Here is a 54,326-nt window from a genome sequence, read left to right as displayed (position 1 = left end):
GGCGTACATGGTCCCCTCGCTGTCCACCGTGGCCCCGGACCACCGGTGGATGGCCGCCAAGGCCGTCGAGCTGGTGACCGCTCGCATCCAGGACCCGTCACGCCCGGCCCGCGAGTACACCGCGCCCTTCGAGCTGAAGGTCCGCGAGTCCACTCGCTGACGGGAAATTCGGTCGACGGCGCGGCCCGGCCGCTGCGAGCATGGGCCGTGATGTACCGAGCGTAGAAGCACTTCGATCACTGACAGGGGACGCGCCCCGGAGCGCGTCGCCCCCGCTGTCATGCAGCACTCCCATCTGTGATCGAAAGGACTTTTCGTGAAACTTCACGAGTACGCAAGGTACGACGCTGTCGGCATCCGCGACCTGATCAGAGCGGGCGAGGTCACCGCCGACGAGGTCGAGGCCACCGCCCGGCAGGCGCTGGAAGCGACGAACGCGAAGGTGAACGGCCTGGCGCTGCCGCTGTTCTCCCCGGCGCTCGCTCACGCGGCCGAAGGGCCGCTGTCCGGGGTGCCCTTCCTGATCAAGGACCACGGGCCGGTGGCCGAAGGGGTGCCGTTCACCCTGGGAAGCCGCGCCCTGCCGGGCGTCGTCGCCTGGCGCGACACCGATCTGATGACCCGCTTCCGTGCCGCCGGCCTGGTCACCTTGGGCCTGACCACCGTGCCGGAGCTGTGCGTCAGCTTCGCCACCGAACCCCTCAGGTACGGCCCGGCACGCAACCCATGGGACCTCGACAGGGGCGTGGGCGGGTCGAGCGGCGGCGCCGCGGCTCTGGTCGCCGCCGGTGCTGTGCCCGTCGCGCACGCCAGCGACGGTGCCGGCTCCATCCGCGTCCCGGCTTCCTGCTGTGGCCTGGTCGGACTCAAACCGAGCCGGGGCCGGATCACGCCCGGACCCGATGCGGGGGAGCCGATGCTCGGCATGTCCTACGAGTTCGCGCTGACGCGCACGGTCCGCGACGCCGCTCACCTGCTGGACGCCGTCCAGGGGCCGGGGATCGGCGACAAGTACACCGCGCCGCCCCCGCGCCGGACGTACGCGGAGGAGATCGGGGCCGACCCCGGCCGGTTGCGGGTGGCGGTGACCACCGAAGCCTGGGCGGGGACGCCGGTCGATCCCGAGGTGGCCGCGGCGGCGGTCCGGGTCGGCCGGGTGCTGGAGCAGGCGGGACACACCGTCGCCGAGGCGAGCCCGGTGGTCGATTGGGAGGCCGTCATGCGGGCCTGGGTGTGCGAGGGGGTCGCGATCGCCGCCACGCTGCTGCTGGCTCCCCGGACACCCGACGAGGCCCGGATGGAGGCTGTCTCCCGGCGGTTCCTGGCGGCGGCCAGGGAGTACAGCGCGCTGGACATGCTGGCCGCGTTCGACGCACAGAACCGGGTGAGCCGGTCGGTGGGCGCGTTCTTCACCGAGTACGACCTGCTCATCACCCCGACACTGGGCCGGCTTCCAGCCCCGCACGGCACCCTGCGGTTCGACGATCCCGGCCACACCCTGACGAGCTGGCTGGAGTCGCTGGCCGAGTACGGGCCGTTCACTCCGGTGTTCAACGTCACCGGCTCACCGGCCATCAGCCTTCCTCTCGCCCACAGTGCGAACGGGCTGCCGATCGGCGTGCAGATCGTCGCCGCCTACGGGCGCGAGGACCTGCTGTTCCGGATCGCCGCCCACCTGGAGCAGGCCATGCCGTGGAAGGAGCGCGTCCCGCCGGTCTTCGCCGGAAACCTCTGACACGCGCCGGGTGTTCTGCTCCGACGAGCAGAACACCCGCGCTGAGCCATGGCACTGTCAGGTGGCGAACTTCGTGGCCGGGTCGGGCTCGGCGTGCAGTGCCAGGTCGACGGCCGTCTCGACATGGATGCGGGTGGAATCGAACACCGGCAACGGGCTGTCTCCTGGCCCGATCAGCAGCGTGATCTCGGTGCATCCCAGGATCACCGCCTGAGCACCTCGTCCCGCGAGCTCGGCGATGATGCGGCGATATTCCTCACGAGAGGAGCTTTCGACCCGGCTCTGCGTGAGCTCCTGATAGATCACGTCGTGAACGAGCGTACGGTCCGGTTCGTCCGGCACCACGATCTCCACACCGTGCTGTCGCATACGCGAGCGGTAGAAGTCCATCTCCATCGTGAACCGGGTGGCCAGCAGCCCCACCCTGGTGAGGCCCGCGGCGGCGACGCGGCGCGCCGTGGCGTCGACGAGATGGACGAAAGGCACGTTGATCGCCGCCTCGATCTGGTCGGCGACCTGGTGCATGGTGTTCGTGCACAGCAGCACCATGTCCGCGCCCGCCTGCTCCAGACTCTTGGCCGACCCGGCGAGGAGCAGCCCGGCCCGCTCCCACTCCCCGCTGCGCTGCATGGCCTCGATCTCGGCGAAGTCGACGGTCAACAGCACGCTCCTGGCGCAGTGGTGGCCGCCCAGTCGCCGTCGCGCCTCCTCGTTCAGCAGCCGGTAGTACTCGGCGGAGGATTCCCAGCTCATGCCGCCGATCAGCCCGATGGTTCGCATCATGGCCCCCAGCGTGCCGGGCCGCCCGGCTCATAGGTAGTCCTGGCTTTCTTGGCCGACCGCCAAGCAATACTTATGGCATGGACGTCCAGCGGATGCTGATTTTTCGGGAAATCGCCCGTACCAAGTCGATCGGCGGCGCCGCCCGGTCGCTCGGCTGGACCCAGCCGGCGGTCAGCCAGCATCTGCGCCACCTCGAACGTCAGGCGGGCACCCCCCTTGTGCTGCGCCGGCCACGTGGCGTCCAGCTCACGGAGGCGGGGCAGGCGCTGCTCCGTCACGCCGACGCCATCGCCGCTCGCATGCAGGCCGCGACCGAAGAGCTCGAAGCGCTCGTCCATCTGCGCGCGGGCACCGTGCGGCTGGCCGCGTTCCCCTCGGCGGGAGCGACCGTGGTCCCCGCCGCGATGAGCCTGCTCGCCCAGCGGCATCCTCGTCTCGACGTACGACTGCGCGAGGCCGAGCCCCCGCAGGCCCTCGACCTGCTGGCCGCCGGCGACGTGGACGTCGCCCTGACGTTCGGTCACGCCGGAGAGAGAGCGGTCGGCACCGAGGAAATGGTGCAGGTGCCGATCGGCGAGGATCCGCTGCGGCTCGTGCTGCCCCGTTCGCATCCGTGCGCGCAACCGTCGGATGTGCCGCTGCACCTGCGGGAGCTGGCACAGGACAAGTGGACCGGGGGCTGCGAACGGTGCACAGACCACCTTCGCCAGGCGTGCGAGGCAGCGGGTTTCACGCCGGACATCCGCCACGGCACGGACGACTATGTGCTGACGCAGGCGCTCATCGCCCGTGGGTTGGCCGTCGGACTGCTTCCCCAGCTGGCGCTCGACGCGGCCCGCGACCCGGGCGTCGCCGTGCGCCCGGCCGAGGGGGTACGGCCGAGAGTCCTGTATCTCGTTCACCATCGCGAGGCCGACCAGATTCCCGCTGTCCGCAGCGCCGTACAGGCGGTGGCCGACATCGCCACCCGCGCTTCCCGAGCCGACCACGTGGGCGCGAGTCCTGCCGGCGCCGCAGGTGGCGCGTGGGATCCGGGATCGGCGTAGCCGCGCGAGAGCCGGCGTCCTCGAAGGGCGTTCCTGGACGGGGAGGGGAACATTTGTCCAATCCACCGGCGCGCACCGGCAGCGACAGTGGGCTCATGACTATTCCTGACGGCGGACCTCACGTGAATGGCGCCGAGCATGCGACCCTGCCCCTGGACGACGGCGACATCTACGTGTGCCAGGACGGCCCCCGCGACGCCCCCGCGCTCCTGCTCATCCACGGATCCGCCTCCTCGACCCGCTCGTGGGACCCGCTGGTCCCGCTGCTGACCGGGTCCCATCGCGTCATCCGGATCGACCTGCTCGGGCACGGCCGGTCGGCCAAACCAGCAGGCCCCAGCTACGCGACCCCCGAGCAGGCACGCCGGGTCGGCATGGCACTGGACCGGCTCGGCGTCAAGCACGCCGTCGTGGTCGGCCATTCCAGCGGCGGCGCGGTCGCCACCGCCCTCGCCGAACAGCGATCCGATCTGGTGACCGCGCTCGCGCTCATCAACACCGGGCCCAGCCTGGACGCCTTCATCGCACCAGGGTCCGCCGCCGTCGGACCCTCGCAGTGGCCGCCGACCGACGAGCAGCTCCGCCGGCTCGCCAGCACCGCTTTCAGCCGCGTGGGCTACCAGATCCCACAAGACGTCCTGGACGAGGTGCGCCACATGACCCCCCACACGCTCACCACGACGATGCAGGCCACCCGCGACTACATGGAGCAGCGACCGCTCCCGGATCGGCTGGCGACTCTTGGCAAGCCGCTGCTGGTGATCTTCGGCGAGGACGACCGGAGATGGCGATCCTCATCCGCCGCCGACTACCGCGCCGTTCCGGGCGCGGAAGTCGAGTTGCTGCCCGGCCTCGGACACTCACCGATGCTCGAGGATCCGCCGCGGACCGCCGCACCCCTCCTGGCCTTCAGCGCGATCCACTGAGGAGACGTTCTCATGCGGATTCTCGTCTCCGGCGCCAGCGTCGCCGGTCCGGTGCTGGCGTACTGGCTCACCAGGCACGGCTTCTCCGTCACCGTCGTCGAGCGCGCGCCGGCCCTGCGCAAGACCGGCGGTCACGCGGTCGACCTGTTCCGGCCCGCGATGGACATCTCGGAGAAGATGGGCGTCCTCCCGCGCGTCGAGGAGCGGGCCACCGGCACGAAACGGATGACCCTCTGCCGGGAGGGCGCGCGGCGTCCCGTCCGGGTGGACCTCTCCAAGATCTTCAGCGCCGCCTCCGACCGGCACGTCGAGATCATGCGCGACGACCTGAGCGAGATCTACTACGACGCCACGTGCGACGACGTCGAGTACGTCTTCGGCGACTCGATCACCGAGATCTCGCCCGACGGCGAGGTGCGGTTCGAGAACGCCGCGCCGCGCCGCTTCGACCTCGTCGTCGGGGCGGACGGGCTGCACTCCAACGTGCGCCGCCTCGTCTTCGGCGACGAGTCCCGCTTGAGCGCCTTCGTCGGGGCCTACCTCGGGGTGCTGACCGTGCCCAACACCTCCGGCCTCGACGGCGAGGTCCTCATCCACGTGGGCGTCGGCCGCACGGCCGGCGTGTACGGCGCGCGGCACCTCGGCGACGCGCGGGCGTTGTTCCTGTTCCGGAGCGAGCGCGAGCTGGACTACCACCACCGCGACGTGCCCCGGCAGAAGGAACTGCTGCGCGGCGCGTTCGACGGCCTGCACGCCGACGTGGACCGCTGGCTGGACGAGCTCGACCGCACCCCGGCGTTCTACTTCGACTCGATCACTCAGCTCCGCATGGACACCTGGTCGCGGGGGAGGGTGACGCTCGTCGGCGACGCGGGCTACTGCCCCGGCCCGGCCGTCGGCGGCAGCACCACCCTGGCCGTCGTCGGGGCGTACGTCCTCGCCGGGGAGCTGGCGCGGGCGGGCGGCGACCACGAGCGCGCCTTCCCCGCCTACGAGCGCGCGATGGCCGAGCACGTGCGCGGCAGCCGCGCGGTCGCGCTCAGCGCGGCGAAGACCCTGATCCCCACCTCCCGCCTCGGCGTCTCGGGGCTCGCCCAGGGCGCCCGCCTGATCTCCGCCCTGCCCGCGGGACCCAGCCGCGCCCTCCTCCGCCTCACCACCAAGAGCGCACGCCTGTACAACTCCATGACCGTCGACGACTACCCGCCGATGCCCACCGCGTCAGGGAGCCGGGCCGGCTTTGCGGCCAACACCGAAGGCGGGCTCGGGGTGGAATGAGGAGTGCTCGTCCTGCTGCCGGCCCGGCCTGGACAAAGGACTCGCTGCCCCGCGTTCGGCTCTCGCCGCCAGAAGCGAGGCGCTTGACCCTCACGTGGCGTCAGGCTGCATAGTCGGTGCCGTGGAGGAGCACCTGACCGTGGGACGCGTGGCCGAGTTGGCGGGCGTGAGCGTCCGCACGCTGCATCACTATGACGAGATCGGGCTCGTACGGCCGTCGGCGCGAACCGCAGCCGGGTACCGGGCCTACTCGGCCGGCGACGTGGAGCGACTGCGCGAGGTGCTCGCCTACCGGCGCCTGGGCTTCGGACTGCGGGAGGTCGCGGACCTGGTCGGCGACCCGTCCACCGACGCGGTCGCGCACCTGCGCCGGCTGCGCGGCCTGCTGCTGGACCGGCGCGATCACGCCGATGCCATGGTGGCGGCCATCGACAGAGAACTCGAGGCGCGGGCGAAGGGAGTCAAGGTGACGCCGGAGGAGCAACTGGAGATGCTCGGCGCACGGCTGTACGACGCGATCGGCGGCGCTTACACCGCGACACGGCGCACCGACCCGCGGATCGCCGCGCAGATCTGGGATGCGCTCGGGGACGCGCAGACGGTGCTGAACGTCGGGGCCGGCACCGGTTCCTACGAGCCTTGCGACCGGGACGTGACCGCGGTGGAGCCGTCGGCGGTCATGCGGGCGCAGCGGCCCGCCGGCACGGCACCGTGCATGGCCGCCGCCGCGGAGAGCCTGCCGTTCGCCGACCGGTCCTTCGACGCGGCGATGGCCGTCTCCACCGTTCACCACTGGCGCGAACCGATCGCCGGGCTGCGCGAGATGCGGCGCGTGGCCCACCGCGTGGTGGTGCTCACGTTCGACGCCTGCGAGCCCGGATGGCAGGACCGGTTCTGGCTGACCCGCGACTACCTGCCCGAGTTCGGCGACCTCCTCGCGAGCTTTCCCTCGCTCGACGGGATGGCCGACGCGATCGGCGCCCGCGCGGAGCCGGTGCCCGTTCCGTGGGACTGCGCTGACGGCCTGTTCGAGGCGTACTGGCGCCGGCCCGGGGCGTATTTGGAGGATCACGTGCGCCGTGCGATGTCTGTCTGGACGAGGGTCGGGCCGAAGGCCGAGCAGCGGGCGGTACGAAGCCTCAGCGATGACCTCGCCTCGGGCCGGTGGGCCGAGCGCAACCGCGACCTCGCCGACCTCGATGCGGCAGATCTCGGCCTCCGCCTGCTCATAGCATGAACCGCGCCGCATCCTCAGCATCGCGGCGGCTCACTCTCCTGCCACGCCAGTCTCCCTGTCCGTGCTCGCCTGGTACGCACGACAACCGGTCGGCGTCATCCCCCAATTCTGGGGATGCACACGCTCTGCGTCGCGTACGACACTGAGGGTGGCCGGACAGCTGGTGGAACGGCCGGCCCGACAACGGCCACCGTGCCGGGGGAGGCGCGCACGAGGGACACGGGAGCTGGAACTTCTACGATCCCGTCCTCGTCGCGCTGGTCGAACACGTCGTCGGCGGCCAGCACGCACTGCCCGGAGGCGACGCACTTGTCCTGTTCGATGATGATCTTCACGGTGTGCTCCTCGGTGTCACCAGGTGACGGGCAGTTCGTAGGCTCCGTAGACGAACCCGTCGTGCTTGAACGGGATCCGCTCCACCTCGGCGGCGAGCGCCAGGGTGGGAATCCGCCGCAGGAGGGCGGGGTAGGCGACCTGCAGCTCCATCCGCGCCAGCGGCTGACCCAGGCACTGGTGCACCCCGTACCCGAAGGTCACGTGCAGCCGGGCGTTGCGCTGGAGGTCCAGCCGGTCGGGGTCGGGGAAGACGGACAGGTCGCGGTTGGCGGTCTCGTTGACCGCGATGATGCCCTCGCCGGCCCGGATCACCTGGCCGCCGATCTCGATGTCCTCCAGCGCCACCCGCCGCAGCCCGCCGTGGGTGATCGTCAGATAGCGCAGCAGCTCCTCGACCGCCGAGGCGACCACCTTCGGGTCGTCGCTCTCGCGCAGAACGGCGAGCTGCTCGGGATGCTGCAGCAGGGCCAGAGTCCCCAGCGTGATCATGTTGGCCGTGGTCTCGTGCCCGGCGAACAGCATCAGCACGCCCATGCGGGCGGCCTCCTGCCGGGACAGCTCACCGGCCTTGACCCGCTCGACCAGCCCGGACAGCAGGTCGTCGGCAGGGTTGGCGAGCTTCTCGCCGAGCAGCCCGTCCAGGTACTCGGCCAGCCGCCGCTGGGCCTGTCCCCGCTCCTCGGGGGTCGAGTTGCGGTTGATGATGGTCCTGCTGTTGGCCTGGAAGAACTCATGGTCGTCGTACGGCACGCCGAGCAGATTGGAGATCACCAACGACGGCAGCGGCAGCGCGAACGCCTCGACGAGATCGGCGGGCTTCGGGCCGGCGAGCATCCTGTCGATCAGCTCGTCCGCGATCTCCTGCGTGGCCGGCCGCATCGCCTCCACCCGCTTGATGGTGAACGCGGAGGTCACCATGCGGCGCAGCCGGGCGTGCTCGGGGTCGTCCATCATGATGAAGCCGATGCCGTCCGAGCCCTCCTTGGCCATGCTCTCCATGGTCGCCGCCTCCGCCGGCGAGAGCCGCGGGATGCCGCGCGCCGGTTCGACGCTGACTTTCGGGTGACCGAGCACCGCGCGGTGTTCGGCATGTCCGGTCACCAGCCACGGGGTGCTGCCGTCCCACAACCGGACCCGCGTCAGCGGGGCCTCCTCCTGCCGCGCCCGCATCGCGGGTGCGGGGTCGAGCGGGCACTTCGCCGACCTGGCGATGTCGTACTCCGGGATTGCTGTCACTGTTCTCTCCTCTGAAGGCTGCGCACGTATTAAATCAATCGATTGATTTAACTTAGCGCGGGACGGGTTCCTGTCAAGCCGGAGCGGCCCTCAACAGGACGGCCGCTTGCATAGGCTGTTCTTTCGTCACGCCTCGCCGGCACGGCCGAGGACCTGCGACGACCTGTGGGACTGGGCCGTCGCGGGCTGCGCGAAGTCCCGGTGCGGTGAATGACGATGATCGGCAAGGTGACACGAGACGAACAGGTGAGCGCGACCCGCGAGGCGCTCCTCGCCGCGGCCGAGCGGCTGTTCGCCGAACGCGGCGTGCACGCCGTCGGCAACCGTCAGATCAGCGAGGCCGCCGGTCAGGGCAACAACGCCGCGGTCAGCTACCATTTCGGCACCAAGGCAGATCTGATCCGCGCGATCGCCCGCAAGCACGCCGAGCAGATCGAGCGCATCCGCGAACGCATGATGGCCGACTTCGCCGACTCCACCGACCTGCGGGACTGGGTCGCCTGCCTGGTCCGCCCGCTCACCGAACATCTGGAGACCCTGGGCAGCCCCACCTGGTACGCCCGCTTCACCGCCCAAGTCATGGCCGATCCCGCGCTCAACGCGATCATGGTGGACGAAGCGCCGACCGCCGCCCCGGTGTTGCAGCTCTTCCGCGACGGCCTGGCCCGCCCCTCCGCCGTGGAAGAGCTGCTGCGCTACCTGAACATCGTGCACAACGGGCGGCTGCGCGTCGCGACGGAGGACATCGAGGTCGCCGGCCAGACCGTGCGCGCCGGCGAAGGACTGATCATGGCGAACGAGATGGGCAACCGCGACCCTTCGGCCTTCCCCGACAACCCAGACGAGCTGGACATCCGCCGCGACGCCCGCCGCTACGTGGCCTTCGGCTTCGGCGTGCACCAGTGCATGGGCCAGCCGCTGGCCCGCATGGAGCTGCAGGTGGTGTACGGCACCCTCTACCGGCGCATCCCGACGCTGAAGCTGGCCACCGAGCTGGACCAGGTCCCGTTCAAGGTCAACGGGCTGGTCTACGGCGTGCACGAACTGCCCGTCACCTGGTGACCCCGCCGACCACCAGGCCCGGATTCGGGTAGGGGACCTCCCGTGAACAACTCGTCAGGCCGGCCACTCCTCACGCTGGGGCTGGTGGTGCACCCGGACCGGTCCGTCCTGGACTCCGTACGGGTGATCACTCGGTACGCGCGGCGCGTCGGAGCCGTCGTCGTCGCCCACGGGAGCGACGCCGAGCGGGTGGGGCCGGAGGTCGTCACCGTCGCTCCCGAGGAGTTCGCCGAACGGGTGGACGTGGTGATCAGCCTCGGCGGCGACGGGACCATGCTGGGCGCGATGCGCCTGGTGGTCGGCCGTGATGCGCCGGTGCTGGGCGTCAACCACGGCCACCTGGGCTTCCTCATCGAGGTCAGCCCGTCGGAGCTGGAGCAGGCCCTCGACCGCCTGACCGAGGGGCACTACACGCTCGAGCCGCACAGCTGCCTGGAGGCGGGCGATGTCACCGCGTTCAACGACATCGTGATCGCCTCTGCCGAGCCGCTGTCGAGCGTGACGCTCGACCTCGAGGTCAACGGGCTGCGGCACGGCTACTACCGGGGGGACGCGGTGATCGCCTGCACGCCCACGGGCTCGACGGCCTACAACTACGCCGCCGGCGGCCCGGTCATCTCACCGTCCGCGCCCGCCGTCGCCCTCACGCCCGTGGCCCCGATGTCCGGCATCAGCCGCACCGTCATCCTGGGCAAGGACGACCACATCGTCCTGCGCAATCCCTCCCAAAATGTGCCGCTGATCTTCTCCGTGGACGGCACCCCCGCCCACCCGCTCCAGCCCGGGGCGGACCTGTCCGTACGGCTGCGCACCGATGCCGTGGACATCGTCCGGTTCGACGTCGGCACGCACCTCCAGCGCAACCGGGTCAAGCTCAGCCTGCTGGACCTGCCGCTCAGGCGGGACCAGCTCGTGGAGCTCATCCCTCAGCCGCTGCGCGAACAGGCCGAACGCCTCCGCCAGTCCCAGCGCCCGGCAGACTGGACCCGGTAGACACGTGCGACGGCGACCACCACCCGCCTCCGCCTGTGCAACCGGCTTCCGCCCGCCGGTGTTCTTTCTCTCGTTGGTTTCGCCCGGACGAGAGGAACACGATGACCGAGCTCGATCTCAGGAGCAACGCGCGGGGCAGGCCCTTGGAGGGACGAATGACGTCCCGGCAGAGGCTGATCCTGGCTGTCCTGCTAGGCGCCCAGTTCATGCTCGCGGTCGACTTCTCGGTGCTCAACATCGCCGTGCCGACCATCGGCTCCGACCTCGGATTCAAGCTGAGCGAGCTGCAGTGGATCGTCACGGGATTCATGCTGCCCGCCGCGGGCTTCACCCTGCTGTTCGGCCGCATCGCGGACCTGTTCGGCCGGCGCAACCTCTTTCTGGCGGGAATGGTGCTTCTCGGCGTGGCGTCACTGGTCGGCGGCCTCGCGCAGTCGCCGGGCATGCTCCTGTCCGGGCGTATCGGGCAGGGGCTGGCCACAGCGATGGCCACGCCCGCCGCGATGTCGCTACTGACCACATCCTTCCCGGAAGGTCCGCTCCGCCGGCGCGCACTCGGACTCAACGGCACTCTACTGACCGGAGGCTTCGCGCTGGGGTCGGTGCTCGGCGGCGTACTGACCGAGCTGCTGAGCTGGCGCTGGGCGTTCCTGATCAACCTGCCGGTCGTGGTGGTCATCGTGCTCATCGCTCCGCGTGTCCTGAGCGACAGCGGCGAGCGGATTCGCAGCCGTCTCGACCTCCCTGGCGCAGTCACGGTCACCGGCGGCCTGGTGAGTTTGGTCTACGGCATCTCCGCGACCGAGCAGAACGGCTGGGGCGATCCCGTCGTCATCGGCTGCCTGTTCCTCGCCGTGGTACTGCTGGTCGCCTTCTGGTTCATCGAACTGCGTAGCCCGCACCCGTTGGCGCCGGTCAGAGTGCTCAAACGACCCACTGTCCGCTGGGGCAACTTCGCCGGGATCATCGTCATCAGCATGCCCAGCGCGGTCGTCTTCCAGATGACGCTCTACTTGCAGGACGTACTCGACTACCAGCCGCTTGCCTCCGGTCTGGCATTCGGGGCATCCAGCATTGCGGCCGTCGCGGGCGGGCTCCTCGCCCCTCGGCTGATCGGCGCCATCGGCGGCAGGCCGGCCCTCATCACCGCCCTGACCGTCCAGGGGCTGGGCCTCTTGGGGCTGCTGGCCGTGGACGAGGGCGCCGCGGGTATCTATATCGTCCTCGTCGCTGTCGCGGTTGCGTTCTTCGGCCATGCCGTGGGGCTCGTCTCTTACACGGTCATCGCCACCTCCGGCCTGCCCGATGAGGAGCAAGGCCTAGCGACCGGCCTGAGCACGATGAGTCAGCAGATCGCCCTGACTCTCGGCACTCCGGTGCTGGCCGCCGTAGCGCTCCTCGGCGCCGGCACGGCCGCCGGCGCCGATGGAGACATCGACGGCCTCCTGAACGGCATGCGACTGGCGGTGCTCGTGGGCGCCGTGGCCAGCCTCGCGGCCGGGGTGATGATGGCTGCCTTCTTCCGCTCCGGAGCCGCCGCCAGGAGCGGAGAAACAGGCGCCTGAAAACGCTTTTCAGCCCTTGCAGCCCGGTGCCGGTGACCCGATGGGGGGCGATCAAGCCTCTGGCGGCGGCACCGGGAGTGATCTCCCTCGCGTGGGGGATGAGCGGCGCTCGGGACATGCGCGATCCTCAAAGGCGCCAACCCGTGGCGTCGTTCGAGGAGAACTCCTATGTCCGTTTGGAGCAGACTGCACGGCCGGACGGCGGCCGGCGTGCCCCGCTGGGCCGTGCTGGCCGCCTACGCCATCCCGCTGGTCGTGCTGCCCTCCAGCCTGTGGCGCATCGCCGGTTTCGTGTTGCATGTGCCGCTGGTGGAGTTCGGCCCCACGCCTCCGGGCGGCCTGGAAGGGCTGGCCGGCGGGTGGTGGTACATCATGCTGCTCAGCGTGGTGAGCGAGGCGGCGGCCTTCCTCGCCGTCGGGCTGGTCAGCGAGTGGGGTGAGGCCTGGCCGGGCTGGGTGCCGGTCCTGCGCGGCCGCCCGGTGCCGGTCATGGCCGCGGTCATCCCCGCCGGTCTCGGCGCGCTCGCGTTGCTGATCTTCCCGTACGCGATGACCATGGGCGTCTTCGGCCTGAAGCTCAACGGGGATCCCACCGGGCTGGTCACGCACGGCTGGCAGACGGTGATCTTCAACGTCACGTACTGGCCGCTGGCCGCCTGGAGCCCTCTGCTCGCCCTGGTGACCGTGCACTACTACCGCCGCCGCACCGCCTCGCCCCGCCCGTCGGCCGTGCCTGCGGGTCTCACCACGTGACCGGCAGCCGCCACACCCCGTAGACGATCGAAGTCTCCCGCATCGGGACCTCCTCCACCGGAATCGCCGGGCGCAAGGTGGGGAAGCGCTCGAACAGCGCGCGGTAGGCGATGCGCATCTCGATGCGGGCCAGCTGCTGCCCCAGGCACTGGTGGACTCCGTGCCCGAAGGCCAGGTGCTGCCGGGCGTTGTCGCGGTCGAGCCGCAGGGCGGCGGGATCGGCGAACCGCTCCGGGTCGCGGTTGATCGCGGGCAGCCCCAGAACCACGGTCTCGCCCTTGCGGATGAGCCTGCCGCCCAGTTCGACGTCCTCCAGGGCGGCGCGGTTGGGCGCGCCCACGTGGACGATGGTCAGGTAGCGCATCAGCTCCTCGACCGCGGTGTCGGTCAGCGAGGGGTCGGCGCGGAAGGCGTCGAGCTGCTCGGGGTGGCGCAGCAGCGCGAGGGTGCCGAGGGCGAGCATGTTGGCGGTGGTTTCGTGACCGGCGACGAGCAGGGCCAGGGCGATGTTGGTCAGCTCCTCGTCGCTCAGGTCGCCGTCGTCGATCAGGCCGCTGAGCAGGTCCTCCGCGGGTCGGGAGCGCTTGCGTCCGACCAGGTCGCGCAGGTAACCGGCCAGGTTCGCCAGGGCGGTCATGGCCTGCGCCTCGGAGTTGCCCAGATCGGCGAGCAGGGCGGTCTCCTTCTCGAAGAACGCGTGGTCTTCGTACGGCACGCCGAGCAGCTCGCAGATCACCAGGGAGGGGATCGGGAGCGCGAACGCCTGCACGAGGTCCACGGGCGGACCGGCCTCGGCCATCGCCCGCAGCCGATCCGCGACGATCTGGGCGATGCGCGGCTCGAGGCCCTTCATCCTGCGGACGGTGAACTGGCCGGTGAGCAGGCGGCGATACCTGGTGTGGTCGGGCGGGTCCATGCTGGCGAACCAGCCGGGCGCGGCCGGTTGATCGTGCCCGCCGGGGCGGACGTTCGGCCGGGGGAGCGGGGAGTGCCGGAGCTCCGGCCGGACGCTGAAGCGGGAATCGGACAGGATCGCGCGGGCGAGGTCGTAGCCGGTCACCAGCCAGCCGACGTGGCCGCCGGGGAATGCCAGCCGGGCCAGCGGCTGAGAATCGCGCTGCCGCTCCAGCTCCGGGGGCGGGTCGAACGGGCAGCCGGGCTCGCGCCGGACGGGCAGGGTCACCGGGGTTTCGACGTTCTGATCGCTCATCGGGGCAGCTCCTCAATTTTGATAGGCCACTGTCTTTTGACAGTACACCATCAGTTTTTGGGTGCGGCAGAATGAGCACATGAGCAACGGCGGGCTGCGCGAGCGCAAGAAGGCCAGGACCAGGGAGGCGATCCTGCGCGAGGCGTTCAGGCTCTTCCGCGAGCGCGGCTACAACGCCACCACCACCGAGCAGATCGCCGAGGCGGCCGAGGTTTCCCCCGCCACCTTCTTCCGCTATTTCCCGACGAAGGAGCATCTGGTCACGCTCGATCGGTTCCCGCCCCTCATCGAGGGGATCGCGGCCCAGCCGCCGGGCGCGCCGGTCACGGTCCTGCGGGGTGCGTTCCGTACGGCGTTCGCCTCCTTGACCGCCGAGGAGATCGCGGCCGGACACGCACGGGAGGTGTTCGCGACGACCGTTCCCGAGCTGGTGGCGGCCAACCTGCGCAAGGCCTCCGGCCTCATGGGGGAGATCGCCGAGCTGCTGGCCGACAGGACGGGCTACGGGCGGGACGATCCCCGGCTGCGGAACGCCATGGGGGCGGTCCTCGGGATCGTGGCCCTGGTCTGGGTGGAGTGGGCGCACGACTCCGCGATGGACGGGCCCGCCGAGATCGACAAGGCGCTGGAGCAGCTGGAGTCGGGGCTGAACTGAGCGGGCGCGCGTCAGCGCCAGACGACGTCATCGAGGAAGGTCTCCACGGCGACCGTCACCCGACCGAGGACCTCGGCGCTCCTGGAGAGCGGCCCCGGCAGCAGCATGCCGTGGTCGGCGCCTCGACCTCGAGCACGTACGGTGTCAGCTCCCGCGCCACGGCGCCGTCCCAGAAGTCGTCCGCGGTGCCGCCGACCAGCAGGAACGGCTCCGTGGCCCGGCGCAGCGCGGCCACGCACGCGGACATCGTGAGCAGCGGCGTCAACCAGACGCCCGCCAGGCCGCGCTCCGCCGCCACGGCGGCGGCGAGCGAGCCGAGCGACTTGCCGATGAGCAGCGGCGCCGCGAACCCGTCCACGACGGGCGCCACCTGTTCACGCACCCAGGGCGGGCGCTCCTCCAGCGTCCGGCCCGGCGGCGGCGTCCACGAGATGAGCTCGAGGCGGGCTCCCCGGCGAGCGGCCGCTTCGCCCACATAGGCGAGCAGCCCGGCCAGCGGTCCATAGTTTTCGCCGGGGATGACGACGGCGTGCTTGGCGGCGGCGTTCACGAGTCAGGACAGGCCGTGCGTCCGGCACCATTCTTCGACGCTCCCGGCCCTGGCCTCGACCGCCCGCCGGGAGCCGGGATCCGCGGCGATCGCCTCGGAGACCGAGGCGTGGGGAGGCAGCACGGTGACGAGCCCCGTGATCCGGAAGACGCGCAGGATGCGCTCCGCGTCGGTGACCAGGGTCAGCGTGCCTTCGTGGTTGCGCTGCCGCTTGAGGCCGCCCACCAGGACCCCCAGGCCGGTCGAGTCGAGGAAGTCGACTCCGCCCAGGTCGGTGATGACGTGGCGGATGCCCTTGCCCGCCAGGTCCACCAGCCGCTCCCGAAGTTGGGGAGCGGTCTCCACGTCGATCTCGCCCGAGACCTTGAGCACGGCGCAGTCGCCGATCGGGCCGATCACCTCTAATTGAAAGTCTCGCATGGGGTGACACCCACTTGTCATCGGTGGAAGTGACAGGTAAATCTGTAGCGGTACAGTAGCCCGCCGAGAGGGCGCTGTCAATGCCGACATATCTACGTCATTGCCCACAATGACACCAGGGGGACGGATGCGGGTGGAAGAGGCCGTCGGCCGGCAGATCGCGCGCCTGCGCGCGGAGCGGCGGCTGTCGCTCACGGAGCTGGGCGAGGCCCTGGGGCGCTACCTGGACAAGCCGTGGAGCCGGCAAGCCGTTCACCAGGCGGAGCGCGGTCAGCGCTCCTTCACGGCGGCGGAGCTGACCGCCCTCGCCCTGGCGCTGGACACGTCCATCCCGGCGCTGTTCCGGGTGGAGGACGGCGGGGTCGAGCTGCCCGGCGGGGCCGTCAATCCGGAGGAGTACAGGGGCGTCCTGCTGAACAGGGAGCGGGAGTCACCCATCGACGGGCTCGAGGAGCTGATCCTCGCATTGCACGACATCCAGGCCGTACTCTCCCGACCCGCGCTGGCACAGCTGGCGAGGATCGGGAGGGTGGCCGATCAGGTGGCGGGCCCCGAGCAGCCGTAGGGGCCCTCGCGCTCCACCTCGTCCCCGGCGCCCTGATCGTCGCCGTCTACCTGCTCATCACCGCGCCGCTCGTCAAAGCCATCGGCTATCCGCCGTTCCTGGGCTGGGCGTTCGCCATGTGCCTGGCTCTGGCGCCGGTCCAGCTCGGCCTGCTGCTGTGGTCAGGCCGCCGGCGCAACGGCCGGTTTTCGCTGCGTGGAGTGGTGAGCTATCTGGACAAGCCGATCCCACGCGCGAAGCTCGTCGCCATCGTCGCAGCCCTGATCGTGCAGATGGTGGGCGCCGGTGGTCAACGCCGCCCTGTTCTCGCTGTACCACTTCTGGGCGCCCTGGAGGTTACTGTCCAGGCTGATATTCATGTTTCCGGGGGTCTGGCTCGTCTGGCGGAAGAAGGATCTGCGGCTGTCGATCGGGATGCACCCGGGCACGACTTTCGTCACGACGACGGGCGGCGTCATCGCCCTCCTGCTGAACCTCGTACCGCTGTAGCGCACTCCGAACAACCGCAGGCCAGCGCCAGTGATGCATCGTCGATTTAAGGTTTGTCGCCATGGCAGTGGGGGTTGACCGGAGAAAGTTTACATCGAGTGTTCAACGATACCGTTTAAGGCATGAACATCAAGGACATGGCCCTGCCGCTCGATGGCGCAGGCATCTCGGCGTTCCTCCGGTCGCTTCCCGCCAAGCCGCTGCTGCTCGGCCTGGGTGAGGCCAGGCACTTCGTGGACGAGCTGGGCGAGTTGCGCAACGAGATCTTCCGGCATCTGGTCGAGCACGAGGGCTACCGGTCGTTCGCCATCGAGAGCGACTGTCTCATGGGCCTCGTGGTCGACGACTACCTCACGACGGGCGCGGGCACGCTCGATGACGTCATGGAACGCGGCTTCAGCCACGCATTCGGCGAGTTTCCCGCCAACCGGGAGCTCGTGCGCTGGATGCGCGCGTACAACGAGGAGCATGACGAGAAGCTCCGGTTCTTCGGGTTCGACGGCCCGCTGGAGTACTGGGCGGCGAGCCCGCGCCAGGCGCTCACCGCCCTCTATGACCTCCTCGACGGCCCGCTGCCCTGCACCAGGGAGACCCTCGACACGCTGCTGGGCGCGGACGAGCGGTGGTCGAACGAGGCTGCGGCCATGGATCCGTCCCAGTCGATCGGCCAGTCCGCGGAGGCCCAGCGGCTGCGGCTGATCGCCGACGACCTGGTGGCGCTGCTCGACACGCAGGCGCCGCGGCTGAGCGCGGAGGACAGGGAGCGGGCGGCACTGTACGGGCGCACGGCCGTCGGCCTGCTCCGCTACCACTACTGGATGGCCGACGCGTCCCCGGCACGGTGGACCCGGCTGTCGGCCCTGCGGGACGCGATGATGGCCGCCAACCTGCGTGCCGTCGCCGAGCGCGGCCCGGCCCTGGTCTTCTCCAGCAACCTCCACCTGCAGCGGAACAAGAGCCTCATGTCGTTCGGCGACCAGCAGCTGGAGTGGTGGAGCGCGGGGGCGATCACCGCGACGCACCTGGGCGACCGGTACGCCTTCCTGGCCTCTGCCTTCGGCACGGTCGGCGACGACGCCCCGCTCCCGGACACCGTCGAGGGCCTCCTGTCCACGCTCCCGTGGGACCATTCCCTCATCGACGCCCGCCGCCTGGCCGAGGCCATCACGAAGCCCGACCCGCGCGTCTCCCGCGATTTCGCCTATTTCCCGCTGGACCCGTCCCAGCTCGACATGATCGACGGCATCGTCTTCCTCAAGCAGGCTGTCAGGCTGAAAAAGCTGGGTTGACAGGCGCGTGCGTGTCAGGCTCTCCTGACACGCACGCGTATCACTTCATACCGTTCCTCGCTGAAGGCGGCGGGCGCGGGCCAGAGCAAGCCCGCCGAGGACCATGGCGATCAGTCCTACCACCAGGGCTATGAAGCCTCCGACTATCCCGTAGCCAGTGCCAGGACCGCCTTCGGCGGCGGCCACGACCAGCCCGCCGATGACCATGCCGGCCGGCCCCGCCACCAGTGCCACGACGGCCCCCCTTCTCCCGGTGCCGGAGCCGATACGACCGGCGGAACGGGCCAGCGCCAGCCCGCCGATGACCACGCCGACCAGCCCCAGCGCCACGGCCACCAAGGACCACAGACGCCCGGTGGTCATGGTGTAGGCACTGACGGGATCCTGCTGGACCAGGACGTGCGCGGCCGCCGGTGTGGCAAGCCCGAAACCTCCGAGCAGGGCGGCTGCCGCGGCGGCAGCCAGGTGGCGGACGGACATGAGGTGCTCCTTCTTCTCCTGCGACTGGACGTCGTCTGATCGTGTCCGCTGGACCCACCGCCGGTCGTCCGGCGGACGTGGGCGATTCACGCTGCCGCCGATGCCGTAGCCGGCTGCCGCGGATGCCGCAGGAGCCGCGAAGGTACCGCGGGTGCGGTAGTGGCCGATCATCCGTGCGCAGGAGTCGCCCCTGCGAACATCCCGCTAGGGTGCGCGCATGAGCACAGGATGGGCTGGTGTCAGAGACTGGGTGATCGCCGTCGGCGTGGCGGCGGCGCTGCTGGTCACCGGGCTGTCTGGGCAGCACTCCGCCGCGTACCTCGACCTGCTCGGCTACGCGTTGCTGACGGCCGGCGGTCTGGCGCTGGCCGCGCGGCGCCGGGCTCCGGTTCCCGTCCTGGCCGTCACCGGGCTGTGCGCGGTGGGTTACCAGGCGGCCGGTTTTGACGTGCCGGCCGTCGCGTACCTGTTCGCGGTGTACGCAGCCGTGCGGGCGGGACACCGCACCATCACGGTGGCAGCGAGCGTGATCATGCTGGCCCTTCTCCCTCTCGCGGCCCTGGCCTCGGGTCTGCACGACACGGGCGAGGCGTTCGCGCAGGCCCGAGGCGCCCTTGAGCTGGCCTGGCTGGTCGCGGCCGGCGCCGCGGGTGAAGCGCTGCGGCAGGCTGAGCGGCGGGCGGACGAAGCCGAGCGCACCCGGGAGGAGACCGCGCGGCGCCGCGCCAACGAGGAGCGGCTGCACATCGCGCGGGAGCTGCACGATTCGCTCACCCATCAGATCTCGATCATCAAGCTGCAGGCCGAAGTCGCCGTTCACGTGGCCCGCAAGCGGGGTGAGCAGGTGCCGGAGGCGCTGCTGGCGATCCAGGAGGCCGGACGTGAGGCGACCCGGGAGCTGCGCGCGACCCTGGAGGCGCTGCGCGACGACGACACGGAGCCGCGGCGCGGGCTCGGCCACCTCCCGGAGCTGGTGGAACGGGCTCGGACGACCGGCCTGGACGCGAAGCTGACGATCGCGGGACAACGACACGACGTGTCAGCGGCGGTGGACCGGACCGTCTACCGGATCGTTCAGGAGTCTCTCACCAACATCGCGCGTCACGCCGCCGCCGCGACGGCGTCGGTACGGATCGACTACCGTCCCGACACCCTCGTGATCCGCATCGACGACGACGGCAAGGCCACACCGGACGACGCCCCGGTGCCCGGCGTCGGGCTGCTCGGGATGCGGGAACGGGTCACCGCCCTCGGCGGTCGCCTGCGCACCGAGCCGCGCAGCGAAGGCGGCTTCACCGTCCAGGCCGAACTCCCTGTGGACCAGACAGCATGATCCGTGTCCTGCTCGTCGACGACCAGCCGCTCATCCGCAGCGGGTTTCGCGCGCTCCTCGACCTCGAAGACGACATCGAGGTGGTGGCCGAGGCCGGCAATGGGATGGAGGGCCTGGCCCTGGTCAAGGAACACCTGCCCGACGTCGCTCTTGTCGACGTTCAGATGCCGGTCGTCGACGGCATCGAGGCCACCCGGCGCATCGCCGCGGACCCGGCCCTGGCCGGGGTGCACGTCGTCATCCTGACCAACTACGGCCTGGACGAATACGTCTTCAACGCGCTGCGTGCCGGCGCAGCCGGATTCCTCGTCAAGGACATCGTGCCGGAGGACTTCCTCCACGCCGTCCGCGTCGCCGCGCGCGGTGACGCGCTGCTCGCACCGTCGATCACCCGCCGCCTGATCAGCCGGTACGTCACCCAGCCGCTCCACACCGGCACCGGCACGGGGCTGAAAGAGCTGACCGACCGCGAACGCGAGGCCGTCGCCCTGGTCGCGCAGGGCCTGTCCAACGACCAGATCGCCGACCGCATGGCGATCACCCCGCTGACCGCGAAGACCCACATCAACCGGGCCATGGCCAAGCTCCACGCCCGCGACCGCGCTCAGCTCGTGGTCCTCGCCTACGAATCCGGCCTGGTGACCCCGCGCGGCTCCTGACGTCTCCTCCCCATCACGCTCCGGCCCGGGGCATGGCGCCGGTCTCAGCCGTGGTTCAGCAAGGGTACGAGGTACTCCTCCTCGTAGTCCAGATGCGCCTCGACCTCCTGGGTGAGGCGATTGACCTCGTCGAGGAGCAGGGCGGGGTCCGCGTCGTCGGCGGCGAGGAGGGTCTGGAGCTGTTGGAGCAGTTGCTGGACGGCCTCGTGCTCGGCACGGAGCCGCGCCATGACGGGGGCGAGCTCCGGATAGCGGTCCTCCAGCGCCGGGATCATGGACCCGTCCTCGCGCGAGTGGTGCTCGTGCAGGTTGTGGCACACGGTCAGGCAGTTGACGCGCAGCTGCGCGCCCAGACGCGGGCCCGACGCGGCGACCTCCGCGCGGATGCGGGCCAGGTCCCTGCGGAAGGCGTCGTGGATCTGCTTGAGCACGTCGCCCAAGGGGCCGGCCGGCGGGCCGTAGGCCGGGATGAGCGCCACCACGGGCAGGGTCCGGCCGGAGGTGTCCTGGTAGCGGCCCCATCCGGGGTCGGACTCGACGGCGCGGGCGAACATGCGCTCGCGTTCGTCGCCCTCCAGCACGACCGCCTTCGCCTGGTAGGTGAAGACGCCGTCCTCCACGGTGACCTGTGGGTTGGCGACCAGGTTGTGGTACCAGGCCGGGTGCCGGGGCGCGCCGCCGGCGGAGGCGATGATCAGGATGCGGTCCCCGTCGGGCAGGTAACCGAGGGGCGTCGTGTGGGACCTGCCGGTCTTGGCTCCGACGGTCGTCAGCAGGAGCAGCCTGGCTCCTTCGAACGGGCCGCCGACCTGACCGCGGTTGGCCCGGAATTCGTCAATGATCTGCTGGTTGAAGTCAATGGGCATGCGTGTTTTCGCTCCAAGGCGGGATGGAAGCCGATGACGTGGGAACCCTCGCGCGAGAAACGCGCGGCAGGCCGGGTGCGCTCAGGCACGTCCGGTGATGTGTGAACTCACGGCGTCATCCCCCTTGATACGGCGCCTCCATGCCGCCGCCGTCCTCCGGGCCGGCGTCACGCGACGCGACGGCTATTACACGCGGAGCCCGGGAAAGATGTCAACCCGAGGGACGGAGAGACGCAGGCGAGAGTCGAACTCGCACGAGCGGGATTTGCAATCCCGCCTCCGCAACCGGCGAACTGCGCCAAGCCGCCCCGGCCCCCGTCAGGTCGAGGCGGAAGTGCGCGAGGACGGAGTCGAACCGCCACATCGGCAGCGGCCCCAGCAGGATTCGAACCTGCAACAGACCCGGCTTCGTAGGCCGGCGCTCTCTCCATTGAGCTATAGGGCCATGGAATAAACAGTTCGTACCCCGTACCGGACTCGAACCGGCGATTTCCCGGGTGAAAGCCGGGCGTCCTGACCGCTAGACCAACGGGGCCTTGAGAACATGCTCTGACGTGGACCGACAGGATCTCGAAACCTGAACTCCTGCTTGCAGGGCAGGTGTGATGCCTTTTCACCATCGGCCCGGTGAAGCTCGAAAGAGAAAGGCCGCCCAGTGCGTGCCTGGCGGCCTCTGGAAGCTCGTTCGCGAGAGTTATCCAGAAGCCTTTCGGGCGAGCGCCGCCGCGCAGCGGCAGGAGACGCGTTCAGCTGCGAATCGCATGGCGGGGCCCTTTCCTTTCGTTCATCCGGCGTACCCTGACGGTAACCGGTGGGGCTCGGCGAACGCCAATGATTTATTGTGCGGAAGTATGCGAATCGGAGAGCTCGCCGCGCTGCTCGGGGTGTCCACGCGTACCGTGCGCTACTACCACCAGCAGGGCATCCTGCCGGAGCCGTCGCGCCGGGCCAACGGCTACCGCGAGTACGGCATGCGCGACGCGATCGCTCTGGCCCGCGTCCGCCGCCTCGTCGAGCTCGGGCTGAGTCTGGAGGAGGCGCGCGACGTGATCGCGGACGACCGTTCCAGGGCGTTGCCCGAGATCCTCGCCGAGCTCGACGCGGATCTGGCCAGGCAGGAGCACGAGATCCGGCTGCGCCGCGCCCGCCTGGCCGAGGTGCTCGAGGGGGCCAGGACCGGGACGCTGGGCCCCGACGAGACGGCCTCGCCCGAGCTGGTGGCGCTCCTGCGCGCGGTGGACCTGCCCGCCTCGAAGGCGGCGGCCTGGGATCGCGACCTGCTGGTGCTGATGGACAGCATGGCGACGGACACCGATCGGGGGCAGGCGTTCGAGATGTTCGGCTCGCTGGCCGCCGACCCGGAGGTGACGGCGCGCGGGCACGAGTTCTACCAGCGGCTCGACGAGCTGGCCGACGCCTCGCCGGACGATCCGAGGGTGGCGCCGCTGGCCGCGATGCTCGCCGACTACAGCGTGGAGCACCTGCTGGCGCACACGGGCCGGCACGACTGGGAGCCCGGGATGATGGAGCCGTTCCTCGACGGGCTCGCTCCCGCCCAGGCCGAGGTCCTACGGCAGGCGATGCGCCTCATCGCCCGCCGCTGACGAGCGGGGCCACTCCGTCGAGCACGCGCTCCAGGCCCTCGTCGAAGTCGGGGTCGGCGTCCTCGCCATGGACGAACCTGGCCACCGCGGGGTAGCGACCGGTGGCCAGCATCCGGGCGAGGTAGGGCCCGCTGGCGACGTGCCACGCCTGCTCGTCCATGCCGGTGGCCCGCTCGGCCCGCAACTCGGTGACCTCGCGCCTGACCGCGCCGAGCACGTACGCGTTCACGGTGCTGACGACGTGGACCACGGCGCCGACCGGAGTGTCGCCCAGGCAGGCCAGGGAGGCTTCGAGGTACGCCAGCGCGTTGGGGCCGAGCTGCGGCCGGCCGCCCAGCAGGTCGGCGAACCACTCGTGGCGCAGGGTGGCCTGCCTGGTGCGGCGCGCCAGATCCCGCAATGCCGCCCGCCAGTCGTCTCCGGCGGGCCCGGACGGGACGATCTCGCCGTAGACCTCGTCCACCATCAGGTCCAGCAGCTCTTCCTTGGTGGACAGGTAGCCGTACAGCCGCATCGGGCCCGCGTCGAGGGCGGCGGCGACCTTGCGCAGGGAGACCGCGTCGAGCCCGTCGCGGTCGGCGAGGTCGATGGCCGCGCGGACGATCCGCTCCCTGCTCAGCGGGCTGGGCACCGGCCGGCTCGGCGGCTCGGGACGCTCCCAGATGAGCATCGGCTCCTGTGGTGCCGTCATCGCATCGCGCCTTCCATGAGGACTTGCACCCCCGAGAATACAACGTCCACACTGATACGCTGTATTGGAAAATACAGTGTATCGAAGGAGCGTCTCATGATCTCTCCCCGCATCGCCGTCGTCGGAGCCGGGCTCGGCGGCCTCACTCTCGCCCGGGTCCTGCAGGTCCACGGGCTCCCCGTCACCGTCTACGAACGCGAGTCGTCCCCGGACACCCGCTCCCAGGGCGGCACCCTCGACATGCACGCCGGCTCGGGACAGACGGCGCTCGAGAAGGCCGGCCTGCTCGACCGGTTCCGCGCCCTGGCTCGTCCGGAAGGGCAGGAATCGCGGATCGTCGACGAGAGCGGCACCATGCTGCGCCACGAGGAGCCCGCCGACGGTGACGAGAGCAGGCCGGAGATCGACCGGGGCCAGCTGCGCGGCCTGCTCATCGACTCGCTCGCCGAGGGCACCGTCCGCTGGGGCCGCCCCGTGGACGCGGTCACCGGCGAGGGCCGCGTGCTCTTCCCCGACGGCACCGGTGAGGACTTCGACCTGGTCGTGGGCGCCGACGGCGCCTGGTCCCGGGTACGTCCGAGCCTGTCGAAGGAGGTGCCCTCCTACACCGGCGTCACCTTCGTCGAGACCGGCTTCGACGAGGCGCGCCATCCCGAGCAGGGGCGCCTGGTCGGCAACGGCAGCTTCTCCGCGTACGGCGCGAACAAGGCCCTGCTCGCGCAGCGCAACAGCAACGGCCGCATCCGCGTGTACGTCGCCTTCCGCGGCCCGCAGGACCTGCCGGTCCCGGAGGTGCTGGCGCTGTTCGACGGGTGGGCGGAGAGCCTGCGCGACCTGCTGCGGCACGCCGACGACGAGTTCGTCACGCGCTCGCTGTTCGCCCTGCCCGTCGGCCACTCCTGGGAGCACACCCCGGGCCTCACCCTGCTCGGTGACGCGGCGCACCTGATGCCACCGCTCGGCGTGGGCGCCAACCTCGCCATGCTCGAGGGCGCCGAACTGGCCGACGCCCTCGCCTCCGCGACCGACCTCGATGAGGCGGTCCGCGCTTACGAGAGTGCCATGCTGCCCCGCGCGGCGCGCTGGGCCCGGTTCACCACGGACGGGCTGGCGGCCCTTTTCTCACCCGAAGGCGCCAAGGGGGCGCTGCGCCTTTACGACTCGATGAAGTGACTCCCGGACCGCCGGCTCAACGGAGCGCGAAGGCCCGGCGCGCGTGCGCGAGCAGCTCGCGTACGGCGGGGCGGTGCCCGGCCCGCCACACCAGCGCGACCAGGGCGGGGGTTTCGACGTCGGCGATCGTGCGGGCGGTGAGGCGGTCGGCGTGGCGGTCGGCCATCGAGGCGCTGAGGATGCCGACGGCGACGCCGCGGGCGGCGAGGTCGGCGATGGCGTCGGCGGCGCTGGCCTGCAGGGCGAGCACGGGGCGGAGGCTCCGTGCGGCGCACGCCTGGTCGAAGACGGCGCGCAGCCCGGTGCCGGGCGGCATGCACACGATCGGGTACGCGCTCAGATCGCCCAAGGTGACCTGGGGGAGCCCGACCAGGGGATGGCCGGGCGGGACCGTCACGACGAGGCGCTCGCTGATGATCGTGAGCGCCTCCAACCCTTCGAGGGCGGCGCTGGCGGTGCCGACAAGGGCCAGGTCGAGGGTGCCGGCGCGGACCGCTTCGACGAGGCGGTCGGAATTGTCCTCCAGCAGGCTGATCTCCACCCCGGGGTGCGCCCCGTGAAAGGCGGCGAGCGCGTCGAACAGCGGCGTGATCGTGCACCCGATCACCATCCCGAGGGTGAGCCGCCCCCGGATCAGGTCGGTCACCTCGCCCACCGCCTCGCCGACCGCACCCGCGGCGGCCAGCGCGGCCCTGGCGTGCTCGAGCGCCGCCTTGCCCGCGACCGTCAGCGTGGCAGTGCGCCCCGACCGGTCGAACAGCTCGGCCCCCAGCTCGCGCTCCAGCTGGCGGATCTGCGCGCTGACGCCGGACTGGCTGATGTGCACCCGCTCGGCGGCCCGCGTGAAGTTCTGCTCCTCGGCGACCGCGACGAAGTACTCCAACTGCCTCAGTTCCATAACTGCTAATTCTAGTTCCTATGAGAACCATCTGTTGGACTTCTAGTCGAGGCGGCGGCAGGCTGGACGCAGTGAACGCCTGAGGAGGAACCATGACGGAGTACGCCAAGGCCATGCGGCCCGAGGACATCACGCGCCTGTTCGTCGAGCGGTCCAACGCCGGCGACGCGGCCGGCGTCGCCGCCCTGTACGCGGAGGACGCGGTGCTGGCCTACCCGCCCGGCAGCCAGACGGTGGGCCGGGAGGCGATCCGCGAGCTGTGGGAGAAGGTGCTGGCCGGGCGGCCGCACTTCGAGCCGGAGGAGCCGCTGCCGACGCTGGTCTTCGGTGACATCGCGCTCACCTCGACGCCGCCCAAGGACGGGACCGGCGCGCGGGCGCAGGTCGTACGGCGCCAGCCCGACGGAAGCTGGCTCCGCATCATCGACCAGCCCGAGTTCGCCCCGCCCGCCGGCTGACCGTCCTCGGGAAACAGGGGGCCGAGGAGCAGGCGGGCTCAGAGCCGTTGCAGGCCGCTGAGCACCCGTTCCAGCAGGCCGGGGTCCGGCCGGCCGCCGGGCAGCCGCGGATGGTGCAGCCGCAGGAGCCCCTCGGCCGTCATGTCGGCGATGAGCACGCGGGCGACGCCGAGCGGGATCCGCAGCACCGCCGCCACCTCGGCCACCGAGCGGACCTGCCGGCACAGCTCGCTGATGGCGGCGTACTCGGGGGTGATGAGGGCGAAGGCGTGCGGCGGGGCGTCAGCGGAGCAGACCAGGGCCTCCATCGCCAGCTCGATGCGCGGCGCGGTGCGCCCGCCGGTCACCGCGTAGGGCCGGACGGGCGACTCCGGGTCCTGCTCGTCGGGGTCGGGCGGCGGCCGCCAGCCGCCACCCCAGCGGGGGTCGGTCATGCGCGCTCACCTGATCTGCCGGGAGCGCAGCGCCGGGGTGAGCACCTGCCCGGCCCGGTCGGCCAGGAGCGTCATCTGGTACGCCACCACGCCCATGTCGCAGTCCGGGGCGGCCAGCACGGCCAGGCAGGATCCGTCACTGATCGAGACGTTCAGCATGAGGCCGCGCTGCATCTCGACGGCGGTCTGGACGACCGGGCCGCCCCCGAACAGCGAGGCCGCGCCCTGCGTCAGGCTGGCCAGCCCCGAGGCGACGGCGGCCAGCTGGTTGGCGCGCTCGGGAGGGAACCCGGCCGAGACGGCCAGGGGCAGCCCGTCGGAGGAGACGACGGCGGCGTGCGCCACACCGGGAACGGAGCGGGCGAAGTCGGTGATCAACCAGTCGAGGTTGCTGTCGCGGATCATGAACCTTCCTCGCGGGACGTGCTGCCTGATGTGAAGGGAGGAATGCTGCGCATGCTGATCTCGTCGCGTGCGGCTCGGAAGCCTCGCTGGTAGCCGGCCATGCGGTCGCGGACCTCCTCGGGGGAGACCTGCGGGATGGGGGCAACACCCTTGGGCACCGAGGGGGTGTCGGCGCTGCCGGGCACCAGGTTGGCCTTGGGCACGCGTTTGGGCAGGCCGGAGGCGGTGGTGCCGTCGTTGGCCGGGGTGGCGGCGGCCTCGGCGGCGCTCCACCCGGCGTCGGCCTGGGGTGAGCCCCAGCCGCTGTCGGATTTGTCGCGGTTGAACCAGGCCGACTCCACCGCGGCGAAGATCGGCAGGTAGCCGTCGTCGGCAGCCCCGGCGGCCGGGCCGTCCAGAGGACCGGAGAGCGGGTCACCAGGGGTGGCGGCCGCACCAAAGCGGCTACTGGGGAGCGGGTCTCCGGGGGTGAAGCCGGCGCTCATGTGGCCGCCCGGGCTCGAGCCGTTGGCGATCGGCCCGCGGACAGCGGCGTCAGGGGTGGGGACGCCGCCTCGCAGGAGGTCGAATCGTGCCCTCGCGCCAGGCGTGTCGAACGTGTCGTACCAGCCGGACCCGCCCGTCGCCGGCTCGGCATCGGTGGCGAACGACGGCCAGTCGGCCATGTCCGGCGTGCGCTGGCGCGGCGGCTGAGCGTCCCAGCTTCCGGGGAACGGCCGGTCCAAGGACGAGGCCGCGCCCGGCGTCGGGTAGGCGGGCAACTGAAGCAGCGCCTCCGGCAGGAACACCGTCGCGGTCAGGCCCCTGACCTCGTTCCGGCTCAGCCGCACGCGGACGCCGTGGCGGTGGGCCAGGCGGGCGACCACGAACAGGCCCATGCGGCGGGAGACCGAGATGTCCACCGTGGGCGCGCGGGACAGGCGCTCGTTGGCCTGCGCGAGCTCGTCGGGGACCATGCCGATGCCGGTGTCGGTGATGGTCAGCATGATGCCGCCGCCCCCATTGGCACTCCCACTGGTGCCGTCGATGGCGTCGGCGGCGACGACGACCTGGGTGTTCTGCGGCGAGAACGACAGCGCGTTCTCCACCAGCTCGGCCAGCAGGTGGATGATGTCGTTGACCGCCTGCCCGGAGACGGCGCTGCGGGTGGTGATCCTGGCCTGGACCCGTTCGTAGTTCTCCACCTCTGACAGGCACGCGCGTACGACGTCGGCCACGCTGACCGGCCGGTTCCACCGGCGGGGAGGCGCCTGCCCGGCCAGGAGCAGCAGGTTCTCGTTGTTGCGCCGCATGCGGGTGGCCAGGTGGTCGAGGGTGAACAGGCTGGCCAGGCGCCGCTCGTCCTGCTCGCCCCGCTCCAGCCCGTCGATGAGCTTGATCTGCCGCTGCACCAGGGTCTGGCTGCGCCTGGACAGGCTGACGAACATGGCGTTGACGTCGGCACGCAGCCTGGACTCCTCGCCGGCCAGCCGGACGGCCTGGCAGTGGATCTCGTCGAAGGCCCGCGCGACCTCACCGACCTCGTCCAGCGAGTCGACCCCGATGGGGACGATGGGCACGGTGGACGCGTCCCCGGTCTCGCGCAGCGTGCGCACGGTCCTGGGCAGGCGGACGCCGGCGATGTGCAGCGCCTCCGTACGCAGCCTGCGCAGGGGCCTGACCAGCGAGCGGGCCATGATGGCGGTGACGATCAGGACCGCGAGCAGCAGCAGGAGGCTGTAGGTCGCGGCCAGGAGCGCCTCGTGGCGCGCGGTGTCCTGCAGCGTGCGGCTCTGCACGATGATCGACTCGCCGAGGCGCCGCTGCACCGTCCACATGCCGTCGACGGTGCCGCTGATCGCCTCGAACCAGCGGTCGGCGTCGTCGTCGCTCTCCGGATCGATGTCGATGCGGCCGCCCTCGGTGACCTGGGCCAGCGCGCGCAGCCTGATCACCTCGGCGCGATCCACGAGTGTGCCGGTGACGGTGTCGTCGTACGTCTGCAGCTCCTCCAGCGTGGCCACCGACCGGAACACGGCGACCTCGCTTTCCTGCTGGGCGCGGGCGGCCATGAACCGGTCGAGCTCGCCGCTCTGGAAGCGGCCCACGGTGGCCACCGCCGCGAGCAGGCCGCGTTGCTGCGAGGCGGCGTCGTGCGCCTTGGACAGGGCCGACAGCGCCCGGACGCTGTTGGCCAGGGCCTCCTGGTCGCCGCCCTGGCCGATCTGGTCGTGGAACTGGTCGAAGGCGTTGATGATCTGGGAGTACTTCGTCAGCGCGGGCAGGGCGAGCAGCTGGGTCTTCAGCACGGTGTCGCGGGTCGCGGCGATCTCCGGCAGGCGGCTGAGCATCTGCTGGGTGATGGTCCAGGCGCCCTCGCCGTGGTCGGGGGTGATCGCCCGGGCCTTCGCGCGGACGGCGGCGGCCGCCTGGTCGACGGAGGCGAACTCGTCGCGCAGCGGCTCCACGCGCTCGGGCGTGCGGCCGGCGGCGATGTAGTGCACCGCGAGGTCGCGTTCGTGGGCGAGCCGGTGGGTCAGCTCGATGATGGAGTCGCCGAGCTCGGCCTTGTCCAGCACGTTCTGGTACTGGCCGGCCGCGGCCCACGAGGTGATGACCTGCTGCGCGCCGACCACGACGCCCACCGCGGTGGGGATGACGATCAGCGCGACCAGGCGTGCGCGCACCCGCCAGTCCCGCAGCTGCAGCCTGCGCCGCCTGCGGGCTCGTGCTAATCGAGGGCGAGGGCCGGGCGCGGTCGGTTCCTTCGTCACTGGCTCCCCACTCGTTGACGTGAACGCGCGCCGGCATGCGAGCTAGGCCAACCTTACAAAGCGCGTGACTCCCATTGGAATGGTTGATTGACCCCGAATTCGGCTGGCTGACATTTCATAGCAATTACCGCAAACTCTGCTGTACGATCATCGACTGTCCGCGTGACTGCCACCGGTTCTCGCTTGTCAGGGCGTTGAGCGCGGTCTTTCGTCCGCGTGACCTGCCAAGGAGAAACCGAATGGAATCCGGCTCTGTTTTACGCGCGTTCCTGGCGTTCCTGGCCGTCGCCACCCTCGCCGCGTGCGGCGGCACCGGCTCCGTCGCCGGCCCGGCCCCGCAGGGAAGCCTGGAGAAGACCACGCTGACCATCGGCGTCAGCCCCACGCCCTCCTCGGCGCCGGTGTTCATCGCCGACCGCAAGGGGTTCTTCAAGACCGAGGGCCTGACCGTCAAGACGGAGATCATCCAGGCGCCGCAGGCGGTCATGCCGAAGATCCTCAACGGCAGCATCGACATCTTCAAGGGCAGCTACGTCTCGCTGATCAACATCCAGGACAGCGGCGCCGCCAGAATGAAGATCGTTTCAGACAGCCTGCAGGCCGCGCCCGGCATCGCGGGCGTCGTGGTACGCAAGGACTCCCCGCTGCAGACGCCCAGAGACCTCAAGGGCAGGACGATCGCGGTCAACTCGCTGAACAACCTGGGCACGATGTCGATGAGCGCGCATCTGAAGGCGCATGAGGTGACGCCGGACCAGGTGAAGTTCGTCGCCATCGACTTCCAGGCCCAGCTGGCCGCGCTCACGAGCGGACAGGTGGACGCGGCGTGGATGGTGGAGCCGTTCCTGTCGGCCGCCCAGCAGGCCGGCGCCCGGTTGCTGCTCGACACCAACACGGGGCCCACCGACGCGCTGCCGATCGACGGTCTGGCCGCCACGGACGAATGGGTGGCCAGGCACCCGAACACCACGGCCGCCTTCCAGCGGGCGGTCGCCAAGGCGCAGCGCCTGGCCGCGACCAACCGCGCCGAGCTGGCCGAGGTCGTCCCGCTCTACACGCAGACGCCGAAACAGGCGGTGATGACCATGGCGATGGGCACCTTCCCGACCTCGCTCAGCGCCAAGCGCATCCAGCGGGTGGCCGACCTCATGTACGAGTTGGGCTACCTGAAGTCGAAGGTGGACGTGGCCTCCATGGTGGTGCCTGAGCCCGGCGAGGCGGCGGGCTAGCCGGAGCCGTACAGACGCTCGATCGTCTCCGCCTGCCGGGCCGTGAACCACGCGCGCTCGCGCACGCCCTGCGCCAGGCCGCCCGGCCGCTCGCCGTCGTGCCTGGCGTACTCCTCGGCCCACAGCCCGGTCTTCACCCGGCTCAGCAGATTGCTCATGCCGGTCCGCCGCCGCAGGCCGCGCAGCGCGTCCACGTCCAGGTCGGCGGCGGCCACGAGCGACTCGCCCGCGCCCGCCCGGGCGAGCACCCGCCCCTGGTGGTCGAGGACCTCCGAGCCGCCGTTGGTGGAGTCGCCGGGGATCGCGATGCCGCGCAGGCCGCCGCTGTTGGCCGAGACCACGTAGGCGAGGTTCTCGGCGGCGCGGGCGCGGCGGGCGATCGCCTTCGGGGTCAGCTCGGGCGAGGACGCCTCGGAGGTGGGGTGGCAGAAGACCTCGGCGCCGCGCAGGGCCAGCGCGCGGGCCAGCTCCGGCATGAGGATCTCCTCCGAGGCGAGCACGGCCAGGTTGCCGATCTCGGTGCGGGCCACCGGCAGCACGCCGTCGATGCCGTAGATCTCCAGGTAGCGCTCCCACACGTCGTACGGGCTCGGCGTGAACATCGAGTGCAGCCTGCGGTACCGCAGCACCGCCTCCCCTCGCGGGGAGAGGATCACCGAGGCCTGGAAGTACAGCTCGGGGAAGTGCTCGTCGCGCTCATAGGCGTTCACGCACAGGAACACCTCGTGCCGGACGGCGATCGCGGCCAGCGCCTCGTACTCGGGGCCACCCGGGTCGAGCGCGGCCTTGTCACGCCACTCCGCGAGGCTCTCGCGCATCGGGAACCCGGTCATGACGTACTCGGGCAGCACCACCAGGCGCAGGTCGCGCCCGAGCCAGGCCTTGCTGCCGCCGACCTGCTCGCCGATCCGGTCGATGGCGGCGCGGATGGCGGCGCGCGGATCAGGCGCGGCGTTGACGGCCCTGGTCTCCATCTGGAGCGCCAGGGCCGTGTACGCGGTCACGGGCGCCCGTTGGCCGCGCACCAGGAGGTCCAGGTGGTGGCGCCCTTGCCGAGCTGCTTGTTGTAGAAGGAGCTCCAGGAGTTCTCGCTGGCGCCGGGCGCGCTGGGGGCGCTCTTGTAGAGCGGGTGGTTCGCCTCGACCTCGGCGCGCAGCCACGGCTCGATCTCGGCGTAGGAGTTCAGCGACCAGCTGCGGGCGTGGTAGGTGAGCTGGCCGCGCACCTCGCTCTCCACCAGGCACATGAACGGCGCCCACGGGCTCGTACGCGCCCAGCTGATCTTCGTCTTCATCGCGCCCGAGGGAACGGTGCCCGGGTTGGTCCTGGCGGCCACCTCGCGTTCGTCGACGGAGAAGTCGAACATCTCCTGGGCCGCGTACACGCCGCCCACGAGCCCGAACCGTTCGCCGAGCGCGGTGCCGAAGTCGGCGCGCACGGGGATGTCGCTGGTCCACACGGTCTCATCATGCATCGTGCGCACCGGCGGGCCGACGTAGGAGGAGGTCACGTTGAACGGGCCGAAGTTCACCGTGTCGTTGTTGATGGGGATGACCGGATAGGTCTTCTGGTCGATCGGGTTCTTCCATTCCCGCAGGATCCGGGTGGGGTCGGCCGGGTCGGTGTAGAACACGATCTCGCGGGAGAGCTGGTAGAGCTGCGTCGTGTCCGGCACCCGGTACAGGCGCCTGATGTTGTAGCCCTCGATGTTGAAGAGTTTCTGGCCGTGCCGTATGGCCGGGTCGAGGCTGTTGCCTTCGACGTTCGCGTACACGCTGCCCGAAATCCGGAAAACCATATCCTTGCCGTCGGGCCGCCCAAAAGTTTGGAGCGAGAGAAGGCCGCTTGGGTCGGTGACCGTTTTGTAGACCGGTCCAGGAAATGTCGGATTATTGGCCCCGTCGTCTGCCGCCGCCCCCGCGGCGCTCACGCTGACGAAGAGCGCTGCGACGACCAAGGACCTGATGATTCTGCGCCTGAGCATGGGTGCACTCCGGACCGTCAAGGGGACTGAGGGAGCCCATTGTGATCATGCCCCGAGCGGCGCTGTCCACCGCCCCCTCAAACTGCAGTCCACTGAAAGTTTGAAGTAGACTCCAAGCATGGGTGAAGGGCTGCGGGAGCGGAAGAAGCGGCAGACCAAGCAGCGCATCTCGGACGTGGCCCTGGGGCTGTTCGTGGAGCGCGGCTTCGACAACGTCACGATCGCGGAGGTGGCCGATGCCGCCGAGGTGTCGGTGAACACCGTCTACAACTACTTCGCGGCCAAGGAGGATCTCGTCCTGCCGCCGGACGAGGCCTCACCGGATCGGCTGGCCGGCATCGTGCGGCAGCGGCCGCCAGGCCAGTCGGCGGCCGCCGCGGTGCTCGCCCGGCTGCGCGAGGAGGTGCGCGGGCGCGAGCGCAGCGTCGGCCTGACACCGGGCTTCGGGCCGGTGCTGGAGATGATGCGGGCCGCCCCCACGCTGGCCGCCCGGCTGCAGGACGTCGGTCACCAGATGACCGAGGCGCTGGCAGCCGAGCTGGCCGCTGAGACCGGCGCGGCCGGGGACGACCCCTTGCCCGGGGTGATGGCCTGGCACATCGGCTGCCTGCACGCCCTGGTCTACGCCGAGATCGGCCGGCGCACGGCGGCGGGGGAGCGGCCCGACGCGATCGCCGCGGCGGTCCTGGAGTTGCTGGATGTCGTGGAAGGCGTGCTGGGCGAGCAGGTGCTGGCCTATGCCGTACGAGAGGAGTAAGTGGTGTTCAGGGTGACGATCAGGGGCAAGTTCAAAGGGCTCGACGAGGACGGGCGGGCCGCCGTGCTGGCCGCGAGCGGCGCCGCCTACACCGAGGCCGGGACGTTCACCCATGACGAGGGCGTCACGGCGTTCACGTTCCGGTGCCAGGTGCCGGCAGAGCCGGACGACGGCGAGGACGAGGCGGCGCTGGGCGCGATGGCCGCGCTGGAGGCGCACGGCCATCCGCACGAGATCCTGAAGCTCGCGGTGACGGACATGCGCGACATCAAGGTGCGGCGTCGGCGCTGATCCCGCATATGGGATATCTTCCCTGATATGAGACAGGCTGAGGGAGTGACCGCCCGGCTTGCCGGGCGGCTCGCGGAGCTGCGGCTCGAGCGTGGCTGGTCGCTGGAGGAGCTGGCGAGCCGGTCGGGCATCAGCCGCTCGACGCTGTCGCGGCTGGAGCGGGGCGAGATCAGTCCCACCGCCGCGCTGCTCGGCAAGCTGTGCAGTGTCTATGAGCGGACGATGTCGCGGCTGCTGGCCGAGGTGGAGGCCGAGCCGCCGGAGGTTGTACGGGCGGGGGCGCAGGCGGTCTTCAGCGACGAGGAGTCGGGGTTCGTCCGGCGCTCGGTGTCGCCGCCTCATCCCGGGCTGCGCGGCGAGGTCGTGGAGGCGACGCTCCGGCCAGGGGCGGACATCTCGTACGACGCGCCTCCGGTGCCCGGGCTTGAACAGCACATCTGGGTGCTGGAAGGGGCGGTGGAGATCACCGCGAACGGCCACACCCACACCGTCGAGGCGGGCGACTGCCTGCGCTTTCGACTGTGGGGCGCCTCCCGCTTCCGCTGCCCGGGCCCGTCCCCGGCCCGCTACGCCATCCTGGTCGTCCTCCCCTAGCGCCAAGGAACCGCATGCACACCATCGAACGCCTGTCCGCCGAGGAGTTCGACGCCTCCGTCAAGGACCTGGCCGGACTCCTGGTCGACGCCGTGGACAGCGGCGCTTCCGTGGGGTTCCTGGCGCCGTTCGGCCATGAGGAGGCCGCCGCCTGGTGGCGGGCGCAGGCGCCGTCGGTGGCCGAGGGCGGCCTCCTGGTCTGGACGAGCCGCGAGGAGGGCGTCATGACGGGCACCATCAGCCTCGTCCTGGCACGCAAGCCGAACGCCCGCCACCGCGCCGAGATCGTCAAGCTCATGGTCCACCGCGACGCACGCGGCCGAGGCCTGTCGCGCGCCCTGCTGGCCACGGCCGAGCGGGCCGCCCTGGACGCCGGCGCCGACCTGCTGCTTCTCGACACCGAGACGGGCAGCTTGGCCGAGAACGTCTACCTCACCGGCGGCTGGACCCGCTACGGCATCGTCCCGGAGTACGCCGGATCCCCGGACGGGACGCTCCAGGACTGCAGCTTCTTCTACAAGCGGCTCACAGCGTCTGCCTGAGCGCCTCGAGGTCGGCCAGGCGCCGGGCGGGCGCCAGACGCGCGGCCGCGGCGACGAGCAGCAGCTCGGTGACGGCGATCTCGTGCGCGAGCGGCGCGATCGGCCCGGCGGCCTCGCGCGGCAGCCTGATCAGCACCTCCGCCTCGGCCGACAGCGGCGACTCCCACGCGTCGGTGACGAGCACCAGCCGCGCTCCCCGAGCGCGTGCCGCCTGCACGAAGCGGGCGATGTCCGGCGAGTATCGCCGGAAGTCGTAGGCCACCACCACGTCCGAGCCGTTCAGGTCCAGCACCGTGCGGGCCCTGGCCTGCGCGGAGCCGGGCACCCGATGCGCGCCGGGGCGCAGGCTGGCGAGCTGGCGGATCAGGTATTCGGCGGCCAGCTCGCTCAGCGGCCCGCCCAGCGCCCACACGGTCCCGGCCTCGGCGAGCAGGGCCGCAGCCGCTTCGAGAAGCGGGTCGGTGGCGGCGGCGAGCGTGCCGTCCAGGCCCGTACGCAGGTCGTCGGCGGCGCGCCGAAGTTCGGGCGAGGCCGAGTGCTGTGCCGCGCCGGGCGATCCCGTGACGAACTCCAGCAGCCGCGACCGGTCCCGCGCCCCGTCACGCACGGCGGCCTGGAAGTCGGCGAATCCGGCGTACCCCAGGCGGTCGAACAGCCGCGACGCCGTGGGCGGGCTGACCCCGGCGCGCTCGGCCAGCGCCCGCAGCGAGCCCAGCGCCGCGAACGGATAGTCGTCGAGCAGCACCCGCACGATCGCCCGCTCTCCGGGCGGGAGCTCTGGATAGACGGCGCTGAGACGGTCGACCACCGGATCGTTCCCCACAATGACAAATGTTACATCATCGCCCTGTTGCCAAGAGACATGAAACGAGTGTTACGGTTCGGGGCATGAGAACCTGGCATGGCCTGATCGACAGCGACTACCGGCGCTGGCTGCCGGTCACCGCCGACACCCCGTCCGTCTCGCTCAACGAGGGCAACACCCCGCTCCTGCGTTCGGCGCACCTGTCGGAGCTCACCGGCTGCGAGGTCTGGCTGAAGGTCGAGGGCGCCAACCCGACGGGCTCGTTCAAGGACCGTGGCATGACGGTGGCGATCAGCCGGGCGGCCGAAGCGGGCGCGCAGGCCGTCATCTGCGCCTCCACGGGCAACACCAGCGCCTCGGCCGCCGCCTACGCCGCCCGCGCCGGGGTGACGGCCGCCGTCCTGGTCCCCAAGGGGCGGATCGCGCTCGGCAAGCTGGGCCAGGCCGTACGGTACGGCGCCGAGATCGTCGAGATCGACGGCAACTTCGACGACTGCATGCGCGTGGCCCGCGAACTGGCCGCGCACCACCCGATCGCGCTGGTCAACTCCGTCGGCAACGAGCTGCGCCTGGCCGGGCAGCGCACGGTCGCCTACGAGATCGTGGACGCCCTCGGCGACGCGCCCGACGTCCACTGCCTGCCGGTGGGCAACGGCGGCAACATCACCGCCACCTGGGGCGGCTACCGCACCTACCACGGCGCGGGTCTGGCCGGGCGGCTGCCGCGCATGTGGGGCTTCCAGGCTGCCGGGGCGGCCCCGCTCGTCCACGGCACGCCTGTGGCCGACCCGCGTACGGACGCCACCGCGATCCGCGTCGGCAACCCGGCCACCTGGGACGGCGCCCTCGCCGCCCGCGACGAGTCCGGCGGGCTGATCGCGGCGGTGACCGACGAGCAGATCTTCGCGGCCTACCGGCTGCTGGCCCGCCGTGACGGCGTCTTCGCCGAGCCCGCCTCGGCGGCGGGGGTCGCGGGCCTGCTCGACCGGCATGCGCGAGGCGCGCTGGAGCCGGGGCTGCGGATCGTGATCACGCTGAGCGGCAACGGGCTGAAGGACCTGGACGCCTCGCTGCGCGACGGCTACACCTCGATGGAGACGTCCTCGTCCACCTCCGACGTGGCCCGGGCCCTCCGTCTGGCCGCCTGACCCGCGCCCGCCGGGGAGGGTCGGTTGTGGGATCGGTATCGGTCGTTCGCAGATGAGCGGCCGGAAAGTTGTGGGATACCTCCATGCCTGAAGCAGGGTGTTCTGGTGTGGGATCGACGTCATGAAGGATGAAGGGAAGCAGCGCGGGTTCCCCACGGGCGACCTGGCGCGGGTGGCCGTGTTCGCGGCGCTGATCGCGGTGCTCGGCCTGCCGGGCTCGCTGAACCTGTTCGGCGACGCGGTCCCGATCACGCTCCAGACGTTCGGTGTGATGCTGGCGGGCGCGATCCTCGGCACGTGGCGGGCCGCGCTGGCGGTCGCGGTGCTGCTCGTTTTGGTCGCCGCGGGCCTGCCGCTGCTGGCCGGCGGGCGTGGCGGGCTGGGCGTGTTCGCCGGGCCGTCGGCCGGGTTCCTGATCGGCTGGCTCCCCGGCGCGGCGGTGACCGGCTGGCTCGTCGAGCGCGCGGGCCGCAACCCGGGCATCGTTCCCTTGGTGGTGGCGTGCCTGGTGGGCGGTGTCGGCGTGGTCTACCTGTTCGGCGTTCCCGTTCAGGCCGCGCTCACCGGCATCTCCCTGGGCAAGGCGGCGCTGCTCAGCGTCCAGTTCCTGCCCGGTGACCTGCTCAAGGCGGTGTTCGCGTCCGTCGTGGCCCGGGGCACGCAGCGGGCGTACCCGGACGCGGTGCCCGCCGTGCATCAGGAGCGGTTGCGTACCGGCGGGGGGCGCTGACCTCCCGATGCCCGTAGCAGAACATGTGATGCGGCACGCCGCCGAGCGTCCCTCGCGCCTGGCGGTGTGCGGCCCCGAGGCAGAGCTCACCTACGCTCGCCTCGCCGAGCGCGTCCAGGGCGCCGCCCGCCACCTGATCGGCCTCGGAACGGGGCCGGGCACGCTGGTCGCGATCGGCCTCGCGGAGCCGGTCGAGGCGCTGGTCGCCGTGCTCGCGGCGGACCTGGCGGGCGCGACGCCACTGGTGGGCGATCCCACGTGGGACCGGGAGCGGTGGTCGCGCGTCGCCCCGGCATCACCGTACGCGGCTCATGTGGACGCGCCGCTGCCGTACGTGCCGGGTCCCGACGTGCGGCATGAGCCGCGGCCCGGCGATCGGGCGTGGGCCTGCTTCACCTCGGGCAGCACCGGCAGGCCGCGCGCCGTCGTGCGCTCCCGCGCTTCCTGGACGGCGTCGTTCCCGCACCTCAGCGACCTCGCCGGGATCGGCCCCGACGACGTCGTCCTGGTCCCCGGCCCACTGGTGTCGAGCCTGTACGCCTTCGCCGCCGTGCACACCCTGGCCACCGGCGCGACGGCCCTCCTGCCCGGCCGCCGGCCCTCCAGGCCCCTAGGCGACCTGCTGGGCAGGGCCACCGTCGTGCACCTGGTGCCGCACCGGCTGCCCGACGTGCTGGCACGTCCGGGCAGGCTGCGCACGGCCGTGGTCGGCGGGGCGGCCCTCGACCCTGACGCGCGGGCCGCGGCCGGGCAGGCGGGGATCCGTGTCGTGTCCTACTACGGGGCGAGCGAGCTGTCGTTCGTGGCGGTGGACGCCGACGGGGGTGGATTGCGCCCTTTTCCGGGCGTCGAGATCGAGGTCCGGCCCGCGCCCGACAGGTCGTTCGGGGAGGTGTGGGCGCGTTCGCCGTGGCTGGCCGACGGCTACCTGGGTGACGCGGCCGGGCCGTTGCGGCGTGACGGCGACGGCTGGATGACCGTGGGCGACGTGGCGGAGCCGTACCGGGCAGGGGAGGTGCTGCGCGTGCGGGGCCGCGGTGACGGAGCGATCCAGACCGGCGGCGCCACCGTCGTGCCCGAGGACGTGGAAGAGGTGCTGAGGAAAGTGCCCGGCGTGGGCGACATCGTCGTGATCGGCTCTCCCCACCCGTCGCTGGGCTCCGTGGTCACCGCGGTCATCGAGGCCGAGCGCGCCTCGCCGCCGCCGCGCGCGCTGCTGGAGGCGATGGCCAGGGGCGGCCTGGACGCGGCGCAGCGCCCGCGCCGCTGGTACGCGGTGCCGAGCCTGCCGCGCACGCAGACCGGCAAGCCCGCGCGCGCCCTGGTCGCGGCCCGCCTGGCGGACGGCGACCCGGACATCCGGCGGCTGGCCTGACATGCGCGACGAACCCATGACCGCGCTGACCCGACGTGACGAACCCGTCATCGTGGCGGCGCGGCGCACTGCCATCGGCACGGCTGGGCACGCGTTCAAGGAGCTGAGCGTCGACCGGCTGGCCGCGCCCGTGATCGCGGCCGTGGCGCATGACCTCGCCGGGCGGCGGGTCGACGACGTGGTGCTCGGCAACTGCATGGGCCCGGGCGGCAACGTGGCCAGGGTGTCGGCGCTGGCGGCGGGCCTGGGCGACGAGGTGCCCGGTCTCACGGTGGACCGGCAGTGCGGCAGCGGCCTGGCCGCGATCCTGGTCGCCGCCCAGGCGGTACGCGCGGGGGAGATGGACCTGGTGATCGCCGGAGGGGCGGAGAGCGCCTCGACCGCGCCCCTGCGTACGCATCGAGGCTCCGCCGGGCCGTACCCCAGGGCGCCCTTCACCCCGGACGGACGGCCCGATCCCGACATGGGTCCGGCCGCGGAGGCGCTGGCGGCGGCACGCGGCATCGGCCGGGAGCGCCAGGACGCCTACGCCTGCCGCAGTCACGCCAGGGCGCTGGCCGCCCGGGAGGCGGGCCGGTTCGCGGAGGAGATCGTCCCGATCGGCGGGCGCCGCGACGACCAGCGGCCCAGGCCGCTGCGGGCGGCGTCGCTGGCCCGCCTGCCCGCGGCGTTCGTGGCGGAAGGTACAGTTACGGCCGGTAATTCCTCCCCGGTCAGTGACGGCGCCGCGGCCGTGGCCATCGTGCCCGAGCGGCTGCGCGCTGGCCTGCCGGGGATGCGGCTGGTGGCCGGGGCCGTCGTCGGGTGCGATCCCGAGCTGCCCGGCTGGGGCCCGGTGCCCGCGGTGCGGCGGGTGCTGGCGCGTGCGGGGGTGGAATTGGAACGGGTCGCGGCAGTGGAGATCGTGGAGGCGTTCGCGGCACAGGTGCTGGCGGTCACCGACGCGCTCGGGCTCGATCCCATGGGCGACGAACGGGTGTGCGCCGACGGAGGCGCGCTGGCCCTGGGGCATCCGTGGGGCGCGAGCGGCGCGGTCGTGGTGACCAGGCTGTTCAGCCGCCTGGTCCGCGCGGGCGCCCCGCCGGGGACGCTGGGCCTGGCCGCGGCCGCGGTCGGGGGCGGGCTCGGGGTGGCCGCCCTGTTCGAGGTGGTCGGTCCCGGCCGGGACGGAGGGCCGGCATGAGCAGGGGTTCCGGCGTTCCAGGCGGTACGGCGTGATCGAGTTCGCCGACGTGCACGTACGGCTCAACGATCGGGACGTACTGCGCGGCATCACCGCCACGCTGCCCGAGCGCCGCGTCGGCGTGGTCGGCGCGAACGGCTCGGGCAAGAGCACACTCGCCCGCCTGATCAACGGCCTGGCCCTGCCCACCTCGGGCAGCGTCACGGTGCTCGGCCTCGACACCCGCCGCCAGGCCGCCAGGATCAGGAGGGCTGTCGGGTTCCTGTTCACCGACCCGGACGCGCAGATCGTGATGCCGACGGTGGCCGAGGACGTGGCCTTCTCCCTGCGCCGCAAGGGCCTGGCGCGCGAGGAGGTCGAGCGGCGCGTGCACGACGTCCTGGCCAGGTACGGCCTGGGCGACCACGCCGACCACCCCGCCCATCACCTGTCGGGCGGCCAGAAGCAGCTGCTCGCCCTGTGCGCCGTCATGGTGCTGGAGCCGGACATCCTGGTCATGGACGAGCCGACCACGCTGCTCGACCTGCGCCACTCCCGCCAGGTCGCCGAGCTGCTGCGCGAGATGCCGCAGCAGGTGGTGGTGGTCAGCCACGACCTGCCGCTGCTGGCGGACTTCGACCGCGTCCTGGTGCTGGACCAGGGCAGGATCGTCGCCGACGGCACCCCGGACGAGGCCGTCGCCCACTACCGGAAGATCATGGCGTGAACGGCCTGACCGGGGCCTACGTCCCCGGCGACTCGCCGCTCCATGGGCTGCCGGCCGGGGCCAAGCTGGCCGGGCTGGCGCTGGGGTGCACGGCGCTCGTGCTGTTGGGCTCGCCGCTCGCACTGGCCGGGGCGGCGGCCGTCGTGGCGGGCCTGTACGCGCTGTCGCGGGTCGGGGTGGCGGCGGCCTGGGCGCAGGTCAAGCCGGTGCGGTGGTTCGCGGTGGGGCTGTTCGGGATGCAGTGGGTGTTCGTGGACCTGCAGGGGGCGGTGTCGGCGACGCTGCGCGTGGTGCTGGCCGTGGCGCTGGCCGGGCTGGTCACGCTCACCACCCGGATGTCGGCCATGCTGTCCACGCTGGAACGCTGCCTGGCCCCGGCGAGGTTCGTCGGCCTGGACCCGTTCCGGGTGTCGTTGCTGCTGTCGCTGACCGTGCGGAGCGTGCCGGTGGTGGCGGCGCTGGCCACCCGGGTCCGCGAGGCCCAGCGGGCCAGGGGCGTCGAGCGCAGCCTGCGTGCCTTCGCCGTGCCGCTGGTGGTCAGCTCGCTCCGGCACGCCGACGCCCTCGGCGAGGCGCTCAGCGCCCGCGGCCTGGACGACTGACCTCTATACCGGGTTTGACTTATATAAGCTGGCCCTGAAATACTCGTGCGGTGCACGCATTCGACGTCCTCGGCGATCCGGTACGACGGCGGATCCTGGAGTTGCTGGCCGGCGGCGAGCAGAGCTCGGGCGAGCTCACCGCCGTCATCCAGCATGAGTTCGGCATCTCCCAGCCGGCCGTCTCCCAGCACCTGCGGGTGCTGCGCGACAACGGCTTCGCCAGCGTGCGAGCCCAGGGCACCCGGCGGCTCTATGCCGTCGAGCCCGGGCCGCTGCAGGAGGTCGATCTCTGGCTGGAGCGGTTTCGCGGCTTCTGGAGCCAACGGCTGGACGCGCTGGCGACGGAGCTGGCCCGCGGCAAGCGCGAGCGCCGCCTGAACGAAAAGGACACGTGATGGATATTGTCGACGAGCTGCTGAAGGCTCAGCGCGAGCTGAAGGACGGCGACGTCAAGACCGTGGTGCTGCGACGGCACTTCGACGCCGAGATCGAGGACGTGTGGGACGCCTGCACCGAGGCCGACCGGCTGAACCGCTGGTTCCTGCCCGTGACCGGCGACCTGCGGCTCGGGGGCACGTACCAGCTCCAGGGCAACGCGGGCGGCGAGATCCTGCGCTGTGAGCCGCCGAGCCTGCTCAAGGTCAGCTGGCTGTTCGGCGAGAACCCCGGCTTCTCCGAGGTGGAGGTGCACCTGTCCGCCCAGGACGGGGGCACGCTGTTCGAGCTGCGCCACAGCGCCGAGATGCCGCCGGAGATGTGGGACCAGTTCGGGCCCGGCGCGACCGGAGTGGGCTGGGACCTGGCGCTGCTGGGGCTCGGCCTTTACCTGACCATCGGCGGCCGGGGCGAGATCGACGCGAACACCTTCCACGAGACCACCGAGGGGCGGCGCTACATCACCGAGAGCAGCCGGGCCTGGGGCGAGGCCCACCAGGCCGCGGGCGGGGCGCCCGACCAGGTGGCCGCCGCCGTCGCCGCCACCACCGCGTTCTACGCCCCCGAGTAGGACGCCCGCGCGGGAGTCTCCGACATGGAGGGGAGCCGGGCGATGGCTTCGCGGGCGCGCCTCTCCTCGCTCCGGTTGCTCAGCTCCACGGCCAGGTCGAGGGCGGCGGTGTGCAGGCGTACGGCCTGGCCGGGGTCGCCCATGGTCGCCGCGATCTCGGCCAGGCTGTTGAGCGCCTTGGCCTCGCCTCGCCGGTAGCCGAAGCGCCGATACAGCTCCAGCGCCTGCTCGTGGTGGTCGCGGGCCTCGGCGTGCCGGCCCAGCCGCGTGCAGGCCACCCCGAGGTTGTCCAGGGCGTCGGCCTCGCCGCCTCGGCTGCCGATGTCCCGCGACAGCTCCAGCGCCTGGCGGTGCAGGTCGGCCGCCTGCGCGTGCTGGCCGAGCCGCTCGTGGACGATGCCGAGGTAGTCCAGCGTCACGGCCTCGCCGAACCGGTCGCCGATGTCGCGGAACAGCTCCAGGGCGCGTAGGTCCGCCTCCTTGGCCCGCTCGTGGTCGCCTTCGTCCGTGCCCACCCGCCCCAAGCCGACCAGCGCCCGAGCCTGGCCTCGGAGGTCTTCAGCCGTACGGCAGGCGGCCAGGGCCCGCTCGAAGTACTCGCGGGCGACGTCATGGCTGCCCTGCACCTGGTGTACCCAGCCGAGATCGGTCAGCGCCCGCCCTTCGCCGGCCGGATCCTCGCGGCATCGGGCGGCGTGCAGGGCCTTGCCGTACAGAGTGAGAGCATCGTCGTGGTGGGCGTGGTCGTAGAGATAGCGGTACAGCGTGGTGGCCAGCAGGCCGGTGTGCGCCGAGTCGCGATCGGCGGCCAGGACGAGGTTGGCTCGTTCGGCGTCCAGCCAGGCCAGCGCCTGCGGCGCGTCATGGAGAGGCACCGGCGGGCACACCGACCGCTCGATGCGCGGCCGCCGGTGGGCGCTGTCGGGGTAGAGCAGGTCCATGGCGTCCGACGCCGTGGTCAGCTGATGGCCGAGCAGCCGGGTCATCGCCGCGTGCGTGAGGTCCGGCGGCTCCTGTTCGGCCGCAAGTTGCGCGGCGTAGCGGCGGAGCAGGTCGTGGAAGACGTAACGGCCGAAGGCGCGCTGCTGGAGCATGTGCGCGTCCAGCAGGTCCTCCAGCAGATCCTCGGCGCGTTCCACCGGGAGATCGCCGAGCGCGGCGGCCGCGTGGGGTTCGATGTCGCGGCCGGGGTGCAGCCCGAGCAGGCGGAACAGCCGCTGCTGGTCGACGGTGAGCTGACGATACGACAGGGTGAACGCCGCCGCCACGCCGCGTTCCGAGGTGGCCAGCTCGGTGAGCCTGCGGCGCTCGTCACGCAGGCGTTCGGCCAGGTGGGCCACGCTCCAGCGCGGGCGGTGCCGCAGGCGGGTGGCGGCGATGCGTACGGCCAGCGGCAGGAACCCGCACAGCAGCAGGACCTCGGCGACCGCCTCGGGCTCGGCCGGCGCGCGCTCGCCCACGATGCCGGTGAAAAGCGCGACGGCGTCGGGTAACGGCAGCACGTCCATGGACACGGACCGCGCGCCGTCCAGGTCGGTGAGCCGCTGGCGGCTGGTGATGAGCACCAGGCTGTTCGAGACGCCCGGCAGCAGGGGCCGGATCTGGGCGGCGTCGGCGGCGTTGTCCAGCACCAGCAGCACCCGGCGGCCGGCCAGCTCGGCTCGCCACAGAGCGGCCCTTTCGGTCATGGACGCGGGGATGCGCTCGGTCGGCACGCCGAGCTGCCGCAGCAGCACCTCCAGTGCTTCCGCGGCCTCGAGCGAGCGCTGGCCCGCTGTGTGGGCGTGCAGGTCGATGAAGAGCTGACCATCGGGATAGCGTTCGGCGAGGCGGTGCGCGGCATGGACGGCCAGGGCCGTTTTGCCGATGCCCGCCATGCCGTCGATCACGGAGATCGTCACCGCCTGGGAGGAGGGCTCGCACAACTCCTCCACCTGGACGGCGCGGCCGGCGAAGTCGGCGACGTCGTAGGGCAGGAAAGCCGCCACCGGCCTGGCCGCGGTGGCGGCGGGCGGCTCGGCCTCCGCGGGCCGGATCCGGGCAGCCGCGGGCGGCTCGGCCCCCACGGGCCGGATCCGGGCGGCCGCGGGCGGCTCGCCGCGCAGGACGGTCTCCTCCACGGCCAGGAAGCCGTGGCCGGGGTCCAGTCCCTGCTCGTCGGCGAGTCTGCGGCGGTAGTCACGGCCGACGGCCAGCGCGTCCGCCTGGCGCCCGGCGCGATGCAGGGCCAGCATCAGCTGCCCGGCCAGCTTTTCCCGCAAGGGATGGGCGGTCAGCTCGGCGGCCAACTGGTCAAGGAGCTCGGCGTGCCTTCCGGTGGCGAGTTCGAGCTCCGCCAGTCGTTCGACCGCGCCCAGCCGCCGATCCTCCAGCCGGGCCCTGGCGCTCTCGACGAAATGGGCCTGGACGCCGGCGAAGGCCGGTCCGCGCCACAGGGCGAGCGCTTGGCGCAGCATCCGTACGGCCGTGGTCGGCTCGGACTCCGCCGCGGCCACGAGCATCGCGAACTCCTCTAGGTCGAGCTGCCCAGCCGCCGGAGTGATCACGTATCCGGCCGGCCGGGTCTGGACCAGGTGGGCCGCGTCCGCCGCGCGCAGCAGGCGGCGCATCGCCGTCAACGCGGCGTGCACCTGCGCACGGGCGGTGTCCGGCGGTGTCGGCCCCCACATCGCGTCGGTCAGCCGCTCGACGCTCAGCACGACACCGGCGTTCAACAGGAAGTAGGCCAGGAACGCGCGGTGACGCGGCGCCAGAACAGGAAGCGATCGGCCGCCGGCGGACACCTCGACCGGACCCAGGATCGCAAACCGCACATCCACCCACGAATCCTACATTTGCCTCAATGGCACCAGACGCCACAGCAGGCCCATCGGCCATGCATCGAAAGCGCATCGCCAACGTATTAACGGCCCTCCCCATGCTGGTCACATCAAGCGATCACCGCTCATGAGGAGAGAACCCCCATGCAGGCACGCATGAAGAACCCTGCCCTCGTCCTGCCCGGCGCCATGAAGGCGCTCATGGACCTCACCAAGGCCACCGATCAGGCCGGACTGCCCAAGATCACGACGGATCTCGTGCTGCTGCGGGCCAGCCAGATCAACGGCTGCAGCGTCTGCGTCGACATGCACGCCAAGGACCTGCGCAAGGCGGGCGAGAGTGACGAACGGCTGTTCGCCGTGGCGGCGTGGCGCGAGGCGCCGTACTTCACCGAGGCCGAGCGCGCCGCGCTGGCGCTGGCCGAGGAGGTCACCCGGCTCGCCGACGGAGGCCAGGTCAGCGACGAACTGTGGGACGAGGTCGCCGACCACTACTCCGAGGCCGAGCTCGCCGCGCTGATCATGACGATCTCCACCGTCAACCTGTGGAATCGCCTCAACGCCAGCACCCGGCAGATCGCGGGTGCGGCATGGTAGCGGTCGCGCTCGTCACGGGCGCGAACAAGGGCATCGGTTTCGAGATCGCCCGCCAGCTCGCCGAACAGGGCATCACCGCGATCATCGGGGCCCGTGACGAGGAGCGGGGACGGGCCGCGGCCGAGCGGCTCGGCGTGCCGTACGTGCGGCTCGATGTCACCGACGCGGAGAGCATCGGCGCCGCGGCGAAGTGGATCGAGCAGGAGTACGGCAAGCTCGACATCCTGATCAACAATGCCGGGATCATGATCCCGGACGGGCCGCCGAGCCAGAGCACGACCGCCGAGGCGCGCCGGGTCTACGAGACGAACGTGTTCGGCGTCATCGAGGTCACCAACGCGATGCTGCCGCTGCTGCGCCGCTCGCCGGCGGGACGCATCGTGAACGTCTCCAGCGAGCGCGGCTCGATCGGGGGCTCCCTGGACCAGGACCATCCGCTGTGGCCGATGCTCAACCTGGCCTACTGCTCCTCCAAGGCCGCCCTGAACATGATCACCGTGTCCTACGCCAAGGAGCTGTGGGACACCCCGATCAAGGTCAACACGGTCGACCCGGGCTGGGTCAAGACCGACATCAACCACAACGAAGGCATCAAGACCCCCGAAGAGGGCGCCGCGCCGATCGTGGCCATGGCCCTGCTGGACGCCGACGGCCCCACTGCCACGTTCGTCCAGCACGAAGGCCCTCTTCCCTGGTGATCCCCGAAGGAGACAAGAATCATGGATCTGCGTAATGCCGTCCGGGGGCGCGTGCTGCTCCCCGGTGAGGACGGATTCGACGCGGCGGCCGGCCCGTGGGCGGTGGGCGTCCCCCAGCCGGTGGCCGCCGTGGTGGAGGCCGAGGACGCCGCCGACGTGGCGGCGCTGGTGCGGTACGCCCGCGAAGCCGGGCTGACGGTCACCGCTCAGCCGTCGGGCCACGGCGCCTCGGGCGATGTGCAAGGTGTGATCCTGCTGCGCACCGGCCGCCTGGACCGGGTGGAGGTCGACGCGGAAGCGCGCATCGCCCGGGTCGGCGCCGGGGTGCGGTGGGGCCGGCTGCTGGCCGAGACCGGCACATACGGACTCACCGGACCGGCCGGCAGCAGTCCGGCGGTGACTGTGACGGGGTTCGTCGCCGGTGGCGGGGTCTCGTGGTTCGGCCGCAGCCATGGCTGGGCCGCCGACTCGGTACGTGCCTTCGAGATCGTCGACGCCGACGGCAGGCAGGTGCGGGTCACCGGCGAATCCGACGGCGAGCTGTTCTGGGCGCTGCGCGGCGGCGGCGGCGACTATGCGCTGATCACCTCGATCGAGCTGGCGCTGTACCCGGCGCCCAGCGTGTACGGCGGGCGGATCGTCTGGCCGGCGGCCCGCGCGGGCGCGGTGTTCGACGCCTTCCGGCAGATCACCGCGGACGCGCCGCGCGAGCTGTCGGTGTGGATCAACCGGATGGCCCCGCCGCCGCCCGCCCCGCCGATGGTCTCCGTGGACGTGACCTACCTCGGCGAGGATGCCGAGGCCAAGGCGCTCCTGGCCGCCTTCGACGAGATCGGCGGCAGCCTCTCCGACAGCCGCGGCGTGATGGACATCGCCGACCTGGGCACGATCGCGGCCGAGCCGGTCGAGCCCAGCCCCATGCTGGCCCGCACCGAGTTGCTGACCGGCCTGGACGCGGCGACGCTGGAGACGCTCAGCGGCGCCGACCTCGCGCCCCTGCTGAACCTCCAGGTCCGGCATCTGGGCGGGGCGCTGGCCGAGGCCGATCCCGCCAGCGGCGCGGGCGGCGCGCTGGCCGAGCCGTACCTGCTCTATCTGCTCGGCCTGCGGCTGCCCCACCTGGTCGACGCGGTGCAGGGCAAGCAGGCCGCCCTGATCGCGGCGCTGGGCCAGGCGGTCAGCGGGCGCAAGCCGTACACCTTCCTCGCGCCGGGGGAGAACGCCGCCCAGGCCTTCCCCGCAGACACCCTGGCCCGGCTGCGCGAGATCAAGCGCCGCCACGACCCCTATGGCACGTTCCGCGCCAACTTCCCCGTCCTGGACTGAAAGAGCAGCAACATGTGGAAAATTGCGACTGCCGCCGCGCTGACCGCCGCCATGACGGCAGCACCCGCGCCGGTCAGCGCCGAGACCGGCAGGTGGACGGCGGCATGGGCGAGCGCCGTCCAGCAGCCGTCGCCTGACGTCTGGTATCCCACCTGGGCGGAGAAGGGCTTCTCCGACCAGTCCGTACGGCAGGTGGTCAAGGTCACCGCCGCCGGACCGACGGTCCGGATCCGGCTGTCGAACGCCTACGGCGGCACCCCGCTCCGGCTGACCGGCGCGAGCGTGGGCCGGGCCGGCGCGGGCGCCGCCGTCCGGGCGGGCACGCTGCGGCCGCTGACGTTCGCCCGCTCCGTCTCGGCCACCATCCCGGCCGGTGGGCAGGCGGCCAGTGATCCCGTCCGGCTTGCGGTCAAGGCGGGCGAGCGGCTGGCGGTGACGCTCTACTTCCAGGGCGACACCGGCCCGTCCACGTACCACAACCTCGCCCAGGCCACCTCCTATCGCGCCTCCGGCAACCACACCGGCGACACCGGCGCGGCCGCCTTCGCCGAGACCAACAGCTCCTGGTTCTACCTGTCCGGCGTGGACGTGCACGGCGGCGGGGCCGCCGTGGCGACGTTCGGCGACTCCATCACCGACGGATACGCCGCCACCCAGGACGCCGACGACCGCTACCCGGACGCGCTGGCCCGCAGACTGGGCGGGCGGCGGCCGGTGCTCAACCTCGGCATCGCCGGCAACCGGCTGCTCAACGACTCGGCATGCCTGGGCGAGCGGGGAGTGGAACGCCTCCGCTGGGACGTGCTCGACCAGCCCCACATCAAGACCGTGATCGTGCTGGAGGGCATCAACGACATCCTGCTGGGCATGCGGGAGCCCACGCCCTGCACCACGCCCGCGGTCAAGGTCGGCGCCGACGACCTGATCGCCGGCTTCCGGCAGCTCATCCGCGCCGCCCACGCGCGAGGCGTCCGGATCGTCGGCGGCACCATCCTGCCGGCCGAGCTCACCGGCGAGGCCGAGGCCGTCCGTGACACGGTCAACACGTGGATCCGGACCAGCGGCGAATTCGACGCGGTCGCGGACTTCGAGCGCGCCGTCGCCGATCCCACCGCCCCCGACCGCATCCGGCCGGCCTTCGACAGCGGAGACCACCTGCACCCCAACCCGGCCGGCTACCGGGCGATGGCCGACGCGGTGGACCTGCGCACCCTGTGAAGCAGTACAGCGCCGAGCACCCCGAGACTCACCGTACTGGGGTGCCCGGCTCAGTCTGAGCGTACGAGGCCGCCTCACGGACGCCATCTCGCGCAAGGGCAGGCGCAGGAAGATCTTTGAGCGCCCGCGGCGGCGCCCCGCGAAGTAGGGTGAGTGAATACTCACCAACTCTGGAGGCGGCATCGATGAAGCTCGCGGTACTCGGAGCGACCGGTGGCACGGGGCAGCAGCTCCTGCGCCAAGCACTCGACCTCGGCCACGAGGTCACCGCCGTCGTACGCGACGCGTCCAGGCTCCCCGCCGACCTGCGCGGGCGCCTGGACGTCGCGCAGACCGACGTGATGGACCCCGGCGCGATCGCCTCCGCGGTCAAGGGCCGCGACGCTGTGCTGTCGGCGATGGGCGCCCGCGGGCGCGGCCCCACCACCGTGCAGTCCGGCAGCATCGCCGCCGTGATCAAGGCCATGACGCAGACGCAGGCCCGCCGCGTCCTGATGGTCAGCGCCGGCGGGCTGGTCGCCGGCGCCGACGACGGCCTGTTCACGCAGTACGTGCTCAAGCCGCTCGTGCAGCGCATGTTGCGCCACTCCTATGCCGATCTGGCCGAGGCCGAGCGGCTGCTGCGCGCCACCGACCTGGACTGGACGATCGTCCGGCCCTCGCGCCTGACCGACGGCGGGCGCAGCGCCCGCTACCGCACGGCCCTCGACCGCAACATCAGAGGCGGCCTGAGCACCACCCGCGCCGACCTGGCCCACTGCATGCTGAACCTGATCACCGACCAGAGCTCCATCCACCGCGTCGTCTCGGTGGCCTCGTAGTCCCTATCCGGTGACGAGCGCCGAAGGGTCGCGCTCGGGCGGCCCGGCGGGCCACCATGCGCCGTCGCGCATCGTGAAGGGGTACCAGCGGCCGTCGCGGCCGTAACGCAGCTGCAGAGCGCCGAGGGTCCAGCGGTTGCGCCACGCCTCCACCTGCGGCGGGCGCTCGCCCTCCCATCCGGCTTCGAGCAGCGCCTGCGCCCTGGCCAGGTCCTGGCGGGGCGGCGTCCAGGCGCTCTCGAGCACGTCCACGCCCTGCGGGCCGCCGTACCTCCATGCCTGCACCGCCGCCTCGAGCCCGAGGTCGAGCCCGTGGTCGGCGGCCAGGCGCACCCGGTCCTGGTACTCGGTGAGCTCCGGCAGGCGCCCGTGCAGCAGCACCTCGCGCGCCCGGGAGGCGGCCGAGGCGGCCAGTACCCGCAGGGCGGCCACGTCCACGCCGGGCGCCGGATCCCCGCCGGACGCCCGGCCCGCGGGCGCGTCCAGGGCGGGCGGGGCGAAGGCGACCTCCAGCGGCGGGGGATCGGGCAGCGATGGCACACCGGCCGCGTACGCCTCGGCCACCGCCACACCCCCGGCCGGCCGCGCGGCGTCATCGGCCGGTGCCTCGTCGCCGGGCGCGCCGCGGCGCTGGAGCGCCTCGATCAGCTCGCGCTCGCCGCGCCCGCGCATCAGCAGCAGCACGAACGGGTCCGCGTCCAGCAGCCACGACGCCTGGTAGCACAAGGCGGCGGCATGCTTGCAGGGGTGGCCCCAGTCGGGACAGGAGCACTCAGGCTCCAGGTCGCCGACGGCGGGCAGCAGCGGCACGGCGGCGTCCTCGGCGGCTTCGACCAGGTCATGGGGCATGTCGCGGTCGAGCAGCGCGGCTATGTGGCCGCTCTTGGCGGCGACCTGGTCGAGGAAGCGTTCCCAGGCGGCGTCGGTGAGCTGCTCGACGCGTACGACGGTGTCGTACTCGCTCTCGGCTACGGCGGCGAGGCGCCCGGGGCTGACGGTGATGGGGCCGATCTGCCCGGTCTTGGCGTAGCCGCGGCCCTTGCGCAGCAGGCCGTGATCCAGCGAGGTGTCCTCCATGGCCTGGACCCAGGCGCGCCCCCACCAGGAGGTGGCGAAGCGGGCCCCGGCGCGCTGCGGAGGGAAGGCGGGGAATCCACGTGCGTCGGTCATCTCAGCTCCACGAGAGCGGCAAGTTCGGCGTCGGTCAGCTCGGTGAGGGCGGCTTCGCCGGAGGCGAGCACGGCCTCGGCGAGCGCGCGCTTGGCGGCGAGCATCTCGGCGATGCGGTCCTCGATCGTGCCCTCGGTGATCAGGCGGTGCACCTGGACGGGACGGGTCTGGCCGATCCGGTAGGCGCGGTCGGTGGCCTGGTCCTCGACGGCCGGGTTCCACCAGCGGTCGTAGTGGATGACGTGGTCGGCGCGGGTGAGGTTCAGGCCGGTGCCTGCGGCCTTCAGCGACAGCAGGAACACCGGGGCCCGCCCGTCCTGGAAGCGGGCGACCATCTCCTCGCGGCGGGGGACCGGGGTGCCGCCGTGCAGGAGCTGGGTGCTGACGCCCCTTGCGGTCAGGTGCCGTTCCATGAGGCGGGCCATGGTGACGTACTGGGTGAAGACCAGCACCGCGCCGTCCTCGGCGACGATGGTGTCGACGAGCTCGTCCAGCAGCTCCAGCTTGCCCGAGCGGCCGGGCAGGCGCGGCTCGCTCTCGTGCAGGTATTGGGCGGGGTGGTTGCAGATCTGCTTGAGCCCGGTCAGGAGCTTGACGATGAGGCCGCGCCTGGCCATGCCGCGCGCGTCGGCGATCTGGGCCATGCTCTCGCGTACGACGGCCTCGTACAGACCGGCCTGCTCGGTGGTGAGCGCGACGGGACGGTCGGTCTCGGTCTTGGGCGGCAGCTCGGGCGCGATGCCGGGGTCGCTCTTGCGGCGGCGCAGCAGGAACGGCCCGACCAGCCGCGACAGGCGCTCAGCGGCTTCGCCGTCACCGGACTCGACGGGCTTGGCCCACCGCGCCCTGAACCTGGCCGGCGGGCCCAGCAGCCCCGGCGTCGTCCAGTCGAGGATGGCCCACAGCTCCGACAGGTTGTTCTCCACGGGGGTGCCGGTCAGCGCGACGCGGGCGGCGGCGGGGATCTCCCGCAGCGCCTTGGCGGTGCCGGAGGCGGGGTTCTTGACGTGCTGGGCCTCGTCGGCGACCAGCAGACCCCATGGGTGCGCGGCCAGGCGGGCCGCGTCCATGCGCATGGTGCCGTACGTGGTCAGCACGAACCCGTCCTCGGCCAGCGTGCGGCTCGACCCGTGAAAGCGGCGCACGGGCACGCCGGGCGCGAACCTGGCGATCTCCCGCTCCCAGTTGCCCAGCAGCGAGGCCGGGCACACCACGAGCGTCGGACCGTTACCTGAGCGGTGCAGATGCAGGGCGATGAGCGTGATCGTCTTGCCCAGGCCCATGTCGTCGGCCAGGCAGCCGCCCAGGCCGAGCGAGGTGAGCCGGGCCAGCCAGCGCAGCCCGGCCAGCTGGTAGTCGCGCAGCGTGGCGGCCAGCCCGCCGGGCGGATCTGCGTCGGCGGGCTCGGACAGGCGTTCGCGCAGCTCGCGCAGCCAGGCGGTGGGCTCGACGGCGACCTGTTCACCCTCGACCTCGACCGTGCCGGTCAGGGCGGCGCCGAGCGCCTCGATGCCGGTCAGGGGCTTGAGGTCGCGTTGGCGGGCCTTGCGTGCCAGGTCGGGGTCGATGAGGACCCACTGGTCGCGTAGCCGTACGACGGGGCGGTGCGCCTCGGCCAGCCGGTCCATCTCCTCGGCGGTCAGGCGCCGGCCGCCGAGGGCGAGCTGCCAGTCGAAGCTCGTCAGGTGCTGCCCGCCGAGGAACGACGGCAGGTCCGACGGCTTGCTGTCGCGTTCCCCGATGACGGCGCGGGCGCTGAGGCCGCGTACGAGGGCCTTGGGCCAGTGCACCTCGACTCCGGCGGCGGCCAGGCGCTCGGCGGCTCCGGCCAGGAGGTCCTCGACGTCGCCGTCGGTGAGCGTGAGCTCGTCGGGGACGGCGCTGTCGAGCAGGCGCTCAAGGCGGGGCCAGGTGCGGGCGGCGCGGCGTACGGCCAGGGTGGCCTCGATCCTGGCGCGGGGGCCGAAGCCCCGGTCGTGGCCGCGCCACAGGTCGGCGGCGTCGACGACGAGCGAGGGGTCGGCCAGGCTGTGCAGCTGCACGACGGCGCGGAACTCGGCGGCGGCCAGGTCGTCGGCCTCCAGGCGCAGCGACAGCCGTACGCCGGAGTCGAGCCCGGCCGCCATCTCCTCGGCCCAGGGGCGCAGGTGCGGGACTTTGACGGGTTTGGCGGCGGCGTAGGCGGTCAGGCCGGTGGCCCGTACGGCGCCGGGGGAGCGGGGCATGGCGTCGGCGACCGCGTCGAGGAACGCCCGCACCAGCGGCTCCGCCTCGGGCAACCGCACCTCACCCGGCTGCTCGTCACCGGCGCGGCCACCCGTCTCGGCCAGGTGGGCGGCCTGCGCCTGTGCCGGGTTCCCGGCGCGGTGCTCCGTCACATCGGCCAGGTGGGCGGCCTGCACCTGTGCCGGGTCCCCGGCGCGGTGCTCCGTCACGCCCGCGGCACGCGGCGTATCGGCGTCGGCGGATGCCGGGCTCCTCCGGCCGCGCGCATTCGTCCGGCCGCCGTGCGTATCCGGCCCGCCGCCGGGTGTGGAGGCGGGCCGGTCGTTGTGAGTCGGACCCAGGGCGTCCCGTGAAGTCGCGCTCGGGTCGCGGCCTGCGGTCCCGGGGCCGGGTGAGGTCCCGTCGGGGTGGAGGGGGAGGGCGCGGGCCGAGGCGGGCATGGCGGCGGCCAGTTCGCGGATGCGCTGGATGTCGGCCGCGTCCAGCGGCCCCGCGCGCCAGGAGTCGTGGTCGCCCGCCGTCACCCCCGGCAGGATGCGGCCCCGGGTGACGAGCTGGAGTGCCACCAGCGCGACCGCGCCCCAGAAGCGGGCCGCCGGGTGGGCCCGCGGGTCCAT

At 71.8% G+C, this 54,326-nt stretch carries 56 protein-coding genes, 4 tRNA genes and 1 pseudogene (2 of these 61 only partly in view); 37 read left to right on the top strand and 24 right to left on the bottom strand.

Features of this window, described 5'->3' with window-relative positions; translation table 11 throughout:
* On the top strand, positions 1-160 hold the final stretch of the coding sequence (locus tag AB0J64_RS12465; protein ID WP_364024814.1) for a LacI family DNA-binding transcriptional regulator. The gene continues 839 nt to the left of window position 1, outside the view; 160 of the gene's 999 nt are visible here — the last part of the coding sequence; the start codon falls outside the window, past its left edge; its stop codon occupies positions 158-160.
* Positions 161-316: 156 nt separating this feature from the next.
* Positions 317-1,735, top strand: coding sequence for an amidase (locus AB0J64_RS12460; protein ID WP_364024811.1), 1,419 nt, complete (start codon positions 317-319; stop codon positions 1,733-1,735).
* A 57-nt stretch (positions 1,736-1,792) separates the two neighbouring features.
* Here AB0J64_RS12460 and AB0J64_RS12455 read toward each other — a convergent pair whose 3' ends face one another.
* A complete protein-coding gene (locus AB0J64_RS12455) occupies positions 1,793-2,518 on the bottom strand; it encodes an aspartate/glutamate racemase family protein (protein WP_364024808.1) in 726 nt (241 codons plus the stop codon).
* Between the two features lie 77 nt (positions 2,519-2,595).
* On the opposite strand from AB0J64_RS12455, the gene AB0J64_RS12450 reads away from it, so the two are divergent.
* The 4 genes from AB0J64_RS12450 to AB0J64_RS12435 all read left to right on the top strand — a co-directional run bounded on the left by AB0J64_RS12450 (position 2,596) and on the right by AB0J64_RS12435 (position 7,005).
* Positions 2,596-3,564, top strand: a complete 969-nt coding sequence (locus tag AB0J64_RS12450) for a LysR family transcriptional regulator (protein WP_364024805.1) — start codon at positions 2,596-2,598, stop codon at positions 3,562-3,564.
* A 95-nt stretch (positions 3,565-3,659) separates the two neighbouring features.
* A complete protein-coding gene (locus AB0J64_RS12445; RefSeq protein ID WP_364024802.1) occupies positions 3,660-4,490 on the top strand; it encodes an alpha/beta fold hydrolase in 831 nt (276 codons plus the stop codon).
* A gap of 12 nt (positions 4,491-4,502) precedes the next feature.
* Positions 4,503-5,768 (top strand): FAD-dependent monooxygenase, encoded by a 1,266-nt coding sequence (locus AB0J64_RS12440; RefSeq protein ID WP_364024799.1) that lies wholly within the window; start codon positions 4,503-4,505, stop codon positions 5,766-5,768.
* Between the two features lie 121 nt (positions 5,769-5,889).
* Positions 5,890-7,005, top strand: coding sequence for a MerR family transcriptional regulator (locus AB0J64_RS12435; protein WP_364024797.1), 1,116 nt, complete (start codon positions 5,890-5,892; stop codon positions 7,003-7,005).
* Positions 7,006-7,100: 95 nt separating this feature from the next.
* Here the strand turns inward: AB0J64_RS12435 and AB0J64_RS12430 are convergent, their stop codons facing one another.
* Positions 7,101-7,340 (bottom strand): ferredoxin, encoded by a 240-nt coding sequence (locus tag AB0J64_RS12430; protein ID WP_364024795.1) that lies wholly within the window; start codon positions 7,338-7,340, stop codon positions 7,101-7,103.
* Positions 7,341-7,356: 16 nt separating this feature from the next.
* Entirely contained in the window at positions 7,357-8,577 is a 1,221-nt protein-coding gene (locus AB0J64_RS12425; RefSeq protein WP_364024792.1) for a cytochrome P450, read from the bottom strand.
* Positions 8,578-8,805: 228 nt separating this feature from the next.
* Here AB0J64_RS12425 and AB0J64_RS12420 point away from each other — a divergent pair, with 228 nt between their 5' ends.
* The 4 genes from AB0J64_RS12420 (at position 8,806) to AB0J64_RS12405 (ending at position 12,950) form a co-directional block, all read left to right on the top strand.
* The gene (locus AB0J64_RS12420) at positions 8,806-9,639 is read left to right on the top strand and encodes a cytochrome P450 (protein WP_364024789.1); all 834 of its coding nucleotides are present in this window, start codon (positions 8,806-8,808) and stop codon (positions 9,637-9,639) included.
* A 42-nt stretch (positions 9,640-9,681) separates the two neighbouring features.
* Positions 9,682-10,632 carry an NAD(+)/NADH kinase gene (locus AB0J64_RS12415; RefSeq protein ID WP_364024786.1) on the top strand — a complete coding sequence of 317 codons (951 nt, stop codon included), beginning with the start codon at positions 9,682-9,684 and terminating at the stop codon, positions 10,630-10,632.
* A gap of 155 nt (positions 10,633-10,787) precedes the next feature.
* Positions 10,788-12,197: an MFS transporter gene (locus AB0J64_RS12410; RefSeq protein ID WP_364024783.1), complete on the top strand. Its 1,410-nt coding sequence runs from the start codon at positions 10,788-10,790 to the stop codon at positions 12,195-12,197.
* A gap of 168 nt (positions 12,198-12,365) precedes the next feature.
* Complete coding sequence (locus tag AB0J64_RS12405) at positions 12,366-12,950, top strand: hypothetical protein (RefSeq protein ID WP_364024780.1); 585 nt, start codon at positions 12,366-12,368, stop codon at positions 12,948-12,950.
* Here AB0J64_RS12405 and AB0J64_RS12400 read toward each other — a convergent pair.
* Positions 12,940-14,160 (bottom strand): cytochrome P450, encoded by a 1,221-nt coding sequence (locus AB0J64_RS12400; RefSeq protein WP_364024777.1) that lies wholly within the window; start codon positions 14,158-14,160, stop codon positions 12,940-12,942. The two genes, AB0J64_RS12405 and AB0J64_RS12400, sit on opposite strands and share 11 nt — an antisense overlap.
* A gap of 79 nt (positions 14,161-14,239) precedes the next feature.
* On the opposite strand from AB0J64_RS12400, the gene AB0J64_RS12395 reads away from it, so the two are divergent.
* Positions 14,240-14,815 carry a TetR family transcriptional regulator gene (locus AB0J64_RS12395; RefSeq protein ID WP_364024774.1) on the top strand — a complete coding sequence of 192 codons (576 nt, stop codon included), beginning with the start codon at positions 14,240-14,242 and terminating at the stop codon, positions 14,813-14,815.
* 55 nt (positions 14,816-14,870) lie between these two features.
* Here the strand turns inward: AB0J64_RS12395 and AB0J64_RS12390 are convergent, their stop codons facing one another.
* Both AB0J64_RS12390 and AB0J64_RS12385 read right to left on the bottom strand, forming a co-directional pair.
* On the bottom strand, positions 14,871-15,365 hold the full coding sequence (locus tag AB0J64_RS12390; protein ID WP_364024771.1) for a hypothetical protein: 495 nt from the start codon (positions 15,363-15,365) through the stop codon (positions 14,871-14,873).
* An 81-nt stretch (positions 15,366-15,446) separates the two neighbouring features.
* Positions 15,447-15,785: pseudogene (locus AB0J64_RS12385) on the bottom strand (STAS domain-containing protein); the annotation flags it as partial.
* Between the two features lie 127 nt (positions 15,786-15,912).
* Between AB0J64_RS12385 and AB0J64_RS12380 the strand changes: the two are divergent.
* Positions 15,913-16,350 carry a helix-turn-helix domain-containing protein gene (locus AB0J64_RS12380; protein WP_364024768.1) on the top strand — a complete coding sequence of 146 codons (438 nt, stop codon included), beginning with the start codon at positions 15,913-15,915 and terminating at the stop codon, positions 16,348-16,350.
* A gap of 161 nt (positions 16,351-16,511) precedes the next feature.
* Here AB0J64_RS12380 and AB0J64_RS12375 read toward each other — a convergent pair whose 3' ends face one another.
* Complete coding sequence (locus AB0J64_RS12375; RefSeq protein WP_364024858.1) at positions 16,512-16,709, bottom strand: hypothetical protein; 198 nt, start codon at positions 16,707-16,709, stop codon at positions 16,512-16,514.
* Here AB0J64_RS12375 and AB0J64_RS12370 point away from each other — a divergent pair.
* Together AB0J64_RS12370 and AB0J64_RS12365 are read left to right on the top strand one after the other, a co-directional pair.
* Complete coding sequence (locus AB0J64_RS12370) at positions 16,636-16,839, top strand: hypothetical protein (RefSeq protein ID WP_364024765.1); 204 nt, start codon at positions 16,636-16,638, stop codon at positions 16,837-16,839. The two genes, AB0J64_RS12375 and AB0J64_RS12370, sit on opposite strands and share 74 nt — an antisense overlap.
* Positions 16,840-16,961: 122 nt before the next feature.
* A complete protein-coding gene (locus AB0J64_RS12365) occupies positions 16,962-18,128 on the top strand; it encodes an erythromycin esterase family protein (RefSeq protein ID WP_364024762.1) in 1,167 nt (388 codons plus the stop codon).
* A 45-nt stretch (positions 18,129-18,173) separates the two neighbouring features.
* Here the strand turns inward: AB0J64_RS12365 and AB0J64_RS12360 are convergent, their stop codons facing one another.
* A complete protein-coding gene (locus AB0J64_RS12360) occupies positions 18,174-18,608 on the bottom strand; it encodes a DUF6223 family protein (protein ID WP_364024759.1) in 435 nt (144 codons plus the stop codon).
* Positions 18,609-18,825: 217 nt separating this feature from the next.
* Here AB0J64_RS12360 and AB0J64_RS12355 point away from each other — a divergent pair, with 217 nt between their 5' ends.
* Both AB0J64_RS12355 and AB0J64_RS12350 read left to right on the top strand, forming a co-directional pair.
* Positions 18,826-19,941, top strand: coding sequence for a histidine kinase (locus AB0J64_RS12355; RefSeq protein WP_364024756.1), 1,116 nt, complete (start codon positions 18,826-18,828; stop codon positions 19,939-19,941).
* Entirely contained in the window at positions 19,938-20,600 is a 663-nt protein-coding gene (locus tag AB0J64_RS12350; RefSeq protein WP_364024753.1) for a response regulator transcription factor, read from the top strand. The genes AB0J64_RS12355 and AB0J64_RS12350 overlap by 4 nt, the downstream gene beginning before the upstream one ends.
* 44 nt (positions 20,601-20,644) lie before the next feature.
* Here the strand turns inward: AB0J64_RS12350 and AB0J64_RS12345 are convergent, their stop codons facing one another.
* The 5 genes from AB0J64_RS12345 to AB0J64_RS12325 all read right to left on the bottom strand — a co-directional run bounded on the left by AB0J64_RS12345 (position 20,645) and on the right by AB0J64_RS12325 (position 22,092).
* Positions 20,645-21,466, bottom strand: coding sequence for a nitroreductase/quinone reductase family protein (locus tag AB0J64_RS12345; protein ID WP_364024750.1), 822 nt, complete (start codon positions 21,464-21,466; stop codon positions 20,645-20,647).
* A gap of 229 nt (positions 21,467-21,695) precedes the next feature.
* A tRNA-Cys gene (locus AB0J64_RS12340) sits at positions 21,696-21,766 on the bottom strand.
* 70 nt (positions 21,767-21,836) lie between these two features.
* Positions 21,837-21,911: transfer RNA gene (locus tag AB0J64_RS12335), tRNA-Arg, on the bottom strand.
* A 17-nt stretch (positions 21,912-21,928) separates the two neighbouring features.
* Positions 21,929-22,001 (bottom strand) — tRNA-Glu (locus tag AB0J64_RS12330).
* A 20-nt stretch (positions 22,002-22,021) separates the two neighbouring features.
* A tRNA-Ala gene (locus AB0J64_RS12325) sits at positions 22,022-22,092 on the bottom strand.
* Between the two features lie 225 nt (positions 22,093-22,317).
* Between AB0J64_RS12325 and AB0J64_RS12320 the strand changes: the two genes are divergently transcribed.
* Entirely contained in the window at positions 22,318-23,070 is a 753-nt protein-coding gene (locus AB0J64_RS12320; RefSeq protein ID WP_364024747.1) for a MerR family transcriptional regulator, read from the top strand.
* Here AB0J64_RS12320 and AB0J64_RS12315 read toward each other — a convergent pair.
* On the bottom strand, positions 23,054-23,761 hold the full coding sequence (locus AB0J64_RS12315) for a TetR/AcrR family transcriptional regulator (RefSeq protein WP_364024745.1): 708 nt from the start codon (positions 23,759-23,761) through the stop codon (positions 23,054-23,056). The genes AB0J64_RS12320 and AB0J64_RS12315 overlap by 17 nt on opposite strands.
* Positions 23,762-23,857: 96 nt before the next feature.
* Here AB0J64_RS12315 and AB0J64_RS12310 point away from each other — a divergent pair, with 96 nt between their 5' ends.
* Positions 23,858-24,934 (top strand): NAD(P)/FAD-dependent oxidoreductase, encoded by a 1,077-nt coding sequence (locus tag AB0J64_RS12310; protein ID WP_364024742.1) that lies wholly within the window; start codon positions 23,858-23,860, stop codon positions 24,932-24,934.
* A gap of 16 nt (positions 24,935-24,950) precedes the next feature.
* Here the strand turns inward: AB0J64_RS12310 and AB0J64_RS12305 are convergent, their stop codons facing one another.
* On the bottom strand, positions 24,951-25,832 hold the full coding sequence (locus AB0J64_RS12305; protein WP_364024739.1) for a LysR substrate-binding domain-containing protein: 882 nt from the start codon (positions 25,830-25,832) through the stop codon (positions 24,951-24,953).
* Positions 25,833-25,924: 92 nt separating this feature from the next.
* Between AB0J64_RS12305 and AB0J64_RS12300 the strand changes: the two genes are divergently transcribed.
* The gene (locus AB0J64_RS12300) at positions 25,925-26,290 is read left to right on the top strand and encodes a nuclear transport factor 2 family protein (protein ID WP_364024736.1); all 366 of its coding nucleotides are present in this window, start codon (positions 25,925-25,927) and stop codon (positions 26,288-26,290) included.
* A 38-nt stretch (positions 26,291-26,328) separates the two neighbouring features.
* Here AB0J64_RS12300 and AB0J64_RS12295 read toward each other — a convergent pair whose 3' ends face one another.
* From AB0J64_RS12295 to AB0J64_RS12285, 3 genes are read right to left on the bottom strand one after another with little or no spacing between them, the layout of a single operon-like run.
* Positions 26,329-26,724, bottom strand: a complete 396-nt coding sequence (locus tag AB0J64_RS12295) for a DUF742 domain-containing protein (RefSeq protein WP_364024733.1) — start codon at positions 26,722-26,724, stop codon at positions 26,329-26,331.
* Positions 26,725-26,730: 6 nt separating this feature from the next.
* Complete coding sequence (locus tag AB0J64_RS12290) at positions 26,731-27,129, bottom strand: roadblock/LC7 domain-containing protein (protein WP_364024730.1); 399 nt, start codon at positions 27,127-27,129, stop codon at positions 26,731-26,733.
* Complete coding sequence (locus AB0J64_RS12285; protein WP_364024727.1) at positions 27,126-29,882, bottom strand: nitrate- and nitrite sensing domain-containing protein; 2,757 nt, start codon at positions 29,880-29,882, stop codon at positions 27,126-27,128. The genes AB0J64_RS12290 and AB0J64_RS12285 overlap by 4 nt, the downstream gene beginning before the upstream one ends.
* 239 nt (positions 29,883-30,121) lie before the next feature.
* Between AB0J64_RS12285 and AB0J64_RS12280 the strand changes: the two genes are divergently transcribed.
* A complete protein-coding gene (locus tag AB0J64_RS12280; protein WP_364024724.1) occupies positions 30,122-31,111 on the top strand; it encodes an ABC transporter substrate-binding protein in 990 nt (329 codons plus the stop codon).
* On the opposite strand, the gene AB0J64_RS12275 is transcribed toward AB0J64_RS12280, so the two are convergent.
* Together AB0J64_RS12275 and AB0J64_RS12270 are read right to left on the bottom strand one after the other, a co-directional pair.
* Positions 31,108-32,115, bottom strand: a complete 1,008-nt coding sequence (locus tag AB0J64_RS12275; RefSeq protein ID WP_364024721.1) for a nitrilase-related carbon-nitrogen hydrolase — start codon at positions 32,113-32,115, stop codon at positions 31,108-31,110. The two genes, AB0J64_RS12280 and AB0J64_RS12275, sit on opposite strands and share 4 nt — an antisense overlap.
* The gene (locus tag AB0J64_RS12270; RefSeq protein WP_364024718.1) at positions 32,112-32,909 is read right to left on the bottom strand and encodes a DUF1838 family protein; all 798 of its coding nucleotides are present in this window, start codon (positions 32,907-32,909) and stop codon (positions 32,112-32,114) included. Before AB0J64_RS12270 ends, AB0J64_RS12275 begins: the two co-directional genes overlap by 4 nt.
* 304 nt (positions 32,910-33,213) lie before the next feature.
* Here AB0J64_RS12270 and AB0J64_RS12265 point away from each other — a divergent pair, with 304 nt between their 5' ends.
* Genes AB0J64_RS12265 through AB0J64_RS12250 form a run of 4 tightly spaced genes read left to right on the top strand, consistent with a single transcriptional unit; the run spans position 33,214 to position 35,279 of the window.
* Positions 33,214-33,852, top strand: a complete 639-nt coding sequence (locus AB0J64_RS12265) for a helix-turn-helix domain-containing protein (RefSeq protein WP_364024716.1) — start codon at positions 33,214-33,216, stop codon at positions 33,850-33,852.
* Between the two features lie 3 nt (positions 33,853-33,855).
* Positions 33,856-34,143, top strand: coding sequence for a DUF6204 family protein (locus AB0J64_RS12260; RefSeq protein ID WP_364024713.1), 288 nt, complete (start codon positions 33,856-33,858; stop codon positions 34,141-34,143).
* A 27-nt stretch (positions 34,144-34,170) separates the two neighbouring features.
* Positions 34,171-34,737, top strand: a complete 567-nt coding sequence (locus tag AB0J64_RS12255; RefSeq protein WP_364024710.1) for an XRE family transcriptional regulator — start codon at positions 34,171-34,173, stop codon at positions 34,735-34,737.
* A gap of 14 nt (positions 34,738-34,751) precedes the next feature.
* Complete coding sequence (locus AB0J64_RS12250) at positions 34,752-35,279, top strand: GNAT family N-acetyltransferase (protein WP_364024707.1); 528 nt, start codon at positions 34,752-34,754, stop codon at positions 35,277-35,279.
* On the opposite strand, the gene AB0J64_RS12245 is transcribed toward AB0J64_RS12250, so the two are convergent.
* The gene (locus AB0J64_RS12245; RefSeq protein ID WP_364024704.1) at positions 35,263-36,102 is read right to left on the bottom strand and encodes a MurR/RpiR family transcriptional regulator; all 840 of its coding nucleotides are present in this window, start codon (positions 36,100-36,102) and stop codon (positions 35,263-35,265) included. The genes AB0J64_RS12250 and AB0J64_RS12245 overlap by 17 nt on opposite strands.
* 65 nt (positions 36,103-36,167) lie before the next feature.
* Between AB0J64_RS12245 and thrC the strand changes: the two genes are divergently transcribed.
* The 8 genes from thrC to AB0J64_RS12205 all read left to right on the top strand — a co-directional run bounded on the left by thrC (position 36,168) and on the right by AB0J64_RS12205 (position 42,834).
* A complete protein-coding gene (gene thrC / locus AB0J64_RS12240; protein ID WP_364024701.1) occupies positions 36,168-37,232 on the top strand; it encodes a threonine synthase in 1,065 nt (354 codons plus the stop codon).
* Between the two features lie 121 nt (positions 37,233-37,353).
* Positions 37,354-37,962: a biotin transporter BioY gene (locus AB0J64_RS12235; RefSeq protein WP_364024698.1), complete on the top strand. Its 609-nt coding sequence runs from the start codon at positions 37,354-37,356 to the stop codon at positions 37,960-37,962.
* A 7-nt stretch (positions 37,963-37,969) separates the two neighbouring features.
* Positions 37,970-39,337, top strand: a complete 1,368-nt coding sequence (locus AB0J64_RS12230) for an AMP-binding protein (RefSeq protein ID WP_364024695.1) — start codon at positions 37,970-37,972, stop codon at positions 39,335-39,337.
* A 1-nt stretch (position 39,338) separates the two neighbouring features.
* Entirely contained in the window at positions 39,339-40,520 is a 1,182-nt protein-coding gene (locus AB0J64_RS12225; protein WP_364024692.1) for a thiolase family protein, read from the top strand.
* A gap of 31 nt (positions 40,521-40,551) precedes the next feature.
* Positions 40,552-41,226, top strand: coding sequence for an ABC transporter ATP-binding protein (locus AB0J64_RS12220; protein ID WP_364024689.1), 675 nt, complete (start codon positions 40,552-40,554; stop codon positions 41,224-41,226).
* Entirely contained in the window at positions 41,223-41,828 is a 606-nt protein-coding gene (locus AB0J64_RS12215; protein WP_364024686.1) for an energy-coupling factor transporter transmembrane protein EcfT, read from the top strand. The genes AB0J64_RS12220 and AB0J64_RS12215 overlap by 4 nt, the downstream gene beginning before the upstream one ends.
* 50 nt (positions 41,829-41,878) lie before the next feature.
* The gene (locus AB0J64_RS12210) at positions 41,879-42,223 is read left to right on the top strand and encodes a metalloregulator ArsR/SmtB family transcription factor (protein WP_364024683.1); all 345 of its coding nucleotides are present in this window, start codon (positions 41,879-41,881) and stop codon (positions 42,221-42,223) included.
* The gene (locus AB0J64_RS12205; protein WP_364024680.1) at positions 42,223-42,834 is read left to right on the top strand and encodes an SRPBCC family protein; all 612 of its coding nucleotides are present in this window, start codon (positions 42,223-42,225) and stop codon (positions 42,832-42,834) included. Before AB0J64_RS12210 ends, AB0J64_RS12205 begins: the two co-directional genes overlap by 1 nt.
* Here AB0J64_RS12205 and AB0J64_RS12200 read toward each other — a convergent pair.
* Entirely contained in the window at positions 42,819-45,653 is a 2,835-nt protein-coding gene (locus tag AB0J64_RS12200) for a BTAD domain-containing putative transcriptional regulator (protein ID WP_364024677.1), read from the bottom strand. The two genes, AB0J64_RS12205 and AB0J64_RS12200, sit on opposite strands and share 16 nt — an antisense overlap.
* 144 nt (positions 45,654-45,797) lie before the next feature.
* Between AB0J64_RS12200 and AB0J64_RS12195 the strand changes: the two genes are divergently transcribed.
* From AB0J64_RS12195 to AB0J64_RS12175, 5 genes are all read left to right on the top strand, one after another.
* Positions 45,798-46,250, top strand: a complete 453-nt coding sequence (locus AB0J64_RS12195) for a carboxymuconolactone decarboxylase family protein (protein WP_357617121.1) — start codon at positions 45,798-45,800, stop codon at positions 46,248-46,250.
* A complete protein-coding gene (locus AB0J64_RS12190; protein ID WP_364024674.1) occupies positions 46,244-46,948 on the top strand; it encodes an SDR family oxidoreductase in 705 nt (234 codons plus the stop codon). Before AB0J64_RS12195 ends, AB0J64_RS12190 begins: the two co-directional genes overlap by 7 nt.
* 21 nt (positions 46,949-46,969) lie before the next feature.
* Complete coding sequence (locus AB0J64_RS12185; protein WP_364024671.1) at positions 46,970-48,274, top strand: FAD-binding oxidoreductase; 1,305 nt, start codon at positions 46,970-46,972, stop codon at positions 48,272-48,274.
* Between the two features lie 12 nt (positions 48,275-48,286).
* On the top strand, positions 48,287-49,492 hold the full coding sequence (locus AB0J64_RS12180) for an SGNH/GDSL hydrolase family protein (RefSeq protein WP_364024668.1): 1,206 nt from the start codon (positions 48,287-48,289) through the stop codon (positions 49,490-49,492).
* Between the two features lie 185 nt (positions 49,493-49,677).
* The gene (locus tag AB0J64_RS12175; protein WP_364024665.1) at positions 49,678-50,313 is read left to right on the top strand and encodes an SDR family oxidoreductase; all 636 of its coding nucleotides are present in this window, start codon (positions 49,678-49,680) and stop codon (positions 50,311-50,313) included.
* Between the two features lie 3 nt (positions 50,314-50,316).
* Here AB0J64_RS12175 and AB0J64_RS12170 read toward each other — a convergent pair whose 3' ends face one another.
* Positions 50,317-51,483: an SWIM zinc finger family protein gene (locus AB0J64_RS12170; RefSeq protein ID WP_364024662.1), complete on the bottom strand. Its 1,167-nt coding sequence runs from the start codon at positions 51,481-51,483 to the stop codon at positions 50,317-50,319.
* Positions 51,480-54,326, bottom strand: partial view of a DEAD/DEAH box helicase gene (locus tag AB0J64_RS12165; RefSeq protein ID WP_364024849.1) — the 3' portion only. The gene runs 189 nt beyond the window's last position; the window shows 2,847 of its 3,036 coding nt (coding positions 190-3,036); its start codon lies beyond the right edge, outside the window — the gene reads right to left on this strand; the stop codon is at positions 51,480-51,482. Before AB0J64_RS12165 ends, AB0J64_RS12170 begins: the two co-directional genes overlap by 4 nt.

Origin of the sequence: Nonomuraea sp. NPDC049695, from assembly GCF_040674955.1 — a bacterium.
Classification (GTDB): Bacteria; Actinomycetota; Actinomycetes; order Streptosporangiales; family Streptosporangiaceae; genus Nonomuraea; species Nonomuraea helvata.
Note: the sequence above shows the minus strand (reverse complement) of the source record. Positions and strands in the feature narration are given on the sequence as shown.

Excerpts from the sequence above, each read along its gene's own strand:
- AB0J64_RS12380 (WP_364024768.1), top strand. The coding sequence starts at position 15,913 with ATGCGGGTGGAAGAGGCCGTCGGCCGGCAGATCGCGCGCCTGCGCGCG.
- AB0J64_RS12290 (WP_364024730.1), bottom strand. The coding sequence starts at position 27,129 with ATGATCCGCGACAGCAACCTCGACTGGTTGATCACCGACTTCGCCCGC.
- AB0J64_RS12310 (WP_364024742.1), top strand. The coding sequence starts at position 23,858 with ATGATCTCTCCCCGCATCGCCGTCGTCGGAGCCGGGCTCGGCGGCCTC.
- AB0J64_RS12375 (WP_364024858.1), bottom strand. The coding sequence starts at position 16,709 with ATGAATATCAGCCTGGACAGTAACCTCCAGGGCGCCCAGAAGTGGTAC.
- AB0J64_RS12355 (WP_364024756.1), top strand. The coding sequence starts at position 18,826 with ATGAGCACAGGATGGGCTGGTGTCAGAGACTGGGTGATCGCCGTCGGC.
- AB0J64_RS12360 (WP_364024759.1), bottom strand. The coding sequence starts at position 18,608 with ATGTCCGTCCGCCACCTGGCTGCCGCCGCGGCAGCCGCCCTGCTCGGA.
- AB0J64_RS12400 (WP_364024777.1), bottom strand. The coding sequence starts at position 14,160 with ATGAGCGATCAGAACGTCGAAACCCCGGTGACCCTGCCCGTCCGGCGC.
- thrC (WP_364024701.1), top strand. The coding sequence starts at position 36,168 with ATGAGAACCTGGCATGGCCTGATCGACAGCGACTACCGGCGCTGGCTG.
- AB0J64_RS12445 (WP_364024802.1), top strand. The coding sequence starts at position 3,660 with ATGACTATTCCTGACGGCGGACCTCACGTGAATGGCGCCGAGCATGCG.
- AB0J64_RS12280 (WP_364024724.1), top strand. The coding sequence starts at position 30,122 with ATGGAATCCGGCTCTGTTTTACGCGCGTTCCTGGCGTTCCTGGCCGTC.
- AB0J64_RS12305 (WP_364024739.1), bottom strand. The coding sequence starts at position 25,832 with ATGGAACTGAGGCAGTTGGAGTACTTCGTCGCGGTCGCCGAGGAGCAG.
- AB0J64_RS12250 (WP_364024707.1), top strand. The coding sequence starts at position 34,752 with ATGCACACCATCGAACGCCTGTCCGCCGAGGAGTTCGACGCCTCCGTC.
- AB0J64_RS12225 (WP_364024692.1), top strand. The coding sequence starts at position 39,339 with ATGCGCGACGAACCCATGACCGCGCTGACCCGACGTGACGAACCCGTC.
- AB0J64_RS12345 (WP_364024750.1), bottom strand. The coding sequence starts at position 21,466 with ATGCCCATTGACTTCAACCAGCAGATCATTGACGAATTCCGGGCCAAC.
- AB0J64_RS12270 (WP_364024718.1), bottom strand. The coding sequence starts at position 32,909 with ATGGTTTTCCGGATTTCGGGCAGCGTGTACGCGAACGTCGAAGGCAAC.
- AB0J64_RS12180 (WP_364024668.1), top strand. The coding sequence starts at position 48,287 with ATGTGGAAAATTGCGACTGCCGCCGCGCTGACCGCCGCCATGACGGCA.
- AB0J64_RS12450 (WP_364024805.1), top strand. The coding sequence starts at position 2,596 with ATGGACGTCCAGCGGATGCTGATTTTTCGGGAAATCGCCCGTACCAAG.
- AB0J64_RS12255 (WP_364024710.1), top strand. The coding sequence starts at position 34,171 with ATGAGACAGGCTGAGGGAGTGACCGCCCGGCTTGCCGGGCGGCTCGCG.
- AB0J64_RS12315 (WP_364024745.1), bottom strand. The coding sequence starts at position 23,761 with ATGACGGCACCACAGGAGCCGATGCTCATCTGGGAGCGTCCCGAGCCG.
- AB0J64_RS12235 (WP_364024698.1), top strand. The coding sequence starts at position 37,354 with ATGAAGGATGAAGGGAAGCAGCGCGGGTTCCCCACGGGCGACCTGGCG.
- AB0J64_RS12175 (WP_364024665.1), top strand. The coding sequence starts at position 49,678 with ATGAAGCTCGCGGTACTCGGAGCGACCGGTGGCACGGGGCAGCAGCTC.
- AB0J64_RS12395 (WP_364024774.1), top strand. The coding sequence starts at position 14,240 with ATGAGCAACGGCGGGCTGCGCGAGCGCAAGAAGGCCAGGACCAGGGAG.
- AB0J64_RS12365 (WP_364024762.1), top strand. The coding sequence starts at position 16,962 with ATGAACATCAAGGACATGGCCCTGCCGCTCGATGGCGCAGGCATCTCG.
- AB0J64_RS12195 (WP_357617121.1), top strand. The coding sequence starts at position 45,798 with ATGCAGGCACGCATGAAGAACCCTGCCCTCGTCCTGCCCGGCGCCATG.
- AB0J64_RS12410 (WP_364024783.1), top strand. The coding sequence starts at position 10,788 with ATGACGTCCCGGCAGAGGCTGATCCTGGCTGTCCTGCTAGGCGCCCAG.
- AB0J64_RS12320 (WP_364024747.1), top strand. The coding sequence starts at position 22,318 with ATGCGAATCGGAGAGCTCGCCGCGCTGCTCGGGGTGTCCACGCGTACC.
- AB0J64_RS12205 (WP_364024680.1), top strand. The coding sequence starts at position 42,223 with ATGGATATTGTCGACGAGCTGCTGAAGGCTCAGCGCGAGCTGAAGGAC.
- AB0J64_RS12295 (WP_364024733.1), bottom strand. The coding sequence starts at position 26,724 with ATGACCGACCCCCGCTGGGGTGGCGGCTGGCGGCCGCCGCCCGACCCC.
- AB0J64_RS12300 (WP_364024736.1), top strand. The coding sequence starts at position 25,925 with ATGACGGAGTACGCCAAGGCCATGCGGCCCGAGGACATCACGCGCCTG.
- AB0J64_RS12265 (WP_364024716.1), top strand. The coding sequence starts at position 33,214 with ATGGGTGAAGGGCTGCGGGAGCGGAAGAAGCGGCAGACCAAGCAGCGC.
- AB0J64_RS12455 (WP_364024808.1), bottom strand. The coding sequence starts at position 2,518 with ATGATGCGAACCATCGGGCTGATCGGCGGCATGAGCTGGGAATCCTCC.
- AB0J64_RS12190 (WP_364024674.1), top strand. The coding sequence starts at position 46,244 with ATGGTAGCGGTCGCGCTCGTCACGGGCGCGAACAAGGGCATCGGTTTC.
- AB0J64_RS12170 (WP_364024662.1), bottom strand. The coding sequence starts at position 51,483 with ATGACCGACGCACGTGGATTCCCCGCCTTCCCTCCGCAGCGCGCCGGG.
- AB0J64_RS12185 (WP_364024671.1), top strand. The coding sequence starts at position 46,970 with ATGGATCTGCGTAATGCCGTCCGGGGGCGCGTGCTGCTCCCCGGTGAG.
- AB0J64_RS12440 (WP_364024799.1), top strand. The coding sequence starts at position 4,503 with ATGCGGATTCTCGTCTCCGGCGCCAGCGTCGCCGGTCCGGTGCTGGCG.
- AB0J64_RS12350 (WP_364024753.1), top strand. The coding sequence starts at position 19,938 with ATGATCCGTGTCCTGCTCGTCGACGACCAGCCGCTCATCCGCAGCGGG.
- AB0J64_RS12405 (WP_364024780.1), top strand. The coding sequence starts at position 12,366 with ATGTCCGTTTGGAGCAGACTGCACGGCCGGACGGCGGCCGGCGTGCCC.
- AB0J64_RS12230 (WP_364024695.1), top strand. The coding sequence starts at position 37,970 with ATGCCCGTAGCAGAACATGTGATGCGGCACGCCGCCGAGCGTCCCTCG.